The organism is Mesorhizobium sp. A556 (assembly GCF_054489545.1).
On the sequence record NZ_JBTMXA010000008.1, the window covers coordinates 170055 to 220251 of the forward strand.

Genomic DNA, 50197 nt, shown 5'->3' on the forward strand with positions numbered 1-50197 from the left:
GTCGCCGGCTCCGGTTGTGTCGACCAAGCTGTCCACCGGCACCGCCGGAGTCCAAATTCGTGTGCTATTGCTCACGATGACCGATCCGCGTTCGCTGCGTGTCACGGCGGCGAGCGGAACGTTCTCGGCAACATGATCCAGCATCGCCTCAAGATCGCTTTCGCCGGCTAGAACATAAGCTTCAGCCTCGTTGGCGAGAAGGATATCGCAATACTGATCGACGAAGCCGCGGATCTCGTCCAGGTGGCGTTCGACGCAACCGGGATCGGAGAGCGTCACCGCAATTCTGGCGTCCGCGGCATCTGCGCAATCGAGTGCAGCATCGATGACAGACGGACCGTGCGGGGCGTCCCACAGATAACCTTCGATTAAGACGGTGCCGAAGCGCTCGGGCATCGAAGCGACGACGTCAGGGGCATCGAGTGACACTGACGCTCCCAGAAAAGTGCACATCGTGCGCTCGCCATCTGGGGTGATGAGAACCAGACACCGGCCGGTGCCTTCGCCATCCGTCGCCGGCATGACATAGTGGTCGATGCCGATGTACCTGAGATCGCTCGCGAACACCTTGCCGAATTGATCCTGGGCGGTTTTGCCGACAAAGCCGCAGGCCAGCCCCGCATCCGCCATATGGGCAACAGTGTTGGCAACGCTGCCCCCCGAGCTTTCCATCGCCGGTCCAAGATGTTCGCATAGCTGCCACACCGTGTTCTCGTCCAAGACGAGATGCATCGCTCCCTTCTCCAGGCCATACTTGGTGAGTGTGGCTGCATCAACGTTCACCAGAATGTCGACAATGGCGTTGCCCACTCCGACGATATCGAGAGACCTATCCGTCATGATCTGGACCCTTCGTGTGTTTATCAAATTATGCTGGCCTGCCCCGAACGTGGAAGCGGGTTTACTCGGCGGCTTGAGCCATGCCGCCGAAGGATCGTGCCAACTCGTCGGCGAGGTTCGTACGCTCCCAGGAGAAAGTTCCGTTGTCCTCGGCGACACGGCCGAAGTGGCCATAGGCGGCCGTTCGGGCATAAATCGGCCGGTTGAGATCGAGTTGGGTGCGGATACCTCGTGGCGTCAGCGAAACCATGTCGCGCAGTGTTTTCTCGAGCTTATTTGTGTCCACCTTCGCCGTGTTGAAAGTCTCGATGTAGAGCGCGACCGGTTCGGCGACCCCGATGGCATAGGCCAGCTGAATCTGGCATTTGTCAGCCAACCCGGCCGCGACGACGTTCTTCGCTAGCCAGCGTGCCGCATAGGCAGCGGACCGGTCGACTTTGGATGGATCCTTACCCGAGAATGCACCGCCGCCATGGGGTGCTGCGCCGCCATAGGTGTCGACGATGATCTTTCGGCCAGTCAGGCCACAGTCACCATCTGGGCCACCGATGACGAACCGGCCGGTCGGGTTCACCAGAAGCTTGTCCTCCGGACAAGCCCACCCCTTGGGCAGTGCCCTGGCGATATAGGGTTTGACGATCTCACGCACCGCTGCCTGATCAAGTCCCTCGACATGCTGCGTCGAGACAACGATGGAATCAACGGCGACTGGCTTTCCATTCTCGTAGAGCAAAGTGACCTGGCTCTTGGAGTCCGGGCCGAGGAACTGTTCTTGGCCGGCGCGCCGAGCCTCGGCCATGAGCTGCAGGATGCGGTGGGAGAAGACGATAGGAGCGGGCATCAACTCCTTCGTCTCGGTGCAAGCGTAGCCGAACATGATACCCTGATCGCCAGCGCCCTCATCTTTGTCCACGCCGCTATCGACACCCATCGCTATGTCAGCCGACTGCTCATGCAGTTTCACGACGATCTCGTTGTTCTTCCAGTGGAAGCCGTCCTGCTCGTAGCCGATGTCTCGCACGGCATTGCGGACACGTTCCTCGATGTCCTTCAGCACATCGGAGGGACCGCGTACTTCCCCGGCAACGCATATGAAATTAGTCGTGGCCAGCGTCTCGCAGGCAACGCGTGACTGAGGATCGGCGGCCAGATACGCATCGACGATCTCGTCCGAAATGCGGTCACAGACTTTGTCCGGGTGCCCCTCGGAAACGGACTCGCTCGTGAACAGCCAGCTGCGGTTCAGCATCATTTATCTCCTTTGTGTCCTTGCGCGCGCGGCGGCCGCACGATTGTCGGGTTGAAGTGAGACGCCGGGTCGGAGCCCGATCAATGGGTTCAACCACGCACGCAGTTCAGATTTGCGCGAGAGAAGGCGCGAGTCACCTACGTCTCAGATGCCTACAGGCGAGACGTAGCCCGGAAGGTTTGCTCACGCTGGAGCAGAGACCGGATCGCTCTTCGATTTGTACGGCCGATGGATCAGCCGACGGCGAGCCGAAAACCTCTTGTGGTCCTGATGGACATGCGCTGAAAATGTTCAGGGCACGAGATTTTCCTCGCAGGTCAGCCAAAAACTGGTTGGGCAACCCACTGAACCGACGCTAAGACAAAGCTATTTTCTTTTCACGGTTTAAAATGAATTTTTTTTGTGCTAGCCGCGCACGCCAGTCTTTGGCCTACAGCCAGATCCGGTTACGGTAGCACTCGACAAACGCTGGTCGATCCAATGCTTGAGCGACAAAGCCGGAGGCCCTTTGAACCAGTGCTGAAGCCGCGCCGCGCCCTTTCAAGCAACAGGGAGTGTATCGATCGGCAATCCGTCAGCAGGCTTCCGCCGGCACGACGCGGCATCGGCATTCTCTTCCGGAATGAGCTGCTATTCCCGCACTTGCCGATCGGTGCCAATCTTGCCTCCCGACTTGCGTGTTCGGTGGCAGGGCGAAAGGCGCGGCGGGAGCGGATCGCCGAAGCATTGACGGAGGCCGGGCTTCGAGCGCCGCGATTTGACTACGTTATCAAACGGAGCGCGCTCGTATCGCCCTCATGAGGACGCTCCTGGCAGCGGCGAGGCCTCGTTCCTCGATGATCCCTTTTCCAAACCCGATTCCGACCTGCGCCGCGAGTCCCGTCGCCTTGTAATTGACCGGGTCGCCGCCAGGCGGCTTCCGATCCTACTGGTTACGCACGATCACGTCGATGCCGAAGCAGTCAATGGTCAAATAGCTAAGCTCGCGGGGCGATGACCAACTGAGACTTCAGGTTCCTACTCCGTGATCTCGATCTGCGGCGCCCGGAACGAGGCTCTCGCAACGGGGTTGCCTTCCGGTGTTCGTCCATGCACGATAAGTCGAAAAGCAGGAGCCTTGACCTGACCTACTCTACGACGCTGCCTTCCGGCCTGGCTTGTGGCCCTTCTTTGTTCGCAGCCTTTGCATTGGCATTCATACTCACTCTGCCTTTAGCGCCGCTCAGTGCGCAGGGGCTCAAAAGCGACCAGTCGCTACAAAAGATTATCGATTCTGATGTCGAGGAAGGGGAGACAACCGCGCGCGACAATGCGAGCCGTATCATAGCTGCCATTGACAAGACCGTCGAAGCAGCCAGCGCTGTACGCAAGACAACCTTCCTCGATGAAATTGAGATCGTCTTCTTGACAGACGTTATCGATGACGGGTTGCCATCCGCTCTAGAGACGCAGATCGAACGGCACGAATCCGAGATCGCACAACTCCGACTGGAGATGGAAGGCAATGCCATGCTTTATCATGCGATCGATTCCCACGGGGTCATGCTCAAAGATGTAATCGCAATTGAATTTCACGATGAGAGGAGAGCCGTCATCTTTGTCGCCGCCAAACCGACTGGCTGAGTGGATGTTAAATCCTGGCAGCCATGCATGCACCGGCGGCACAGCGCGCTTACGATGACGCCAGCATTCAGTTAACCGCCCCAACAGGTCCACCCCATCACAACCGGTTCGAATCACCCATAAACAAGATCCGGCAACCAGGTGATGATCGGCGGGTACAGCATGCAGGTTATAAGCGCGATAAGTTGAATTCCGAGGAAAGGTAGGGCCGACCTGAAGATGCGCGTCATCGGAATGGATGGGGGTGTCACGCCGCGCAAATAGAAGAGCGCATAGCCGAAGGGTGGCGAGAGAAAACTCATTTGCATGTTGATCAGATAGAGCACACCAAACCAGAGAACCAAATGTCTGGAATCCTCGAATCCGAAGGCAGCCGGACCCAGGTTCTCGATGATGGGCACGAAGATCGGGACGCACAAAAGCAGAATTCCGACCCAGTCCAGAAACATTCCGAGAATGATCAGGATTATCATCATGATGATGAGGATGCCCCATGGACCGAACCCGGTGGCCTTCATCGATTCCTGCACGAATTCCTGTCCGCCTTCGATAACATAGAGGCCGACGAAAATCGTCGCGCCGAACATGATCCAGACGACCATGGCCGTCGCCTTGAGCGTGACCATGGTAGCGTCGCGCACGGCCGCCCAGTTCAAATTCTGATGGATCGCCGCGACGATGAAAGCGCCGAAAGTTCCGATACCGGCTGCCTCGACGGGTGTCGCGATCCCGGCGAAAATCACCCCTAGAACAATTATGACCAACGCGATGGGCGCCGCCATCTTGCCCACCAGGCGCACCTTGGCGGGGAGGGATATGCGTTCCTCGATCGGGATCGGGGGACCGTTGTCCGGATTGATGTAGCACATCACGATCACGTAGATGATGTATAGACCGGAGAGCAGAAGTCCTGGAAGCACAGCGCCTATGAACAGTTCCCCCACCGATTGCTCGGCCACCACCGCGTATATGATCGCCAGGATCGAGGGCGGAATCAGGATTCCAAGCGTTCCGCCGGCCATGATGGAGCCCATAGCAATCTCGGCGTTGTATTTGCGCTTCAGCATGGCGGGCAGGGCGATAATACCCATCGTAACCACCGCTGCGCCGATGACGCCCACCATCGCCGCAAGAATCGTAGAGGCGATGATGGTTGCGGCCGCCAGCCCGCCCCGCAGTCCGCCGAGCACCTTATAGATGACGTCGAACATATCGTTGATGATACCCGCGCGTTCCAGCATCGCTGCCATGAAGATGAACAGTGGAATGGCTGAGAGCTGATAGTTCGTCATGAGCGGGAAGATACGGCTGGGCACAATATTCAGCGTTTCCGCATCCCCGAGGATGAAAAGGAACACGCAGGCTAGGCCGCCGGTTACGAAGGCCAAGGGCAAGCCTGCCAGAAGCAGCACGAGAAGGCTGCCGAACATGATCAGGGTTAGCCACCCAATGGAAATATCGATGCCCATTTTCTCAGGTCTCCCGTGCCTGGGCGATGGCCCGGATATCTTGGGTGAATTTCGATATGCCTTGCAGGGACAGGAGTATGGCGCCGACCACCATGGCCCATTTCATCGGCCAATAGGCGATGCGCCATTCGGTGAAGGATACTTCGGAAACACGCGTCGCATCCATGGCGAAAATCCAGCTCGTCACCAGCAGCACTCCGGCGAAAATGAAGAAAAAGATCGAGGTGAGAAGATCGATGATCGCCTTGCGTCGTGCCGACCAGGTTGCATAGAAAATGTCGACGCGCACATGGTTCTCGGTCAGCATGGCATAGGCGCCGCAGATCAAATACTGCATACCGAACATCAGAAACATGCTTTCATGTGCCCAGATCGTTGGTGAGTTAAAGACGTAGCGGGCCATGACTTCGTAGTAATAGACAAAGACGGCGATGACCGCCCAATACGAAACGAACTCGCCGGTCAGCATGGACAGCCGGTCGATCGCGCCAGTCCATCCGCGGGTGAGATAGGCTTTATCGGGCTGGCGGCCGAGTATTTCGTCTTCGGTCGGAATCGTCGAGTTGGGCCCTACCAAAGGCGGTTCGCCAATGGTTTCTGCCGGTTTGCGCCGGTTCGCTGTAGCCACCAGCCGCGGCAGCAGGATCGCATCAATTGCCATCGCTGCAAGAATGACGATGAATGCGTAGAAGGCCCGGCTGCGCCAGGTCACGAAGCTTGTTCTTGCCGCATCAGCGACCGGCTTTGCCCGTTCAAATGTTTGTTCAGCCTGCGAAATCCGTTCCCTGCTCCTCTCGTCCTTGCTTCGGGCGCTCTCAATCTTTCGCTCCGCCAATCGTTGCGCGATGCTGCCTTCTTCCGCCTCTTCGAACTGGGTCTGAAGCTGCGCGATTCGTTCGGCGGAGCCGGCCAAACGCCCCGTCTCTCGTTCGAGAGCCGATTGGGCGGTGCTGACCTGATTGGCGGCATTGGAGAGTGCGACGCGCGCGTCCCGCTGCTGCGCGTTGGCAACCAGAATGAAAAGGAAAGCCAGTATAAAGACAAACCCCAGTTTGCTTCTGAGATAGAGGCGATGCAATCCGAGCATGCCGCCGGTAACAAGGATGAAATACCCAAGCGGCAGCGAGAAGGGACGCGTGCCGGTGATCGAGGACCGGCGGGCAAGGATCATGGCGAGCGCAGGGAATATGACCAGCCCCGCCCAGTAAAGCCAGTGAGGCAGCACGAACGTCAATGATGGCATTCGTCTCTCCAGAAATCGAAGGGGAAAAGAAAAAGCAGGCGCCCCCGGACCGGAGGGCGCCCAATATGCGGGTGAACGCAAGCACTCAGAGCTTGATTTCCTGACCTTCCAGCATGGCGTCGTCCACATAACCCAGCGAGCCGGATTTCATGTACTGGAGCTGGATTTGGAAGATGCGGGCGGCATACTTGTCCTTGTTGGCCCAATTGAACCAGATCGGCACCGCCACTTCGGTCATGATTTCCACATCATCGGTCGACAGGCGCGTGATCTCGGTTCCTTCCTCTTCGAACTTGAGCCATGCGTCCTGGTTGGCCTGCTGGATGCCTGCGAAGTGGAGATTCGAGTAGACTTGAGTTTCCATCTCCACGAATTGCTTCATCTCGTCGCTGAGGGAATTCCAAGCATCCATGCCGACCGTGATATCCATCAAGTCGACCGGTTGATAGACCGACATGAATCCGGCTGGCCCCATTGATATGTATTTGGTCACCTGCGCGAACCCGAGTGCATAGTTCACAGCCGGTCCGGTGTAGTCGGCAACGTCGATGGTACCCTTCTCGAGCGCGGGGAAAATCTCCGAACCCGGAAGAACCGTCGTCTTGGCGCCGAGTGCCTGGAACACTTCGGCGACCATGCCGCCCGGCACGCGCATCTTGCGGCCGCTGAAGTCGTCTACCGAGCGGATAGGAACCTTCGAATGGATGATGTTGGCGTCATGCTGGACGGGGCCGACAAAATGCATGTTCTGCGCGGCATAGATTTCGCGGGCGATTTCCAGTCCCCCGAGGCCGTAATAGAAGGCGTCGAACTCACTCGGGTTGCGCAGGCCGAGCGGATACGACGTTAGAAATACCGCAGCAGGAATTATGCCCTGAGCATAAATGGTGAACGGATTGACAGCCTGCAGGACGCCATTCTTGACCGCGTCGTAGAGTTGGAAGTCACCGACAATGTCATTGGCCCCGTAAGGCTCCAAGGCGAGCTGGCCGCTCGTCTTCTCAACGATCGTCGCGCACCAGTCCTTGAATATCTTGAGGCCGGCCCCACCCGGCCAGGAAGTCTGTATCTTCCAGGTCGTGGTCTGGCCCTGCGCGGTAGCGATGCTTGGCATGGCAAGCGTGGAGCCTGCCGTGGCGGCACCTATCAGCGCCGAGTTGCGGATGAACTTCCTTCTGGTCACTTCAGACATCGGATTCTCTCCTCCCTACAGTTAAGGCCGCGCCATTACACCCGGCGTCTTCTGCGGACTGCCTGCAAGTACGGGCGCGCCTTGCACGGCGACAGTGTCGCATTCTTGTTTGCATGTGACAACCTGTCGCGGGATGCATGTCTGACCAGGCAATCTTCATGCCAACCGAATCCTTCTGAAGGCTCGCTTTCCCCGTCCGGATTCGGTTCCATAGCCGTGGATGGTTTGTACGGAGGCTATCGATGTGGGCTAGGCTTGTCGAAATGGGAGGGCCTGAGAAGCGGTTCGCTCCGGACGAACTCAGGCAAGAGGCGCGTAGCTGCCACCACCTTGAAGCTGCGAATAGCCGCTTATGGGTTTGGCGCAGCCAGCTCGGAATAGCTGAATTGGGGTCGCAAGCGGTCCGCGTGTAGATCGTCAATTTCGCAATCGGCTTTTTTTTGGGTAGGATGAGTTGCTCGACGCGGCGCGCGCACTATTGAAGGATGGGTTCCCAGTCACGAAAGGCATCCGCCTTCTCGGCGTGACGCTGTCTTCACAGGACGGCCACGATAGTATTCCAACGGAAGGCCTATTGGCTCTGTTCTGATCGTGGCCGAGGTTCCTTGCGCACGCCGTCGCCCGTGGCCGGTGCGACGGTCCTACCCTTCACCGCTCGACGATCTCGACTCTCCGGTTCTTTGTCCGGCCCTCCTCGGTGCGATTGGTAGCGACAGGCGCAGCCATGCCGACGCCGACAGCGGTGAGGCGGTCGGCGTCTAATTCGTAACCGGACAACAGCGCCCCGACCACGGCCTTTGCACGCCTGAGCGACAGATCGTGGTTGTAGTCGAACGCGCCCTTGGCGTCCGTATGGCCGACGATCAACACCTCGAGGTCGGGGCTGTCCTTCAGGAGTGCGGCAATCTCCTGAAGCTGAGGCTCGGAATCCGGCCTTATATCTGCCTTGTCGAAATCGAAAAGGATGCCATAGACGGCAACCCGCCCCTCCGTCGCAATCTCCGACTGGAGTGCGCTGGCGTCGAGCACCACCATCTTTGCTTCCATGGGCTTCAGCTCGACGATATCGAGCTGCACCATGGCGCGGTTTGCATTCGCACCGCCGCCGGCCTTGTTCATCACGGCGTAGATTGCGGCATAGACATCGCCCTCGGGCCGTGACTGCTTGGTTGCCAGATAGCGCTGTTCGGCCTGATATTCGCCGAACAGCGAATAAAGCTTGCCGGTCGCAATCGCGTGGTTGAAGTTTCGCCCGCCGCAGGCGTCCGTCTCGCAGGTGAAGACGGCCTCGAAACCGGCAGCCTTCAGGGTGTTCTCATAGTTGCGGAAGACCTCCAAGACCGAGCGGTCGGCCGGTGCACGATAGCTGATGCGCATCACCTTGCCTTCGAGCGGCAGGGTGGCATCGAGGTTCTTGTCGAGCCCGCCGTAATTCTTCGCCCGCGCGTTGAGCAGCCGGTAATCGGTGAATTTCTCCGCGGTGTAGCTGACGATCTCCGAACCCTCGTAGCGCGGGAGCAATGGATGGTCGGCGCTGCCAGCCACGTCGGCGGCTAGCGCTGCTGAAGCGGAGAGTAAGACCGCGCCCAATGCCAGAAATATCGCGGTTTCCGTCAAAGCCATGTTGCGTCCTCTCTTGCCCGACCCCGCTATTATCGGCGTAAGGCTTTCCCATAATCATACGTTTGCCCGATACTCACTCGATCATTGCATCGAGGATCGATACGTCGAATGCATTTTCTTGGCCACGTTTGACGATGAGCGCCGTAGCCGCGACCTGAAATGCTCCGATCTCGACAAGACAGACGCCATGCTGTGCCTCGTATAGCTCATGGCTTTTCACCAGGCAGCGGAATGTCGGCCGCTCCCAATGCACCGAAAACGACCGCAGATTGGCAAAGCCCGTATCCTGGATGAGCGCCCGTTCGATTTGCCCGGTGAGACCTTGCGCATCAATGCCAAACAGCGTCTCGGGGGCCGATGCGGTGGCCGGCTGGTAGAACCGGATATCGTCGGCCCGGCCCGGCCCGGCCCATAGACCGGCAAAAGCAACCATGAGGAGCAGCAACCTCATCGAGATTCTGCCGCCAATGCAACTCCCTTTTGACCGCGGTTCCATCGCATTCCCCTTGTCCGCCGGTGCCTGGCCAATAATGTCTACTCGGTTTCGCGCCGGATCCTTGAATATTATGTCATCATCGGCTCCGGTGTCGCCGGCACCGGAAGCTCATGTGTCGTGGTCATGGCGTCGGGAGAGGTCGCTTTCAGCTTTCCTCGAAACCGTAGTTGATCCTGGCACAGATTGAGCTGCCCGTCTTCCACGGACCAGCGCCCGGCCGTCTGCGAAGCCGCCTGGCCGTCGCCACGCATATCACCACGATTGGTTTTCGCAATCGTCGTCAATTCGGCGGCAAGCGAAGCGGTCGCGTAGGTGCCATCAGATTCGTAGACCGTGATGACATTCCGTCGTTCGCCCTCAATTACCTTCGGCCGTTGCATGACCCTTTGCATCCATTCGATCGGCCGTCGCCCGTTTCCTGCCACCTGCCGACGATGCATGCGTCAATCGTATCGGAGCCGCCGCAGGGTTGGCACCCGGCTTCGCGATCGCCTCCAGGGCCCGAACGCGTCGCCAGTCGAGGCCCGCAAACAGCGCTTCAAACTGGGCATGGCCTTTGCGGAAGTCCACCGGCTTCGTCGCCACCATGATTCGCACACGGTTCGATGGAAAGATCATGCCGAGGCCTTGAACGCTCGTGCGACGGCCACGATCCGTGCCGCAGATGCGCCTTATCTCGAGCTCAGAACCTGTGTTCAATCCAGAGTCATCGCCATTGGCCCGGCCAGGACAAGGGCGATCAGGTCTGCCTGGCGGTTCGTATTCGTCTTCCGAAACAGGTTGCGCATATGGAAGGCGGTGGTCGTTGGCGAAACCCCGAAACTCGCCGAAATATAGTCGGGACGTTTCCCCTCGGCCAAGGCAAGCGCGATCTGCGCCTCGGTGGGCGTCAGGCCGAAAAGTCCGCACAGAACGTTTTCGGGAACGCAAGGACGGCGTTCAGGGTCCGAAATGAACATGGCGGCGGCCGTCCCCTCGCCGTCATCCTGGCCGGCCAGGGTACAGGCAAGAACAAGCAGGTCGCGGCGTCCCGATGGTCTGGGCACCGTCAGACACATGACCTGGTCATCCCCTTTCAGGCCGGCATCGATCGTTGCCGATATGATGCGCTTCAGTTCCGTGGAATGATCAGCGAGCGACGCCTTCATCGTCTCGCCGATGATTAGCCCGTCATCTTCCCCCGCGTAATCACGCGCCGTGCGATTGGCAAAACGAACCTGGCCATGGCGATCGAGAAGAACAATGCCGAGGGCGACATAGTCAAGGACACGAACGGTGTTGTCGAAAATGCTGCGGGTTTCCTGTTCCTGCAAGTTGGCGAGAGCACCGCGGATTTCGACGACCTCGGCCGCGACCTTATCGCGCATCCGCGAGACCTGACGTAGCCTGGCGGCAATGGTCGCCAGCATCAGTTCGAAATCGATCGGCTTGACGAGATAGTCGTCGGCGCCGGCACGCTTGCCGTCCGCGACTTCTTTCGGATCTGCCAATGCCGTCAGGAAGACGAAGGGAACGTCGGCAAGGTCCGGTCGTGTTTTGCGGACTTCCCGCAAAAGATCGTAGCCATTCTGGACCGGCATGTTTACGTCGCACAGGATGAGGTCGGGGTTCACCGCAGCCAGTTGCGCCATGGCCTGTGCGCCATTGCTGGCTTCGAGAACCGTATATCCGGCTTCCTCCAGCTCTTCGACGAGATCGATACGCAGATCGTCTTCGTCTTCCACGCAAAGCAGTAGCGGCCTGGTCGTTTCAGCATCTTTGGAAGACGCGTTCATCTCCAGATTTCCAACAGGGCTCTGAACCATATCGACCTCTTAACACCGGCTTGCGGTTGTTTACGCGACGTCGCGCGCCAAGCGGCTTTCCGCAACTTGCGGAAGACGCAGCGTAAAGGTGGACCCGACCCCTTCCTCGCTTTCCACCGTGACATCCCCGCCATGCATGCGCGCCAGATGACGCGCGAGGTTGAGGCCAAGCCCGGTGCCCGCTATATGGTGCGCGGTGCTGGCCCGGAAAAACCGCTCGAACAGACGCGGTAGCTCGTCGGTGGGAATGCCGACGCCATCGTCTTTCACGGAGCAGCAGAACGATCCGCCGTTGGCCCAGACGCGTACCTCGACCGGGGCCGTTGACGGTGAATATTTGAGCGCGTTCGAAAGAAGGTTCGTCAGAACCTGCTCGACCAGAACCGGATCGCATTGCACTTCCATCGGATCACTCTCAGCCGATACCAGAATCCGGCGTCCCGGCATGGCGTCCTGCTGGTGCGCGCAGGCACCGCGGACCAGAGCGGCGACATCGCAATCATTCGCATTGACATGCTCCGGTTCGGCATCGAAACGAGTGGCGCTCAGCGTCGTGTCGATAAGCTGGGTCATCCTGCTGATGGCGGCTCGTATCCTGGTGGTGCGTTCGGCAAGTTCATCGGCCGTCACTTTTTCTCCGCGGCGTGCGAGCCGTTGAGTACTGGAGTCGATGACGGCCAGCGGCGTACGAAACTGATGCGAGGCCATGGCGGCAAAACTTCGATAGAACTCATTGACGCCCTGCTCCTTCTTCAGCGCTTCCTCCAAAGCGAGCGCGGCCATCTTGTATGGCGTGACATCCGCTAGGCGCATGACGGTCCCCCCCGTGGGCATCGATCTGATGGTCATCTGGGTCCATTTGCCGCCCGCCATATGGAGATCCCTGCGCACATCGCTTCCCTCCGTGAGTTCACTATCGGGATGAGCGCCCTGATCCGGGTGGGCCAATTGCATCACGGCATCCATTACATGCTGAACCGGCGTTCCGGCCGCGACCAGATCGTCGTTCAATGGCAGCAAGTCCCGAAGATGACGATTGGCCAGGACCAGTCGGCCTTCCGTGTCGAAAGCTGCAAACCCGTCCGGCGCCGTGTCGATCGCCGACACGAGCTGAAGCTGGGCATGTTCGAGATCGCGTGTCCGTTCCTGGACAATCTTTTCGAGCTGGCTGCTGTGGCGCGCCAATGCACGCTGAGCGGCATGGCGTTCGGTCACATCGCGAATGAACAGGATAATACCGGTCGTCTTGCCCTCGGTACGCAATGGAAAACATGCCAGGTCGATATAGACCTGTGCCGCGTCCGGTTTCGGGACGAACATCTCGTCGCCGACGAAGACCTCCTCCCCGGCCAGCCCGCTCTCAAGTGCGGTTTTGATCGATGGCTTCTCGAAGAAATTGGAAACCTGCGCGATCTCCATTCCGGTGCAGCTTGCGGCTGTGACGGCGAAGAGGCGCTCCGTGCCGGGGTTCAGCAATATGCATCGCAACCCGCTGTCCAGCGCCACGATGCCCTCGCCGCTCGAGTTGATCAGCAGATCGGAGAATTCCTTTTCCTTGCGGAGCGATCGCTCCGCGGCTCTTTCCTTGTGGAGAGTGAGCAGCAGCCTTACCGCCAGAAACAGCCCGCTGAGCATGATGCCGATGGCAGCGGCGATGACCTGCAATACAGCACCTCGGTATTGGTCGAGCCGCGCTCCCGATTCTTCCCACTGCCTTATCATCGCCGCGTTGGCGACCCGACCCAACAGCGCGTTCAAGGGTTGCAGCGCTTCGTGAAATTCGTCCGCTATGACTGTTGCACCCGGCACGATTGTGTCGAGGCGGGGCTCGAAAATATGGACAGCCTCCGAATGTTCGCCGATGGCATGGGCCATCCCGAGTTCATCCAGGTACCGGGCCTGCGGCCCCTGGGACAGCAGTTTCAGGCGGCTCAGCAAAATGTCGTACCGAAGCCGGATATCCGTATTTTCGAGGTCACCGTTGGTCCGCCTTGCGACCTGTTCATCGAGGCGCAGACCGGCGATTTCCGCCTGCGTGAGGACCCAGAGCATGTTCTCTCCGACATTGAGACGCATGTCCTTTTCGATTCTCGCCAGGGTCGACATGGAGAACGCCAGGAAGACGGCGAACGCCACCACGACAATCGCCGGCACGCCGTACGAGATGAGATTTCGACGCCGCTCTCTCACCGGACGTCCAGATGGTGCAACTGCCAGACCCAGCGAGAATCATATCTGATGTCCTGCAACACCGTGAAATCGTCGCGTGGATAAACGATCCAGTATGGCCCCTTGTCGCGCCGGGTAAGCTGCTCTCCATCCATTTGGAATGCCATCAGAACATCGAATTCCTCAAAATCGGTCACGGGTATGTCGACAACATAATCATTGAGAGCGCTTGCGGTGACGACCGTCCCGGCTGCACCGACGACATCGAGCAAATCACGCATCAGGACGCCCTTGAACCGTTTGACGCCGTCTGCGACGACCGTCGTAGTCTCCAGCGTGCTCAGGGCAAGCGCCTCGATCATTGCGCGATCGAAACGGGCCTCGCCGTCGCCATTGGTGCGTTCGATATCGCCCGTAATACGCAGCAACACCTTGCCGGCCGGCTGCGGCAGATCTTTTGCCAAAGCCCCGGCCGGAAGTCCGAGCAGGGCTGCGACCAGCAGGATAGGCCGGAAATATCGGGCAAATCCGGGTAGCCAGCGCGTGGACCCGTCATCCTTCGGGTTTTGAAAAGGTTCGCCGTTCCAACTCCGGTCCGTTCGATGTGCACGTTCAATTCGCATCCTCGCCCCCATAGCAGAGATCAGGCTACGTTCGGTCGATCACAAAATGCAAGGACGTGGGCGCCTGGCTTTGTTCGAAGTGAAAGTTCCTAAGATGAACCGACGCCTGCGAATTGACCTTCCCAAAGACAGGTTACTGAGAAGCGTGCAGCGATTTAATTCTCCTTTCCCGTCCGTTTAGACGGGGCGCCCACCCTGATCTTTCTGATACCGGAAGGCTGGGTTGCGAATCGCCGAGGGATCGCATTCGCCTATGGTCGAGGCGTGACACGCCTGTTGGGGGAGCAATGTGGGATTTTGAAATAGGCAAGGCGCTCAGCCTTATGTGGCGGACGCTGCCATTCGTCATCTTCCGCATGCTGGTCTATTTCGGCATCGCTGTCGCCTATGTCGTTGCCACGGGCGTTGGCGCCGGTGTCGGCTGGGGGATCGGAAATATCGGCGACGAGGGTTTTCGGGCAAGCGCCTCGCTATGGGGCGGGATCGCCGGCTTCGGAATTGTCGGCGTGGTCATGTACTGGCTGCGCGAATATATCCTGTATCTGGTCAAGGCGGGCCACATCGCGGTGCTGGTGGAACTGCTTGACGGCAAGCCCATGCCGGAAGGGCGTTCGCAGATATCCTATGCGCAATCGGTCGTCAGCGAGCGGTTCGCCGAGGCAAGTGTGCTGTTTGCGGTGGACCAGCTCGTCAAGGGCGTTCTCGCCGCCATCACCGGGCTGATGCGCGGCATACTTTCGATCCTGCCGCTGCCGGGCATAAAACAGTTGGCCAGCATATTGCGCGCATTTTTGCGGATCGCCGTCGGCCTGATCGACGAGGTGATCTTCGCCTATGCCATCAGAACGGGTGCGACCAACCCGTGGGAGTCTGCCCGCACGGCCCTGATCCTCTATGGCCAGAACTACAAGCCGATGCTGAAGAACGCGGCGTGGATCGCCTTATTCGTCTATGGGCTGTCGTTTCTGGTTTTCCTTGTCATGCTCGCGCCGGCAATGGCCATCGTTTACCTGATACCGGGCGCGTGGGCGGCGGGCGGCGTGATCTTTGCGCTGTTGTTTGCATGGAGCGTGAAAGCTGCGCTGCTTGAGCCGTTTGCCATCGCCTGCATGATGCAGGCCTATTTCCGCGCCATCGACGGTCAGCGGCCGGACCCCGCATGGGAAGCGCGCCTCGACGAGCTGTCGGGGAAATTCCGTACTCTCAAGGACCGCGCGCTCGCCTGGTCGAAGCCGCGGGGCGCGCCGTCCGCGCTGGCGGCGAAGCTGCCATGACACTGAATGAATTGATCGGCGCGAACGGGAGAACCTGGTGACAGCGCATTGCAAACCTGCACATTCCAAATCTGCTTCCGCCATTTTCAGGCCGCACCGCATGGGCATAGCGGCGGTGGCGATCATACTGCAGGCGGGCTTGACCATGTCGTCGGCCCTCGCTGTCGTCCTGCCGGAAACGGTTACGAACGAGTTGGAGCAGCGTTTCGATGGCTTCGTCGGACAGGGTGGATTCACCGAGATCGATGCAGAGTCCCTGACCGAGGGGAACTGGTATGACCCGGCACGCTTCCCGCAAATAGGGTCTTCCGCTTTCCAGCCCGACGCCGCCATCGATCCGGTCACGAAAAGCATTCTGCTCGTGGAAAGCCGCGAGGCGCAGCTTCCCCACACCCGTTACCAGGTCACCTACCGGCTGTCAGCGGCATCCCCCGACTATCCCGATGTTCGATACGCCTATGTCGAGGTGACGAGGTTCAATCTCGGGCCTGCCGTCCACAAGGACGTTATTGGTGCGTATGGAGCCGAGAATGCCGCGCCTGAGAAGGTCTTCGGCATAGGCCCGCATATCACATGGCGTTTCATTGCCGGCGAAGTGATGGGGATGCGGGCGAGCGTCGTGCGCGCCAGCCGCAAGGAACTGAGCGATCGTGAGGCGCGAGCGGCCGATTGCCTGGGCGTGCCCTGCCTGTCACTCGACATTCCCGAGGGGCCGAGCGGGAAATGGCAGACGATATCGGCGCCCGATTTTGAGCTTCCCGTCTATCAAGAGACGGATGGCGCCATGCCGGGGCCGGCCGGTATTGCCGATTATCTGTTCTCCCATGCGACGCGCAATGGCGAGGAACCCGGCGACGGGGCCTTTGCCGACAGGCCGCAAATGGTTTTCGTCATTTCGATGAACATAAGTGGCCAGGAGCAGACGGCCTTGGGCCTTCTTCATCGACCCTGGCTGATGGACGACGCTATTTCCGACATCTGGACACAGCGTCTCCAGGTCGGCCGCGATCTGATCGAGTGGCACGAACTGACAGTCCACCGCCCAGGACGGCAATGAGAATGCGCGGCCCGTTCTTCCGAATTTTAAGAAGGTCTACCACCATGAACATTTTTGCGAAGTTTCTGGCTGTTTCGGCGTTGCTCGGCTTGAGCGTGCCGGCAATGGCTGCCGAGCGATCGATCATCGTCCTCGACGGGTCTGGCTCGATGTGGGGTCAGATCGAAGGCGTGCCTAAACTCGAGATCGCGCGTAGCGCCCTGCGTGATGTTCTGGAAAACGTGCCCGACGGCCTTGAGCTGGGCCTCATGGCATATGGCCACCGGGAAAAGGGCAATTGCTCGGATATCGAGTTGCTGGTTCCGCCCCACGCCAATGCCGGGCCGGAAATCATCGCCGCCGCCGACAACATGAAATTTCTCGGCAAGACGCCGATCTCGGCCGCTGTAAGGAAGGCCGCCGACACGCTGCGCTTCACCGAAGACAAGGCGACGGTCATTCTCATTACCGATGGCATCGAGACATGTGAGGCGGATCCATGTGCGATTGCAGCCGACCTGGAAGAGCGCGGCATGGATTTTACCGCGCATGTCGTCGGGTTCGGCCTATCGGAGGATGAGGGCAGGCAGGTTTCATGCCTGGCCGAAAAGACAGGCGGGCGTTATTTCCCGGCCGGCAATGCGGCCGAACTAACGCGCGCCATGAGCGAGACCGTGGCGGTGGTTCAAACCGAACCGGAACCGGTGCAAGAAAAATTGCCGGACGCAACCGTCGAAGCGCCCGCCGAGATTCCTGCCGGTGCGGACTTCGAGGTCGCCTGGACGGGCCCGGACAATCACGACGACTACATCACCATTGTCGAAAAGGGCGCGCCTGAGGATAAATATAACAGCTACGCCCGCACCAACCGGGGCTCGCCGGCAAATATCCGGGCACCCGACGCCGTCGGCGCCTACGAAATCCGCTATGTACTGAAGGAAACGAAGCGTGTGCTGGCCAGCCAGGACGTCACGCTGACGCCTGTTTCTTCAACGGTCGAAGCGCCCGCCGAGATTCCTGCCGGTTCGGACTTCGAGGTTGCCTGGACGGGGCCGGATAATCACGACGACTACATCACCATCGTCGAAAAGGGCGCGCCTGAGGATAAGTATAACAGCTACGCCCGCACCAACCGCGGCTCGCCGGCGAAAATCCGGGCACCCGACGCCGTCGGCGCCTACGAAATCCGCTATGTGATGCAACAGTCCAAGCGCGTTCTGGCCAGCCAGGCGGTCACGCTGACGCCCGTATCGGCGACCCTCGAAATCCTGAACACGCCCGTTCCGGGAGGCGCCGTCGAAATTGCCTGGACGGGCCCGGACAGTCACGACGACTACATTACCGTCGTCGAGAAGGGCGCGCCTGAGGATAAGTATAACGACTACGCCCGCACCAACCGCGGCTCTCCGGCGAAGATCACTATGCCGAAAGCCATCGGCGCCTACGAAATCCGCTATGTGGTGAACCAGTCCAAGCGCGTGCTGGCGAGCGTCCCCGTGACGCTGGCGGAGGCGGCGGCCAGCCTGTCGGCGCCGGGTTCCGCTGCAACCGGGGCGACCCTCAAGGTGGAATGGACCGGACCGGCCAATTGGGAGGATTTCATCGAAATCGTGCCGGCCGGTGCGCCTGCCGATACCAAGCCGCTGCGCGAGACGCGAACGTCTCAGGGAAGCCCATTATCGATCTTCGCGCCGTCATCGCCCGGAGAATACCTGATCCGCTACAAGATGCGCGGCACAGGTGAAGTGGCGGCGGAGATCCCGCTGATTGTCGAATAGCTGAATCACCGCCCGTTTCCGGGGTGGCAGTCAGGCGCCGACACCAAGAAACATATAGTGATTGGAAGGGGGACAAGGAGATGCTGGAAGTGAGCCTTGGAGTCGATGTCTTCGACACGGCAGAGGCGGCTTCGAGCAATTTCCGTAGTGTCACACGCGGCATGTCCGCCAAGGAAGTCTCCGATGCCATGGATGGCATCGTGAATAAGGCCACAGAAAAGGTAGAACTCGACAGCGGAACCAAGCAGGGCGCGGCCAAGCAGCTTTCCAGCGCGGGCGGCGGCAAGGGGCTTCACTTCGAGGATGTGGAGGGTGTTGCAGATGAGGCCCGTTTCGGGACGAGGTTCGGAACGCTCTATGTCCGGCAGGGCAATCTGCAACTTCGCCTGGGCGCCTATCACGGCCACGGCATGATGCCGTCGGAACCGGGCAAATCGATAATGACGGCAATCAAGGAATGGCAAAAAGAAACCATGTCGGCCCGCAAGCAGCAGAGCGCCGAACTGGCAAAGGCCATTGTCGCGGCGCTGTGACCGCAGATCCGGAGGCCCAAACTACCCTCTGGCGACACCCACGACCCTTACGACCATCCGAAACAGGAGGCACGAAATGGACTTTCGCTATCTCTACACATCATTCGACGGGCGCATCAATCGCAAGCCCTTCTGGATTGCCTGCCTGATCATGGTCCTGGCGGCGGTGATCCTTTCCATCGTGATCGTCATGCCGCTTTCAGCGGTCAGCTCGACGCTGGGAGCCGTGGCAAGCCTGATCCTGTCTCTGGCATTTCTTTATCCCGCTGTCGCCGTTGGGGTGAAGCGGCTTCACGATCAGGGCAAGCCAGGCCTTCTCATGGCGGTTTTCATGGCGCCTGGTTTGATATCGCAGGTCGGAACTCTCCTCGGGCTTACCGGAAGCGAGCAGATGCTCGCCGGACAGAGCATCTATCTGCCCAATACGCTGGGATGGGCGCTCAACATCGTAACGCTCGTGATCGGGATCTGGGCGCTGGTGACGCTCGGCTTCCGAAAAGGCACGAGCGGCACCAACGTATACGGTCCAGATCCTTTGATGGGCGAGGCTCCGCAAGCGTCAGCGGGTTAATAGGAACGTCCGCACGTGAGAGGGGGCGACACAAACCTTGAAAAACCTAGTCGGCAGGCGCGCTTGAACCAGTTTGGTTATCTCTTCAAGCGGTGCTGTCACGTCGATTTTTCGTCAACCGATGTCTCGTAGTTCTTGGGGATGAGTACACCGGCACCGACTTATAAGAACCATCGCTACCCGATCGAGGTTCGAGAGAATGCACCATAGATATATTGACATAAAGATATCGTTATGTGAATAGCAGGACTGCTGTCGCATTGGGAACGAAATATGTCGCATGATCTGTCATTGCTGGATGAACTTTTCGGCCCGGTCGCCGCCAAACCGGATGGCACCAAAGTGCTGGCCGCGCTGACCACCGCCGCACGCGAGCGTATCCTCATCCTCGATGGTGCGATGGGCACGCAGATCCAGGGACTTGGCTTCGACGAGGATCATTTTCGCGGCGACAAGTTCGTCGGCTGTGCCTGCCATCAGCACGGCAACAACGACCTGCTGATCCTTTCGCAGCCGAAGGCGATCGAGGATATTCATTATCAGTACGCCATAGCCGGCGCCGACATCATCGAGACGAACACGTTTTCGTCTACCTCCATCGCGCAGGCGGACTACGGCATGGAGGAAGCCGTCTACGAACTGAACCGTGATGGCGCGCGGCTGGTGCGGCGCGCCGCGATCCGGGCGCAACAGGAGGACGGCAAGCGCCGCTTCGTCGCCGGCGCGATCGGCCCGACCAACCGAACGGCCTCGATGTCGCCCGACGTCAACAATCCCGGCTACCGCGCGACATCCTTCGACGACCTGCGCCTCGCCTATGGCGAGCAGTTGCGCGGCCTGATCGACGGGGGCTCCGACATCATTCTCATCGAGACGATCTTCGACACGCTGAACGCCAAGGCGGCGATCTTCGCTTGCGAAGAAATCTTTGCCGAGAAGGGTATCTGGCTGCCGATCATGATTTCCGGCACGATCACCGACCTGTCCGGCCGCACGCTGTCGGGCCAGACGCCGACCGCCTTCTGGCATTCGATCCGCCACGCAAAGCCCTTCACGGTCGGGTTGAACTGCGCGCTCGGCGCGGCCGCCATGCGGCCGCATCTGGCCGAGCTTTCCAGCGTCGCGGATACGTTCACCTGCGCCTATCCGAACGCCGGCCTTCCCAACGCCTTCGGCGGATATGACGAAAGCCCGGATTTCATGGCGGGCCAAGTCGAGGATTTCGCGCGCGAAGGCCTCGTCAATGTCGTCGGCGGTTGTTGCGGCTCGACCCCGGAGCATATCCGCGCCATCGCCGAGGCAGTGGGCCGGCATGCGCCACGCAGCCCGGCAGAGCACAAGCCCCTGATGCAACTGTCCGGCCTGGAGCCGTTCACGCTCACCAAGGACATTCCCTTCGTCAATGTCGGCGAGCGCACCAACGTCACCGGCTCCGCCAGATTCCGCAAGCTGGTCACCGCCGGCGACTATGCGGCAGCGCTTGAGGTGGCGCGCGACCAGGTCGCCAATGGCGCGCAGGTCATCGACATCAACATGGACGAGGGCCTGATCGATTCCAAGAAGGCGATGGTCGAGTACCTGAACCTGATCGCCGCCGAACCCGACATCGCGCGTGTGCCGGTGATGATCGACAGTTCCAAATGGGAGGTGATCGAGGCCGGCCTGAAATGCGTGCAGGGCAAGCCGATCGTCAATTCCATCTCGATGAAGGAAGGCGAGGAGGCTTTCCTGCACCATGCAAAGCTTTGCCGCATGTATGGCGCGGCTGTCGTCGTGATGGCCTTCGACGAGCAGGGCCAGGCCGACACCAAGGCGCGCAAGGTCGAGATCTGCACGCGTGCCTACAAGCTGTTGACCGAGCAGGCCGGTTTCTCGCCGGAGGACATCATCTTCGATCCCAACGTGTTCGCGGTGGCGACCGGCATCGAGGAACACGACAATTACGGCGTCGACTTCATCGAGGCCATCGGTGAGATCACCTCGACCTTGCCGTATGTCCACATCTCGGGCGGCATCTCGAACCTGTCCTTCTCGTTCCGGGGCAACGAGCCTGTGCGCGAGGCCATGCATGCCGTGTTCCTCTACCACGCGATCCAGCGGGGCATGGACATGGGCATCGTCAATGCCGGGCAGCTCGTCGTCTACGATACGATTGAACCGGGATTGCGCGAGGCCTGCGAGGATGTGGTTCTCAACCGCGTGCCTGCGGCCGGAGGCACCGCGACGGAACGCCTGCTGGAGATCGCCGAGCGCTTCAGGGGTACGGCCGGCCAGGAGGCCCGGGAACGCGACCTCGCCTGGCGGGAGTGGCCGGTCGAACAGCGCATCTCGCACGCGCTGGTCAACGGCATTACCGAGTTCATCGATGCAGATACGGAGGAGGCGCGACTGGCCGCCGAACGCCCGCTGCATGTCATCGAAGGCCCGCTCATGGCGGGCATGAACGTGGTCGGTGACCTGTTCGGCGCCGGAAAAATGTTCCTGCCGCAGGTGGTGAAGTCGGCGCGCGTCATGAAGCAGGCGGTCGCGTTGCTGCTGCCCTACATGGAGGCGGAAAAGCTGGCCAATGCTGCCAAGGGCATCGACACGGGCGAACGCAAGACCGCCGGCAAGATTCTGATGGCAACGGTGAAGGGCGATGTGCACGATATCGGCAAGAATATCGTCGGCGTCGTGCTTGCCTGCAACAATTACGAGATCATCGACCTCGGCGTTATGGTGCCGGCCACCAAGATTTTGCAAACGGCGCGCGACGAGAAGGTCGATATCATCGGGCTGTCGGGCCTGATCACGCCCTCGCTGGACGAGATGGCGCATGTCGCGTCCGAGATGGAGCGCGAGGGTTTTGACATTCCGCTGCTGATCGGTGGCGCCACCACCAGCCGTGTTCATACGGCGGTGAAAATCCACCCGCGCTACGAGCAGGGCCAGGCGGTTTATGTAAATGACGCCAGCCGCGCGGTTGGCGTGGTGTCCGCCTTGCTGTCGAAGGACGCGAAGGAGGGCTATGTCGACACGGTGCGCACCGAGTACAAGAAGGTGACCGAAGCGCATCACCGATCGGAAGCCGACAAACTGCGGCTGCCGCTGGCCAGGGCGCGCGCCAATTCCCACAAGATCGACTGGGCGAACTACGAACCGCCGAAACCCTCCTTCCTCGGTCTCAAGGTCTTCAAAGGCTGGGACCTTGCTGAACTGGCCCGCTATATCGACTGGACGCCGTTCTTCCAGACCTGGGAACTGAAAGGCCGCTATCCAAAAATCCTCGACGACGAGAAGCAGGGCCCGGCGGCCCGCCAGCTTTTCGAGGATGCCCAGGCGATGCTGAAGAAGATCATCGACGAAAAATGGTTCGCACCGAAGGGTGTGATCGGCTTTTGGCCGGCCAATGCCGTGGGCGACGATATCCGGCTTTATACCGACGAGAGCCGGTCCAAGGAACTTGCAACGTTCTTCACGCTGCGGCAGCAACTGACGAGGCGTGACGGCAGGGCCAACGTCGCGCTCTCCGATTTTGTTGCGCCGGTCGAGAGTGGAAAACCCGACTACCTCGGCGGATTTGTCGTGACGGCCGGCATCGAAGAGGTCGCGATCGCGGAGCGCTTCGAGCGCGCCAATGACGACTACAATTCGATCCTGGTCAAGGCATTGGCCGACCGCTTCGCGGAGGCCTTCGCCGAACGCCTGCACGAGAAGGTGCGCAAGGAGTTTTGGGGCTATGCCTCGGACGAGGACCTCGTACCCGACGAACTGATCCGTGAGCCGTATCAGGGCATTCGCCCGGCGCCGGGCTATCCGGCGCAGCCCGATCACACCGAGAAGGTGACGCTGTTCAGGTTGCTCGACGGCGAGAAGAATGCCGGCGTCAGCCTGACCGAAAGCATGGCCATGTGGCCCGGCTCATCGGTGTCCGGCATGTACCTCTCGCATCCCGAGAGCTACTATTTCGGCGTCGCCAAGGTCGAGCGAGATCAGGTGGAAGATTATGCGCACCGCAAGAGCATGGCGGTGGTGGATGTCGAGCGCTGGCTGGGGCCGATCCTGAACTATATTTCTGCGCCGTTCGCCCAAGCAGCGGAGTAGCGACACCGTCTCCTGTCATGTTGCGTATTGGCAAAGGGGTAATTGGAAGCCGGTTTGATGCCGGCGCTGCCCCCGCAACGGTAGCCTGAATGGTTCGGCTATCGCCCTCAAAGTGTAAGTGGTCGAGCGCTGGCCTTTGGTCCGGGGAATCTCGATAATACGTCGGAAACGGGAGAGCAGGGACCGCAGGCTATGCTGCCCATCGCGACACGCATTTTGCCTTTCTGAAGAACATCGAAGAAAACGACCTAATCCGCGTTACGCGTAAAGATGGACAGATCGCGACTTATCGCGTGACGCATATGGCCATTGCGCAACCGAAAGGTCCTCTTCATCGCGTTCAATGAAGGAGTGGCGCAAGCGTGGGAGAACGCCCTCATAGACAGAGCTCGTCGCCCAGCCCGGCTTAGGGGCTGTTCGGAGACGCTGCCATGCGCCTGGTCTGCATGGCCATCTCCTAGCTGGCCGACGGAACAGGGCAGCTCATGTCGCCCTCTTCGCATGACAGGTAGCCGACGCAACCCGTTGAAATGACGAGATAGGAGTTTTCAAGCGTTGCGGCCTCTTCTGGCGTTGGATCTGTCGTCTCGTGATCGGACAAGGCGCAACGACACTCAAGGCAAAAATTGTTATTGTCCGAACATGGAAGACCAGTTTTCCAGCATGCGAAGCTTCGACATTAACGGCACGCAGCTCGCTTATGTCGAGGAAGGTCAGGGGGATCCGGTCGTCTTGGTGCATGGAGGCGTGTCCGATCTGCGCACTTGGAACTATGTGGTTCCAAAACTGGGACGTCACTGGAGAGTTACTGCGTACAGCCGACGGTTCGCACGCCCGAATGTAGACATTCCTGACGGCGCGGCCGACCCGATCCAGTCCCATGTCGACGATCTGGCTGAGCTCCTTCGATCGAACATGCTGGCTCCCGCCCACCTGATCGGCCACTCTTGGGGTGGCGTCATCGTCCTAATGACTGCCATGCAACACCCCGAGCTCGTTCGTTCTCTCGTGATGATCGAGCCTCCGGTTTTGACCCTGTTTCTCGACTTTCCGGTGAGGCCGGGACAAGTCCTGTCCATGCTTGCCAGATCACCCTTCGCGGGATTTGCGATCCTGAAGCTTGGTTGGACCGTGATGGAGCCTGCCGCAAAGGCATTCCGGCGCGGCGACGACAAGGCCGCCCTCGAGATATTTGGAAGAGGTGTCCTAGGATCGTCCCGCTTCGATCGATTGAGCCCGGAGCGGTATCAACAGGTCTGGGATAACAGAAGATCCGACAAGGCTCAGATGCTTGGAGAGGGCCTTCCCCCGCTCGACGAGCACCAAGTCGCAACTGTCGGGGTGCCGACGCTGCTTCTGGTGGGATCGGAAAGCCCCCCGGCATTTCACAGAATGTCGGCACGGCTGCTCAAGCTTTTGCCCCATGCGCAGCTCCATGTCGTGGAAGGCGCGTCTCACATTGTTTACGAGGACGCGCCCGACAGATCCATCAGGGCCATCATGGATTTCCTACTGGGGCAATGACCGCAAAGGCTCGACGCGGTCGTCACTGGAACTCGGAAATTAATGGGTCCTGACCAGAGTGTCGATCTTTGGAGCGTAGAGTTTGCATCTTCCTCGAAGGACGGCCTTTGGTAGCGATCAGTGCATCAACAGCACTGGCACTCGGACCGTGGCCGAACGACAGATTGGCTAATCCCTCGTCCATCAAGCAGGAGAAGATCAAGGCGTCCCTCAACCGGCTTCGTCTCATATCTGGTTGACGATAGCGCAGGGGCCGAACATATGAAGGAACGGCCGCCGCGAAGAATGTGATTTCTGTCACTATTGCCGGCAGACGTATGACCTAGTGATGTTGCATAGCAATGCGGAGTCCCGTATGTGCAGGACATTCACTAGGACCCGGTGGAACTCCGGGTGGCTCTTCCGGCCGCCAATCCGCCGGACAACTAAATCAATACCGTCTTCCGGTACGACCCCTGCCTCTCAGGAGCCGCTGGTTTGGTTTTGTCAAATTTCGGAATTACATGACCTCTTTCTCTGCTTACCGCGCACAGTGGGTTGGCAATGTGCGCGGAGACTTGCTCTCCGGCCTTGTTGTCGCTTTGGCGCTTATCCCCGAGGCGATCGCCTTTTCCATCATCGCGGGCGTCGACCCGAAGGTCGGCCTTTACGCGTCCTTCTCCATCGCGGTCTTGATCGCCTTCGTCGGCGGCCGGCCCGGCATGATCTCGGCCGCGACTGCTGCGACAGCGGTGCTCATGGTCACGCTGGTGCGCGATCATGGCCTCGAATTCCTGCTCGCTGCCACGGTGCTTGCCGGTTTGATCCAGATCGTTGCCGGCTTCCTTAAACTGGGCTCGTTGATGCGTTTCGTCTCGCGCTCGGTCATAACCGGTTTCGTCAATGCTCTGGCGATCCTGATCTTCATGGCGCAGCTTCCCGAGCTCGTCGGTGTGCCAAGCCTGACCTATGTGATGGTCGCAGCCGGCCTGGCGATCATCTACCTGTTCCCCTACGTGACGAGGGCGATCCCTTCTCCACTTATATGCATCATCGTGCTGACGGCCGTTGCGATTTCCTTCGGCTTCGATATCCGCACGGTGGGCGATATGGGTGAATTGCCCTCCACCTTGCCGGTATTCCTCATCCCGAATATCCCGCTGAACCTCGATACCCTTCTCGTCATCCTTCCGTACTCGCTTGCGGTCGCGGTCGTCGGACTTCTGGAGTCGTTGATGACGGCCCAAATTGTCGATGACCTCACCGACACCCCGTCGGACCGCAACCAGGAATGCATCGGTCAGGGTATTGCCAATACCGCCACCGGCTTCATCGGTGGGATGGCCGGCTGCGCCATGATCGGTCAGTCGATCATCAATGTGAAGTCTGGCGGACGCGGGCGGTTATCGACCTTCGCCGCTGGCCTCTTCTTGCTCTTCATGATCCTGGTACTCGGCGATCTTGTGAGCCAGATACCCATGGCCGCACTGGTCGCAATCATGATCATGGTCTCGATCGGCACCTTCTCCTGGTCCTCAATCAAGAACCTGACGGCCCATCCGCGCTCGTCCTCAGCGGTCATGCTGGCAACCGTCGTCGGTGTTGTGCTCACGCACAATCTTGCAATTGGCGTACTCGTCGGCGTGCTTCTGTCGGGCATCTTCTTCGCTTGGAAGATCGCGCAGCTTTTCCGGATATCCTCCACCCGGAGCGAGGATGGCCGGCATCGAATCTATGTGGTGGAAGGCCAACTGTTCTTCGCTTCCGCCGAGAACTTCATGGCCGGATTCGATTTCAAGGAGGTGCTGGAGAAGGTCACGATCGATGTTGCCCGCGCACATATCTGGGATATTTCCAGTGTGGCGGCGCTCGACATGGCCGTGCTGAAATTCCGCCGTGAGGGCGCGGAGGTGGAAATTGTGGGCATGAACGAGGCGAGCGAAACCATCGTCGACCGGCTTGCGGTTCACGACAAGCCGGGCGCGCTCGACAAGTTGATGGCTCACTGACGCGAGGGAGGATTACATGACAGAAAAACTCATCGCTCTGATCGACGGCTCTATATACTCGAAGAGCATCTGCGAGAGCGCGATCTGGATCGCCAGCCGCACCGACGCGTCGATAGAACTACTCCATGTGCTGGGGCGACGCGAGACCAGCAGTTCGGACCTGTCGGGCGCGATCTCGCTCGGTGCCCGCACCGCGCTTTTGGACGAGCTTTCAGCACTCGACGAACAGCGCGCCCGACTTGCGCAGAAGCGGGGACGGGCCATTCTCGAGGACGCGGAAGCAATGATCCGGGCGGCAGGCGTGGAGAACGTGACCGCGCGGTTGCGCCACGGCGATCTTCTGGAGGCAGTCGCCGAGGTCGAGCCCGGCTCGCGTGGAATCGTGATCGGCAAGCGCGGAGAAGGTGCCGATTTCGCCAAGCTTCATCTGGGCTCCAATCTGGAATGCATCGTCCGTTCCGCGACCAAACCCGTTTTCGTGGCCGCGCGTTCCTTGAGGGCGATCAATAAGGTGCTGATCGCCTATGACGGTGGACCAAGCGTGATCAAGGCGGTGGACCATATCGCTCGTAATCCACTCTTTGCGGGGCTGGACATTCGCCTACTGACGGTAGGTGCCGAAAGCGTCGAACTGCGGCGCAGGCTCGAAGATGCGCAAGCCACGTTGAAAGCGGGAGGCCATGAGGCGTCGATCGAGATCGCTCCTGGCCAACCTGACAAGACACTGGCGGGCATTGTGGAGCGCGACGGTATAGATCTCCTGGCGATGGGCGCCTACGGCCATTCGCGCATTCGATCGATGATTATCGGATCGACCACCACCGAGATGATCAGGTCGTGCAAGGTCCCCATGGTCCTGTTTCGTTAAGGATATGGAACCGGATCCGGAATCGCTGGATGACAGGTTCCGTTCTCGGATCGAGACGGAGCTTGCGGAGCTGACCTGCCAATCCCGGGCGACGAACGCGGACCGGTCTCCCGTTGAGCTCGACCAGCAGTCGGTCGGCCGCCTATCGCGCATGGACGCCTTGCAGGTGCAAGCGATGGCGAAAGCTGTCGAACGGCGTCGTCAGGCGCGGCAGGTTGCTCTCGAACAGGCTTTACGCCGGATGCGGGTAGGCAAGTTTGGCTACTGCCTTGACTGCGGCGAGTTCGTCGGCCTGCGTCGGCTGGAGATCGATCCTGCTGCGCTCAAATGCGTGCGCTGCGCTTAAAAGGGGCTCCGGTCCTCAGACTATTCGGCGCTGGCCGAACTGGCGGAGCTTGTCTCAAACGCCTCGTTTCGGGTGAGAATGCGGCGGCTGACACCATACATAGGCGCACTGACTGCAAAGCAGTAGATGCTCATCACCTCGATCTGATGGCGTGCTGACCCCGGACAATCAGGACAGATACCGCTTGAACCAGTCTATGGTTCGATCCCAGGCAAGTTTCGCTGCTGCCTCGTCGTAACGGGGGGTAGAATCGTTGTGGAAGCCGTGGTTGGTGCCGGGGTAGATATGGGCTTCGTACACCTTGCCGTTTTCCTTCAGGGCTGCCTCGTAAGCCGGCCAGCCAGCATTGACGTTTGCGTCGTTCTCGGCGAACTGCAGCAGCAACGGCGCCTGGATCTTCTGCACGTCCTCGACCGGCACCTGACGACCATAGAAGGGGACGGCGGCAGCCAGTTCGGGATACGCGACAGACGCGGCGTTCGACACACCGCCACCGTAGCAGAAGCCGGTGATGCCAATTTTGTCGGTGGTCAAGTCGCTGATCATTAGGAACTCGATCGCCGCGAAGAAGTCGTTCATCAGCTTGGTCGGATCGACCTGTTGCTGAAGCTCTCGGCCTTTTTCGTCATTGCCGGGATAGCCGCCCACCGAAGTCAGCCCATCGGGAGCCAGCGCGACGAACCCCGCCTTGGCCACGCGGCGCGCCACATCTTCGATATAGGGGTTGAGCCCCCGGTTCTCATGCACCACCACGACGCCGGGTACGGGACCCGCGACGCCTGCGGGCCGCACCAGATAACCACGTACCTCGCCATGTCCGTTGGGCGAAGGATAGGTGATATACTCGGGCAGGATATCCGGATCGGTGAACTCCACCTGCTGAGCCAGCGCATAGTTCGGGCTCATTGAGATGAGGATGGCGGCTGCCGTCATGCCGCCAACGGCGAACTTGCCGGCACGATCGAAAAATTCACGTTTGGTGATCTTGCCGTGTGCGTAGAAGTCGTAGAGTTCCAGCAACTCCTGCGGGAAATCCTTCGCGGTCAACCGGGTCATCTTCTGTCTTTCGTCTTTGAAACCGGTGTCATCCTAGCCGATAAATCCCGGCACGGTTCTCAAAATCGCGAGAACGAGGCTGCTCAGTCGTTTGGGTCGAAATCGGTCAAGCGGCCATCGGTGGCGAAACCCGCGTTGAATTCTCACCTGGCAAGAACCGAGCACTACTCCTCGCGGCGTAAACCCAACGAAGGGATACCGCAGTGAAACGTCTTGTTCTCTCCGCTGTCACTGCCTAGATGCTGGCTACTTCGGCGATGATCGGTCAGGCCGCGCCCCTCAATGCGCTGGCCGCACCGCAGTCGGCCTATACGCAGGTCGACCATAAAAGCCGGTCGTCCGGAACGCCATGCCCAGCCACGCTTTCAGGCTGGATGGCGTTGGTCGCTACTCAGGGACGAATTGGCGATGCTGTGAAGCAGTTGGGAATTTCGCGAACGGCGCTTTTGGAAGCGACGGTGGAAATCAAAGCAATGGTGCTTGGCAACGGCTAATCCGGCTGCTCTTCATTGAAATGCCGATCCAAGCCGCGTTCCTTAAGCCCTTAATCGGAGCCGAGTTCGAAGTGTCGCACCACAACTGATATCTCAGAAGAGCATACGGCAACTTAGTCAGAACTTGTCCATTTGGCGACGACTTCGGCCGATGGCGAAGTGCGGACCTTCTGATCAGCGTCGCTACGAATGCGTATCGGCCTATGATGCACACAGATCACCGTCAGAAAATGCATCGCTCCGTCATACTCTGCAGCAATCCGGTCACCGGGCGATGGAAGAGAGACGAACGTGTACTCGCCCCAATCTTGCGACTGGTCCCGAATAGATCCTCTCTCCACCATCAACCTAGCCGCAAACGTCATCTCCCGTTCCCTCGACCGTGTTCGCGGAACGGCAAGCGCCCGCCAGCTATCATGAACGATAGCGCAGAAAACAATGTTCGCCAACAGTTCCGGTATAATGTTATGCGCTCCGCCTGGGTCACTGCGATTCTGCTATTTCGAATGGTCGTCCAGAGGCCTCGATATTCAAAACGACAACAAGATACGCAATGATCAAGACTATCTGTGAAGAGCGTGCAGTGTACAGGCGTACGTCAAGAACATTCGGAGACTAACAATGAGAGTAGTCATTTGCGGCGCTGGTCAGGTCGGCACAACAATAGCTAGGCATTTGGCAAGCGAAGGCATGAACGTCACCGTCATCGACACGGATCCGGATCTGATCCGGCGCGTTGACGAAAGCTACGACGTTCGTGGCGTGGTAGGGCACGCCTCGCATCCCAGAACCCTCCGCAAAGCAGGCGCTCGTGAAGCCGATATGCTGATCGCAGTGACCCGGTCGGACGAAGTCAATATGGTAGCCTGTCAGATGGCCTACTCGCTATTTGGAGTCAAACGGCGGATCGCAAGACTGCGACACGCTGGTTACCTTGAGCAAGACAGGTCGGGTCTCTACGCCGCCGAGCACCTTCCAATCGACATCATTATTTCTCCCGAGATCGAAATCGCGGAAGGCATTGCGCGCCGGCTCCGCACACCGGGAGCTTTCGATATGGTCCCGATGGCGAACGAACAAATCATGTTGCTAGGTATACACGCCGAGCAACCACATTCTCCGGTCGTGGGTCAGCGCCTTCTCGACATTTCGGAAGATGACCAGTTCGAGGGCATGTCGATTGTCGCAGTTGTCCGAAAGGGCCGCAGCTTTGTGCCTGATGAGCATGATCGGATCGAGGTAGGTGACGATGTTTACGTGATCGCCAAGTCAAACAGAGTGACAGAAGTGATGGTTGCCTTCGGTCACCGGGAGCGGGCGGCCAGAAAAATAGTGATTGTCGGCGCGGGGAATATTGGCCTGCACCTGGCGAAAAAAATCCGAAAGGCCTCCCCCAAAATTGATATCAAGATCATCGAGCAAGATCGCCAACGCGCAGAATATGTGTCAACCGAGCTGGGATCCGGGGTGATCGTTCTGCACGGTGATGCGCTGGACGGAGTGCTTCTCGAGGACGCTCAGGCAGGGCTTGCAGAAACCATCGTCGCAGTTACGAACGATGATGAGGCCAACATTTTCGCTTCGGTTTTGGCCAAGCGGGCCGGGTGCAAGCGCGCCATCAGCCTCGTCAATAAGCGAACCTACGAGACCCTGATCCCGACGCTTGGCATCGATGCAGTCGTGAATCCAAGTGCGGTGACAATTTCCACCGTCTTGCGACATGTTCGTCGCGGCTCCATCGCAGCCCTCTATACGTTACGTGAGGACTTTGGCGAGGTCATCGAGGCGGAGATTACCGAGCAATCGAGACTCTTACTCCGCCCGCTCGATCAACTGGGCTTGCCACGAGGAATGAAAATCGGGGCGGTTGTCAGAGATGGCGAGGTCTTGATCCCACGAAAGGATACACATTTACAGATCGGCGATCATGTAGTGGCGCTTGTCACCTATAGCTACCTCCATCTTGCCGAAGCCTTGCTCGGCACGGAGACGAAACGTGCCTGATACCCAGTTCCGTCGTCTAAACGAGCCCCTTCACGCTGCCTCAGGCTTTGGAATCCGGCCTATCCTGTTTCTCATCGGGTGGGTGCAAATAGCGACGGCTGGAATGATGATGTTCCCGATGCTCGTCGATATCTACTGTGGAAGCCCCGCCTGGCAGGCCTTCGCGGTCGCATCTGTTCTTTCCGCAAGCATTGGAGCCTCACTCACATTCAAAAACCGCAACTCACTGAGGGCAGGGCTGACGCTGCGGCAAGCGTTCATGCTGACCCCGCTGAGTTGGTTCAGCGTTGCCGCGGTCAGCGCGATGCCGTTCTTCTTCTCCGATTATGGCATCGTCAGCCACAGCTTGGCTAATTCCGTGTTTGAGGCGGTGTCCGGAATAACGACCACCGGTGCCACAGTGATCGCGGGTCTGGACGATGCACCGCCCGGATTGTTGCTTTGGCGCGCCATTCTTCAATGGATGGGAGGTATCGGGATCATCGCAACCGCAATTGCGATCCTTCCCGCCCTGGGCATCGGTGGAATGCAGCTTTTTCGTACGGAGTCATCCGACCGCTCTGAAAAGGCAATGCCGCGGGTCCGTCAGATCGCGAAGACCATCGGTACAATCTATCTGGGCCTGACGCTGCTCGCTACGCTCACCTATTGGCTTGCCGGGATGCGGTTGTTCGACGCGGTGACGCATGCGTTGACCTCCATTTCAACTGGCGGCTATTCCACGTCGGACGACTCTTTCGGAGCTTGGGAAGCGAATGGCATCCAGTGGTTCGCAACGGCCTTCATGCTCGCGGGAAGCATCCCATTTGTACTCTATGTCCGCCTCGTCGCTGGCGACCATATGGCGCTCTGGGATCGTCAGGTCAGAACCATGCTGACATTCCTGGCGCTGGTGATTCTGCTGATTGGATTATGGCTTGCGCTTTCAGGTCAGTACGCGATTGAACCCGCCTTCCGTCATGCCGCGTTCAACGTGGTGTCGGTTGTAACTACGACCGGTTATGCCACCGTGGACTACACTGCGTGGGGCAACGTAGCGATAGGTATTTTCTTCGGTCTTACCTTCATTGGAGGCTGCACCGGCTCTACCTCGGGCGGGATCAAGATATTCCGCTTCGAAGTCATGGCTGTGATGCTGAAGGCGCACTTCATGCGCCTTCTTTTCCCGCGGGGTGTTTTTCCGCGTTCCTATGCGGGACGCCTATTGGACGACGAGATAATCGGCTCCGTCGTCGCATTCTTCGCAGTATTTTTCATGTGTTATTTGGTCCTCACCATCGGATTGATGGCCTTCGGCCTTGATTTTTTGACCAGCACCTCAGGCGCCGCAACTGCCTTGGCTAACGTTGGACCGGGTTTGGGTGATATCATCGGCCCCGCCGGCAATTTTTCTTCCTTGCCTGATGGCGCAAAATGGCTCCTGTCTTTCGGGATGCTTTTCGGGCGTCTTGAGCTCTTTACGGTTCTGGTGCTGTTTGTTCCGCGATTCTGGCGAAGTTAGTGCGCCCCAGCATGCCCGGCAAAGCCAGAACCTGGCCCGCGCTGTGGGGCTGGTTACGAGATCGGCCGATCGCCCGGCCTGCCGCTCCCCGTTTCTTCTGTGGCCGTCGCCGCTTTCGACCGGAAGCGTTGTCTGACTAACCGGCTCGCCAACGTCCAACTACGATGGGACCATGGAGATTGCTGCCGTGGCGCATGGCCCAGGCCACTTCGGATTGGATGGAGTTCCCTCTCGCTGGGTGCGCCTTGCCTTACCGCTCGTGGTCAGTGGTCTCCTTAACAAGCAGGCAGCCGCTGAGTTGGGGATTAGCGAGGTCACGCTCCAAATTCATAGAAGGAATGTCATGCAGAAAATGGTGGCGGCGTCACTCGCCGATCTCGTGCGCATCGCGGAACGATTGGAAATACCAATCAATTTACGGTCAAGCTGCATCGCGGGAATGTCATGCGCAAAATGGAGGCCGCTTCCATCGGTGAGTTGATCCGGGCATGGGAAACGCTGCCCGCTCCGATGCGTGACGCCATTGCAGCTTAATACAGGGATACGCAATTAGCTACGCCTGCCCGAATAGTATTCGAAGAACGTGCCCGCATTGAGTGACTGCTGGTCGCGATCATGCGCAGCTCGCACCCCGGTGATCACCACCGCATGTTGGGTTCAACCCATCTGCGCGTCGATATTCCCACCTCCCTACGCATTTCTCTCAGGCTCATTGTCTTCCTTCCAACCTACCGCCTCAAGCACCACATCGACATCGCGAACGAAACTCATCCACGCCGGATCGCCATCGTATTTGGTGTCTTCGGGTAGGCCATGGCGTCGGCACAAAGCGCGGGCGGCCAGTTCTCGGGGATCTTGGGGGTTGCTCACCATCCCCGATCTAACTCCCATCCTCCACAATTCGCAACTGGACGCCTGACCATCTTCCCAACGCCAGCAATATGATCTCCTGGTCAAGCGGGTTCTTGCTCTGTCTCGTTGCAATCATCATGGTGATTCATCTGTGGGGACGGCATGAAGATCGGGTCTGGGCGAAATACTCAGGCTGGTCATCTTCGAATTCCGCCGCCTTGTTCTTTCTGACTAGCGGCGAGCGGTTCATCGCCTTGGCACGACCATAAAATCGGGCGCTGGCTATCTCTTTGACGAGTTTCGTCATTGCGGTGTTCGGATTTACGATTTTCGGCGGCATCCTAAGCCACATTAACAACGAACGTCATACCGCCACACCTGCATCGCTGGTGGCGCAACATTTGCCGATACATTCGCCGGCTATCCACCGATCGACGGAATGAATTGAGAGCTGAATCCTGCCGAGCAGGTTGACGAAGAGAAGCGACTTAGCAGTATAGGGGCCTACCCTTACCCTCGATCGTTCACGAGCTTATCTATGAAATCAGTGGAGGTCCGAGGGCTTCCAATCTTTAAGGTCAGGTCTTACGACGTGCTGAACTGACCTTATGCGACGCGCCCGCTTGGGCGCGAATGGCTTGCCGGCTCCCCTTCTCCTGTTCGGGAAGCTCCCTTGAATGCCGGTCTTCTTTATCGGAAAATGTCCGCAGATCCGTACCAGCGGGGCTCTGGAACACTTGGAGGTCGAACTCCGGCAGTATTGCCAGGAGATGATCGAATATGTCGGCTTGAATGCCCTCGTAGTCTGCCCAGGCGATCGTGTTGGTGAAGCAATAGATCTCCAGCGGCAAGCCTTCGGGCCCTGGCTGCAATTGACGGACCATCGTGGTCATGCCGTGATGTATACCCGGATGGCTCGAAAGATAGTTCTGAACATAGGCACGGAACGTACCGATATTGGTGGAGCGTCGCGTGTTCGCGGGCACCTTGGCGCGCTCTCCGAGCGCTTCGTTCCATTGGGCGAGTTCCTCACACTTGTTTTCGAGATAGTCGCTCAGCAGGCCAACGGCACCGAGGCGCTCCAATTCCTCCCCATGAAGGAAACGAATGCTGCTCTGATCGAGATAAAGCGCTCGCTTGATGCGGCGACCTCCTGCTTCCTGCATGCCGCGCCAGTTCTTGAAGGGGTCGGTGACCAGCTTGCGGATTGGGACCGTAGTGATCGTCTTATCGAAGTTCTGCACCTTCACCGTATGTAGGGCGATCTCGATGACGTCGCCATCGGCGTTCTGGCCGGGCATCTCGATCCAGTCGCCCACACGCACCATGTCGGTCGAGGAAATCTGGATGCCGGCGACCAGCGACAGCAGCGTATCCTGAAAGACCAAGATGAGAACTGCGGCCATCGCGCCAAGACCGGAAAGCAGGATGAGTGGCGAACGGTCGATCAGCGTCGCGATCATCAGCAGCGCGGCAATGACATAGACCACGATCTTAACGACCTGGATATAGCCCTTGATCGGTTTCAGCCGCGCTTCCGGCCGTCGATGGTAGAGCGTTTCGACAATGTTGAAGGCCGCACCGATCGCCATCGCCACCGTCAGGATCATGAAGGCGCTGGCAACGTTCTGGACGACGCTGACAAGGAACACCGGAAGGCCAGGCACCAGCGGGATACCAGCATAGATCACCAAGGCCGGCATGATATTCGACAAGCGTTCGACAAAACCTTGGCGACGCAACTCCGGATCGCGGCCATAGGCTGTAAAGGCGAGCACGCGGTTCAGGCCACGTAGTAGCAGGGCCTTGACGACATAGTTTGCAAACAGCGCGGCAAGCAACAGCAGGACCAGCGTGATCGCCATCGCGATGAGCGGATGAAGATCGATACCAGCCACGAACTTCGTCATATCCATGCGATCTGCCTCGAATTACGCCGGGTGAAGGGCCTTACGATGTTTTCGTCGTCAACCCCGTGTTCGCTTCAGGCTGCAGCAGGTTCGTCGCCCGCTTTCTGGATCTGCTCAAGGCTGGCTGTAATCTGCTGCACGCGCTTGTTGATCGCTGCCGCACCCTCCGATGCCCGGCCCAGTTCACGCAACAGCTTGGTAACGTCGCTATCGGCAATTTCCGAGGGGCCACTTCCGTGGCCAGCAAGCAGCCATGACGGACTGACGCCGAGAAGGCCCGCCATCATCGCCAGCCGATTGCCGCGAGGCTCATCCCGATCGCATTCCCAGGCATTCCAGCTTGCCGTCATGACACCCAGGCGGCGCGCCGCCTGTGCGATGGAGAGGTTCGCGGCTTCCCTGGCCAGTGAAATTCGTCCGCCCAGCGTATCGTCATGCGCTGGGTTACATTCATTCTTGTGAGTAGGAATGGTCCTGTCCTCCTTGATTGTAATGTGAGCCGAGCTTGCCCGGGTATCCGGCGCATAGACGCCGATGGCGGCGGATGGCCGCCATCGGCTATTTGCTATTTTGAGGCCGCGCTTGCGGCCTTCATCCAGCCATCGACGAGATCGCCATGCGCCTCGATCCACTCGCTCGCGTGGCGCTGGATATCTTCGGTCTTGCCTTCGCCGTCATTCATCTTGGCATTCTGTGCGAAGATGTCCTCGATCGGGATCGATACTTCCTCAAGCAGCGCCTTGGTCGCCGGATTGTCCTTCAGGAAGGCCGAGTTGGCGACCGGACGGATATCGTTGGCCGGGAACCCCAGCTTGCACGGATCCTCGACACAGCCGGGGACGCCGGGAAGCGTGGCGGCATCCTCGAGACTTTTCTGAGCCTCAGGCAGGTCGACCTTCGGAACCTCGATCCACATCACGTCCTTGCCGGGCTTCAGCGTGTTGACAGTCCAGTTGGGCGTCCAGGTGTAGAACAGGATCGGGGTGCCCTGCTGATAGGCGGCGACCGCGTCGGCCATCGAAGCGGCGTAGCTTGCCTTGATCGGGTTCACGTCGTCGCGCAGCCCATAGGCATCGAGGTGATGCTCGATGGTGATCTCGCATCCCCATCCCGGAGGGCAGGCAACCAGATCGGCCTTGCCGTCGCCATCACGGTCGAACGCCTTCTTCACGTCATCACGCTTGAAGTCGTCCAGCGTTTTGATGCCATATTTCTCGACCGAGGCCTTGTCGACGAGATAGCCCTCAAGCGCGCCTCCCTTGGCGACGTAGCCGACGAGTTCGGCGCCTTTGGAATAGGTGCTCTCGTAAGAGTTATGCAGTGGGAACCAGCCATTGACCCAAAGGTCGAGGTCGCCTTGGGCGACGGCCTGATAGAAGGGCGGATTGTCGAGCGTGGTCGGGCCCTCGACTTTATAGCCGAGCTTCTCCAGAAGCTGCTTGTAGATCTCGGCGTGAAACCAGCCTGTATCCCAGGTGGCCTGGCCCATCTTGATCGTGGTGCCGGTGCCCGGACCTTCTTCGGCATAGGATGCGACAGGCGCCGCCATCATTACACTCGCCGACAAAGCGAGCGCGAAGAGCCGTGGCAAATTGTTCATGAATTGTCTCCTTGTCTTCTTCTTGCGTTCCCGGAAGGGAACATGGGAACCGCGCAGGACGCGGCCGGGAAGGTTTGCTCAACCTGCCCTTTCGGTGGTCGCTGTCGGCGCGCCGCGCCGGAGCGAGAACAGAGATTTTACGGTCGCGAACAGGGAAGGGGGGCGCATTGCGCGCTTTTCGCCCAGAGCCTGGCTGATGCGGTCGAGGATGATGGCGATCAGCACGATGCCGACGCCGCCTGCTGTCGCATTGCCGACGTCGAGCCGGCCAAGGCCGGTGAACACCGTCAGCCCGAGCCCGCCGGCGCCGATGAGGGCGGTAATGACCACCATCGACAGCGCCAGCATCAATGTTTGGTTGAGCCCGGCCATGATCGTGCGCATGGCCAAGGGAAACTGCACTTCAACGAGCGTTTGCCAGGCTGTCGCACCGAACGAGACGGCGGCCTCGGTCAGATCCTCCCGCACGTTGCGGATGCCGAGGTCAGTAAGGCGTACGATCGGAGGCAGGGCAAAGATGATGGTAGCGATGATGCCGGGTACCACGCCGACACCGAACAGCATCACGATAGGCACCAGATAGACGAAAGATGGAATCGTCTGCATGATATCGAGGATCGGCCGCAATACCGCCCGGAATGTATCACTCTGCGATGCGAGCACGCCAAGCGGTATGCCGATTATGACACAAAAGAAGACTGCCGTAACCACCATGGCGAGCGTAGTCATCGTTTCCGGCCAAAGACCGATCAGATCTATGAAGCAGAGCGCGGCAAGCGTGAAGATGGCCACGCCCCGGCCCGCGGTGCGCCAGGCGATCAAGGATAGCGCCGCTGTGAACACAACCATGGGCAGGCCGTTCAGGAAGCCCGACAATCCGTTCAAAACCTGCGTCACCGGCCATTGCAGCGAACGGAAGAAGGGACGGAAGTTCGGCACCAGCCAGTCGCGGACGAACAGATTGACCCAATCGTCGAAGGGAATGGAGAAGAAATCGGATGGGCTAAACATGGATCAGGTTCTCCCATCGGAAAGCTGGGCAAAGACCGCTCCCGGCGAAACGATCCCGGTCGGTCGTCCAGAACCTTCGCCGCCCTCAGTCAAAGCGATGGGCAATCCCTTCTCTGCCAGAACGTAGAGATCGTAGAGGTGGGTCTGCGGTGCGGCTGTCGGGAAGTCGCTGGAAACCACGTCAATCAATGCGCCGCCATTACGCAGTGCAGCACTCACGGCGCGGTAGGTCACCAACCCCACAAACTTGTCGTCCTTCACGACATGCATGGCGTCGACACCGAGTTCGTCCATGCACCTGATTGCCGACGGAACATCGGCGCCGTCCAGGTCAAGCGCCTGAACCGGTCGAGCGATACTCTGCGCCGTGAACACCAGCGATCGGTCAATATCCTTGGTAAAGGCGGATACGTAGTCGTCAGCTGGGTTGCCGACGATCTCTTCCGCGGTGCCTGTCTGCACGACAGCGCCGTTGCGCATGATGGCGATGGTGCTGCCTAGCGTCAGCGCTTCTTTCAGGTCGTGGGTGATGAAGACGATGGTCTTCTTCAGCGACCGCTGCAGTTCGAGCAGTTCCTGCTGCATGTCGCTCCGGATCAACGGATCAAGCGCGCTGAACGGCTCGTCCATGAGCAGTATCTCCGGCTCAGACGCCAGTCCGCGCGCCAGCCCGACACGCTGCTGCATACCGCCCGACAATTCATCCGGGTAGCTGTCGGCGCGTGCGCCAAGTCCAACCTGATCGAGCGCTGCCTGCGCACGCTCACGCCGCCCGGCAGCATCGATGCCCTTGATCTTGAGACCGAACGCGACGTTGTCAACGACCGTCTTATGCGGGAACAAGGCGAAATGTTGGAACACCATGGCGACTTTGTCGCGCCGTACCTGGCGAAGCTCGTCCTTTGAGCAAGAGGCGACATCGATGCCGTCGATCAGGATTTCTCCCGCACTCGGCTTGATAAGCCCGTTGATCATTCTGACCAGAGTGGACTTGCCGGAACCGGAGAGCCCCATGACGACAAAGATTTTGCCCTCGGGTACCTGGAAGCTGACATTGTTGACGCCGACAGTCTGTCCGGTCTCTTCGTAGATCCAGTCTTTCCCCTTGCCAGCCTTGAGAAATTCCAGCGCTTCGGTGGGTTGTGTTCCAAAGATTTTGTATAGGTTATTGCCAATAATTTTAGAAGACATGATCCTCGGAAAGTATATCAATTGAAAATGACGCGTATTACCAGAGCATACATTAGAAATCGTATGTTGGAGATACGCGCAGGACATGATCGAGTGTCATGTCTGTGATTGGGGATCACGATGGGAGTACGCTGCTGCCCCTTACGTTGCAGGGCTTATAAAGACATAAAACTCTCAGAGCAACCCGGACGGCTCAAAATACCGCAATCCTGAGTTGCTAGCTTGGAATGGAGGTAGGCCGAAGGCCTGCCCACTCCTTATCGGGTAGGGCGGAATAGTGGAGACTGCGAAGAGAATTGTCATCGTGGAGAACGATTTGCTGGTACTCTTGAAGCGCACCAGCGCTTGGGTTAGCTGGCGGCGGTCCTTACGATCGCCTGTGTCACGGTTCTGGAGAACACTACACGCGTCCGTGCCGACAAATGCCCCGCCAGCAATGGGTCGCTGCCGGCGGTGGTCGCGACTTGGGCTTGCGCCTCTTGTCTGATTCTGGGTCGGAAGTCGGCGAATTTCCGTTACGATGCGTCAAAATGGCCTGCCGCAGTGCAAATTGGGGCTTGTCAATGCGCCATGCGTCGACAAGATTGCGCGCTTCCGCCGCCTAAGGGCCGGCGCATATGGAATGGGCCTGTGAAGGAACCATGACGGGAGCTGCCAAAGAATGATCGGGCTCGTGCTTGTAACGCACGGTCAACTGGCCACCGAGTTTCGCCATGCGGTGGAGCATGTCGTGGGACCCCAGGAGGACTTTGAGATTGTCGCCATAGGCGACGACGACATGGAACAGCGCCGCCGCGATATCGTCGCGGCCGTCGCGAAAGCCGACACCGGCGCCGGCGTCATCGTGCTCACGGACATGTTCGGCGGAACGCCCTCGAACCTCGCCATCTCGGTGATGGAATCGGGCCGCGTCGAGGTCATCGCCGGCATGAACCTGCCCATGCTGATCAAGCTTGCAAGCGTTCGAAAGGGCGACGACATGGCCGTCGCATTGGAGGAAGCGCAGGTGGCCGGACGCAAATATATCACCGTCGCCAGTCAACTGCTGAGCAGCAAATGAGCGTGGACACCTCCAACCAGGACCAGATCGTACGGGACTTCCGCATCGTAAACCAGCGTGGGCTGCATGCGCACGCTTCCGCGAAGTTCGGTCTTACTCTGCTTGGCCTGCTGTGTGGCGCCTCGATCAGCCGTGAGGGGTCTGACGGTACAAGTCGGCGGGTCAAGGATGCTCCAGGTGGCCCGCTGAGGCGGCATGGCGCAGGCGCGGGGTCTGATCCTCGCCGGCTCAGCCGCAAGCGTCGCCGTCGCTTGATGCGAGGGAAGTGGGAGACGATCTCATGCCAATCATCAGCTACCGAAACGTTTGCGACGGGACTACGTTTGACCCACCGAGCTTAGCGGCATGCCCGCCGGCTCTATCTTCAATGAATTTAACGGCGGCCGCGATGCCATTTTCCTGTCGGATAGCGGCGCCCAGTGTGGCCGCGCGCTCGCGCATCTGCGGATCGTCCATTGCCACGATCGCCTCCGCTACGCTTTCGGCCGATAAGGCCTTACGATCGAGTGGAGGCGGTCCGACGCCGAGATCTGCAACACGCCGTCCCCAGAAAGGCTGGTCGCCGAAGAACGGACAAATAGCAGTGGGCTTGCCCGCGCGGAGCGACGCCCCCGTCGTTCCTGCACCGCCATGATGGATCGTCGCCCCGACATTAGGAAACAGCAGGTCGTGCGGCGCTCCAGCTATGATGTGGACGTTGGCCGGAGTGCTCTCCGCCGCCCCGAGCGCCCCGCCACCGCTCGCCAGCAATCCACGCTTGCCCGCTCTCGCAAGGGCTTCGATGATAATTGCCGTTGTTTTCTGCGGATCGAGCCCGGGCATGCTGCCAAAGCCGACATAAATCGGTGCTTCACCGGCATCGAGAAATGACGCAAGGGCATCAGATGGTCGCCAATTCTCGTTGTCGAGGAACCAGTAGCCGCTGACCAGCACAGTGTTGTCCCAATCCAATGGAACAGGGACAACATGGGGGCTATAGGCATAGAGAGTGCCCGAGGGCGTGGGAGCCCGACGGGGACGCGCAGAAAGACCCAGTGAGGCCTCCCGCCAGTCGCGGATCAGCTTTCCGAACAGGAACTCCGCGCCCCTGATGACCAAGGCATGGCTTGCACGGTTGAGCGGGCCCATAGTCGCGAACGGCAGCATCGGACTAGGGAAGGCTGAGGTTGGCGTAAAGCCGGGCAGGGGCGACGCAAGAATGAACGGTCGTGCTAGGGCTTCGGCCATATGCGGGGACGCAATTGATTTCGGGTGGGAGACGATGACATTGGGTGCGAACGCCTTCACGGCTGCCCACTCCTCCTCCAGCAGGCGCCGCATCAGCGGGCGCACGTGCTTCAGGAGCTTGAGGCCGGCGCTGAAGCCTCGACCGCCCGCGATCGCAGCCTTCCCTTCCGGTGTGTCCATCAGCGCCAGAAACTCGCCCGGAAGCGGCGCAAAGGCGATGCCGCGCTCGCGAACCATAGCATCGAACTGAACGGGTGCCGCGATCTGTACCTCGTGTCCTTGGCTGATCAGTCCGAGCGCCAGTGCGATGTAGGGTTGGACATCGCCTCTAGTGCCGAGCGTTTGAATGGCCACACGCATCTTGGTTCTCCGGGCCATGAGCCGCATTAACCGCTGTGGGAGATTTTCTACCGGCCATAGGCCTCTTGAGGGAGTGCTATCGCGGGGAACTTTCTCTGCGGTCTGAGAATCTTAGAACGATGTAGCCCGCCAGACCAGCGATCAGAGATCCGGCCAGAATCCCGAATTTAACGCGATCCTGCATCGCAGGATCATCAAACGCCAGGAGGCCGATGAACAGGCTCATCGTGAAGCCGATTCCACATAGAAGGGCAACACCCAGCGTCTGGCCCCAGCTTGCGGCGGCAGGGAGATCGGCAAGGCCCGCCTTGACCAGAAGCACGACGGTGCCGAACACGCCGACCAGTTTACCAACGACCAGTCCAGCCACAACGCCGAGCGTCAGCGGTTCAAGTAGCACGGCAGGGGTGACGCCCGCAAAGGAAACGCCGGCATTGGCAAAGCCGAAGATCGGGACGATCAGAAAGGCGACCGGCTTTTGTAGAGCGTGTTCGAGTTGGTGTAGTGGCGAGATCGAGGGCGAAGCCTCTGGCGTGCCAGGTGTGAGGCGGATCGGGACGGTCAGCGCCAGGATCACTCCGGCAAGCGTGGCGTGAATACCGGAGCGCAAAACCAATACCCAGAGCACGGCTCCCAGTATGAGATAGACCCAAAGGCGCATCACCCCGAGCCTGTTCAACGTGATCAGACCGGCAACGATCAAGGCAGCGCCGCCGAGAGCGACAAAGTTCAGATCGGCGGTATAAAACAGGGCGATGACGATGACGGCCCCGAGATCGTCAATGATTGCGAGCGCGGCGAGGAAGATTTTCAAGGAAGCAGGAACGCGTGGCCCGAGCAGGGACAGAACGCCGAGAGCAAAGGCGATATCGGTTGCGGTCGGAATTGCCCATCCTCGCAGGGCGGCCGGGTCGCCAAGATTGAAGACGACATAGATCAGGGCAGGCACGGCCATGCCGCCGGCAGCGGCAGCGCCGGGAAGCACTCTTCGGCTCCAACTGGACAATTGCCCGTCCAGCATCTCCCTTTTGATCTCAAGCCCGACCAGCAGGAAGAACACGGCCATCAGTGCGTCGTTGATCCAGTGCTGTACGCTCAACGGGCCGATATAGGCGTGGAGAGCAGCGAAGTAGCTACCGGCGACGGGCGAATTTGCGGTGAGGATGGCGAGCAATGCCACGGCCATGAGAACGAGGCCGCCAGAGGCTTCATTGTCGAGAAATTGCCGGAGCGTGGAATTCATGCGGCCCCGGGTCGGGCCGATAGGCTGATTTGAAGCCATAGGTCTGCGTCCTCTTGCAAGAGTTTTTCTTTTCTCCGTATTAGGGTGAGGCCCTGGCACACGCAGCACACGCCATGATTTGCGTATTTTATCCAAGACTTCGGCGAATGCCAGTAAAACCGGTGGACTGCTGCTGCCGAAAACGAGGCTTCGTAAAACTCCGCAGACCGTGTGGAAACTCGTCTTGGGGTTCCCGTTCGGAAGTCGTCGCGTTAGATTTTGCCCATGGCGCATATTTAGGGAGCGGACCGCTCGCAGATGCTGCTTCTGCCGGAAGCGATGGAAGACTATGTCGGGCCTGACAATCCGGTGTGGTTTGTCGACGCCTTTGCTGATGAACCGGACCTGGCGAAGGCGGGTTTTGCGCGGGTGCAGCCGAAGGAAACAGGTCGGCCGGGCTATGATCCCGGCGACTCTTGAAGCTCTCCATCGATGGCTATTTGAACCGGGTCCGTTCGAGACGGCGACTGGAGGTCGAGGCGCATCGCAACATCGAGGTGATCTGGCTGGCTGTCGCGCCACCTGAAGCCGGACCTCAGACGATCGCCTATTCCGCCGGATGCATCACGCCGCCTTCCGGCAGGTGTCCCGGGAGTTTGTCGTTCTTTGCCGACCAACTCGACCTGCTCGGCCGGGAACTGCTGGCGGTGGAGCCGCATCGACCACCACTGAGATGATCAGGTCGTGCAAGGTGCCCATGGTCCTGTTTCGTTAAGGATATGGAACCGGACCCGGAATCGCTGGATGACACGTTCCGTTCTCGGATCGAGACGGAGCTTGCGGAGCTGACCTGCCAATCCCGGGCTACGAACGCGGACCGGTCTCCCGTTGAGCTCGACCAGCAGTCGGTCGGCCGCCTATCGCGTATGGACGCCTTGCAGGTGCAAGCGATGGCGAAAGCTCTCGAACGGCGTCGTCAGGCGCGTCAGGTTAGCGCGTTGGTGACCGGACGGTCCCCTCGGAGGACTTGAGTAACCGCGCGACGAGCTCTGCTTGTACCGGCTGGTTCCATGATCTACAAGCAGCTTCTGGAGAAGCTCGACTATAAGGTCGAGGGCCCAACCACGCTAGACAACCCGCTGTTCTATCAGGCCGTCGCCCAGGGCGATCTCGATTTTTGGGTGGACGGTTCGTTCCCGCGACAGCAAGGCGGACCTGGTAGCATGTCCTCCGGGCTGGGGCTGCGAGATCACCATCGAACACCACCTCGATGCCTATGGGCTTCGCGATCACGTGAACCCGATCAAGACCAGCTACCCGGCATCGATGGCCGATGCGGTCGCTGCCCACCAGCAGGGCACGCCGATCCTGTTCTACACCTGGACGCCCAACTGGACCGTCAACACGCTGAAGCCCGGCAAGGACGTGATGTGGATCGAGGTTCCGAAGGTGGATCTGCCTGAGGACCAGAAGAGCCTTGAGAGCGCCGTGACGCTTCCAGGGGTCCCCGGCTGTGTCGAGAATCCATGCAAGCTCGGCTTCCCGGCCAACGATATTCGTCCGGTCGCCAATTCGGCCCTCCTCAAGGACAATCCTGCGGCCAAGGTTCTGCTCGAGGAAGTATCGATCCCGATCGAGGACATCTTCGCCCAGAATGCCAAGATGAATGACGGCGAAGGCAAGACCGAAGATATCCAGGGTCATGCCGACGAATGGATCAAGGCAAATAGTGACATCGTGACAGATTGGCTCGAAGCCGCACAAAAAGCAGCTGAGTGATATGTTGCGCCATGGCGGGGGTTGCCGCCGCTTCGCCATGGCGCGACAGTAGGAGATTCACCAACAACCGAAGGAGACAAGCTATGTTTACCCAAAACGAAAATAACGACGTAGCATCCGACGACACGATCGGTGGACGAATATCTCTTGCACGCTCGGCTTCACATTTGACCATGGCCCAGGCAGCACGTCGACTTGGTGTGCAAACGTCTACTTGGCACGCATGGGAATGCGACCGCTCCAGCCCTCGCTCCAACCGGCTGGCCATGATGGCCGGTGTTTTGGGTGTAAGCCCTTCTTGGCTGCTGACCGGCCTGGGTTCCGGGCCTGTGGACCGGAACGTCAAGGACGATTCCGAATCGCTTCTTCAGAAATTGCGCAGCGCGTCAGCGAACGCCGTTATCTCGCAGCAGAGGGTGGAAGGTCTCTTGCTGCAATTGGAGGAAAGCCGAGATCAAGATAAGGGTCACGCTGCCGCATAATCCCGATTACACGCCGGCAGTCTCAACGTTCAATCGATCAGCCTCCGGGATACCCGTCTAGCCATAGATTTGCCATTATGGCTAAACGCTGAAATAATATTGCTTGCCAATAGGCTGGAGGAATTGCGTTTGGATTGGCCTCTAAACGGAACGTGAAAAGGAAGAATATATGGCAACCGACAGTGATACAGACTACGAAGTCGGGCAAGACAATATCACCGTAATGGGGCTCGATATCCACAATCCGGTCTTTTTCATCTCCGGTGGGGTCATTGTCCTGTTCGTTTTCCTGTCGGCATTGTTCCAGCAACCTGCCGCCGAGTTCTTTGGGTGGCTCAGACCTGCGGCCACGAGCTCATTCGATTGGTTTCTAGCCATCGCGGCCAACATTTTTGTTTTGTTCTGCGTCGCCCTGATTTTCACCCCATTCGGCAAGATCCGACTGGGTGGCAAGGACGCTAAGCCTGATTTCTCCTATACTGGTTGGTTTGCTATGCTGTTTGCAGCTGGCATGGGCATTGGGCTGATGTTCTACGGCGTATCCGAGCCGGTTTCGCACTACACGGCAGCTTTTGCCTCCAATGCAGGCGCTGCTGGCAGTTGGGCACCCCTTGCAGGAGCGGCAGGAGATACAGAAGCGGCACGGCGCCTTGGCATGGCCGCCACGATCTTCCATTGGGGATTACATCCGTGGGCGATTTATGCGGTTGTTGGGCTCGCACTTGCCTTCTTTGCCTACAATCGTGGACTGCCCCTCACAATTCGTTCGGCATTTTATCCGCTGCTTGGCGAGCGGGTATGGGGATGGCCTGGGCATATTATCGATACGCTTGCTGTGTTTGCGACCTTGTTTGGTTTGGCAACGTCACTCGGGATCGGTGCCGAGCAGGCGAATGCCGGTCTCAATCATCTTTTCGGGATTCCGGTTTCCGAGACCTCTAAGGTTCTGCTCATTATCGGCATTACCGGAGTTGCCCTGTTTTCTGTTGTCGCTGGTCTCGAGGCGGGCGTAAAGCGGCTGAGCGAGATCAACATGGCGCTCGCGGCGCTTCTTTTGGTTTTCGTCATCATCATGGGGCCGACGCTCGCGATCATCACCGGCTTTTTCGAATACCTAACCGCCTATGTGACGCATCTGCCGGCGCTCGCTAATCCGATCGGACGTACCGACAAGAACTTCTTTGACGGTTGGACAGCTTTCTATTGGGCATGGTGGATTTCCTGGTCGCCATTTGTCGGCATGTTCATTGCGCGTGTTTCGAAGGGGCGCACGGTCCGCGAGTTCCTGATCTGCGTTCTACTCATACCGTCCTTAGTCTGCATTTTGTGGATGACTGCATTTGGCGGAGCAGCGTTGGATCAGGTCATCAATCAAGGCACCACCGCAGTTGCAGATGCAGCGTTGGAGCTCCAGCTCTTCATCATGCTGGAAGGCCTACCGCTTGCTGCAATCACCTCGGTTCTCGGCATCGTCCTTGTCATCGTATTCTTCGTCACGTCCTCGGATTCCGGTTCGCTGGTGATTGATACGATTACGGCTGGCGGAAAGGTGGACGCTCCCGTTCCCCAGCGCGTATTTTGGGCTATTTTCGAAGGGCTGGTCGCTATTGTTCTCTTGCTTGCCGGGGGGCTGGGTGCATTGCAAGGAGCAGCCATCACCACCGGCATCCCCTTTGCACTTGTGCTGCTTGCGATGTGCGTTTCACTCTGGAAGGGATTGAGCGCCGAGCATCGCGCCAACGCAACAGCAGTGAACTGACCCTGGATCACATGCTAACCACCGTTGCGTCGCAGCTAGCAAAGCCATGACACGGCGACAAGAGCCAATGCCGGGTTCGGATGGTCCTGGAACTCCGGCAATGGTTCCGGGTCTGGGATCATTTGACTGACACACACAATAAAACTCAAAATGACGGCGCCCGATCCGCACAGGAATTGCTGGCGCGCGATTCTACCGGTGCAGCCCTGCGCAACATCATAGATATAAAGAGAATTCGTTGGATACCTTAAAAGAGTTTCTTATCCAAAACCCTTGGGTCGGCTCACTCCTGGCGATGTGCACCTTGGTGCTGGCGGCACTTTTTGCCAATTACGGGGTGAAGGTATTATTGCTGCGTGTTCTCAATCGCCTTGTTGGCTGCACTGCCTACGGACGTGACCCGGAACTGCGACGGTTCGGTGTTATTGAGCGACTCGCCTCCAGCAGCCCGGGCCGCAGACCATCGTCAAGAAGTCCGTCCGACGTGCCCTGATCTACGAGAAATTCGGGGAAGCGGTATCCATCCTCGATAAGTGACGTGGCGTCGTAGGTTCGCCACGAGGTTTCGTCCGTCCCGAGATATTTCTCGAAGGCCGGTCTCGACCAGCCGGCGGTGCTAGGCTGGGTGATCGGCGCGAACGCTGAGCAACTCTTGAAACGCTGTAGGTTTTTCAAGGCAATCGTCAATGCGCTTGACAGCCACTTCGATCGGTGTAACCTGCAAATAGACCGATTGGTCTAATTGCAGGAGAGACGCGATGCGAGTTGCTAAAGACGACATCGATATCAGGATGAACATCCCAGGAGCGGTGATCCGACAACGCCGAAACTTCGGGGACGTGAGCGGCTATGGCAGGATAAGTGGCGAGTATTTTAACCTCGCCAAGGGTGTCGACACGACACCCTTGTTTCAGGGTCTCGAAGGCAATCTGTGTCAATGCCCCCATTGGGGCTTCGTGTTGAATGGCAGGATCACCACCACAGATGCCTCCGGCAAGCAGGAGACAGTGGCAGCCGATGACCTCTTCTACTGGCCGCCGGGCCACAATGTGCGGGTCGATGAGGACGCCAGCATTGTTATGTTCAGCCCGGAGCACGAGCACAGCCAAGTGATCGACCACATGATCAGGAAAACCGGGGGCTAGACTCTTGCCTCAACGCCCTGCGAGAATGTCCCGCCGGGCGCTGGAGGTTCACTCGTTGAAATGACGCACGCAACGAAGCAACGCCTGATCGATGCTGGGCTGCGGATGCTCCTCGAACAGGGCTACAACAGTCTCGGCATCCAGGCAGTACTGGATGCCACAAACACGCCAAAGGGATCCTTCTACCACCACTTCAAGGACAAGGAGGATTTCGCACTGAATGTGGTCAACGTCTATGTTTCCGACGTCCACACTGGACTTGATGAATGCGTGCAGGATCGGACTCGTACCCCCCTCGATCGGGTGCGGCACTTTTTCGAGCTGACTCAACAAAGCTACGAGAAGGACGGCTATATGGGCTGTCTGATGGGCGGTCTCGGGCAAGAATTATCGGGTGTCAGCGAGGTGTTCAGGGCTAAGATCGAATGGTGCTTCTCCTCGATCGCCGAGCGTCTCGCGCTCTGTCTAGCGGAGGCAAAGCAGCAGGGAGACATTCCAGCAAGCTGCGACATTCGACAGATGGCGAACCTGCTGGTTGACTGTTGGGAGGGGGCCGCGCTGCGAAGCCGGCTCCGGCGCAGTCCAGCACCACTCACCACTATGCTTGATTTTTACCTGCGCTCGGTGACGGCTCCGAGCGTGGAGCGGCCTCGCCGTCACAGGAGCCCACGAACAGCCGCTTAGGGTCACCAACGCTGGTGAGATCAATGTCCAGCTTCGGAGAGGAGAATCGGTCCAGGGAAGGGCAGCACTGGGTTCGGCCAAGACGTTCATCGCGGTTGTCACCGATGGCCGGAACAGGTCGGGAGTGACCTTGTTGCAGGGATCGGGCTTTGACGTTTAGAGAAGCGGTCACCACCAGACAGGACTGCCCGAATGCCGCACAAGTTCAATGACCTGCGTCGCCATGTGTTCCCCAAACAGCGCTACCGGGTTACGAACTGGGCGGAATACAATGAGGCCCTTCGCCGTCGTGGGGATCTGACGATCTGGTTCGAGGATGGCGTTGCCGATTTGTGGTCCGCGCCGCGCCGCATGACGCGGGGCGGTCATGGCCGGCCCCCCTGAGGTGGTCCGGGTTTAATGTTAGTGCATGACGGGTCTTGGCGCTACGGCCGGTGTGGCCGGCGAAGCTGGTCCGGGTTGCGCAGCCGGCCACAGGATAGCTTCCGGTGCGGGCGGTTTATAGCCCAGCGATGAATGTGGTCGCA

At 59.1% G+C, this 50197-nt stretch carries 44 protein-coding genes, 6 pseudogenes, 1 riboswitch and 1 other annotated feature (1 of these 52 running past the window's edge); of the genes and pseudogenes, 28 read left to right on the forward strand and 22 right to left on the reverse strand.

Annotated elements, in window-relative coordinates:
• On the reverse strand, positions 1 to 840 hold the 5' portion of the coding sequence (locus tag ACX3P0_RS16985; protein ID WP_459090237.1) for an adenosine kinase. It extends 210 nt beyond the left edge of the window; the window shows 840 of its 1050 coding nt (coding positions 1–840); its start codon is at positions 838 to 840; its stop codon lies off the left edge, out of view.
• 61 nt (positions 841 to 901) lie between these two features.
• Positions 902 to 2089 (reverse strand): methionine adenosyltransferase, encoded by a 1188-nt coding sequence (gene metK, locus ACX3P0_RS16990; RefSeq protein ID WP_459090239.1) that lies wholly within the window; start codon positions 2087 to 2089, stop codon positions 902 to 904.
• A gap of 1089 nt (positions 2090 to 3178) precedes the next feature.
• On the opposite strand from metK, the gene ACX3P0_RS16995 reads away from it, so the two are divergent.
• The gene (locus tag ACX3P0_RS16995; RefSeq protein WP_459090241.1) at positions 3179 to 3712 is read left to right on the forward strand and encodes a hypothetical protein; all 534 of its coding nucleotides are present in this window, start codon (positions 3179 to 3181) and stop codon (positions 3710 to 3712) included.
• Between the two features lie 113 nt (positions 3713 to 3825).
• Here ACX3P0_RS16995 and ACX3P0_RS17000 read toward each other — a convergent pair whose 3' ends face one another.
• From ACX3P0_RS17000 to ACX3P0_RS17045, 10 genes are all read right to left on the reverse strand, one after another.
• Entirely contained in the window at positions 3826 to 5181 is a 1356-nt protein-coding gene (locus ACX3P0_RS17000) for a TRAP transporter large permease (protein WP_459090243.1), read from the reverse strand.
• Positions 5182 to 5185: 4 nt separating this feature from the next.
• Complete coding sequence (locus ACX3P0_RS17005; RefSeq protein ID WP_459090245.1) at positions 5186 to 6424, reverse strand: TRAP transporter small permease subunit; 1239 nt, start codon at positions 6422 to 6424, stop codon at positions 5186 to 5188.
• Positions 6425 to 6509: 85 nt separating this feature from the next.
• The gene (dctP, locus tag ACX3P0_RS17010; protein WP_459090247.1) at positions 6510 to 7616 is read right to left on the reverse strand and encodes a TRAP transporter substrate-binding protein DctP; all 1107 of its coding nucleotides are present in this window, start codon (positions 7614 to 7616) and stop codon (positions 6510 to 6512) included.
• 648 nt (positions 7617 to 8264) lie between these two features.
• Entirely contained in the window at positions 8265 to 9239 is a 975-nt protein-coding gene (locus tag ACX3P0_RS17015; RefSeq protein ID WP_459090249.1) for an OmpA family protein, read from the reverse strand.
• Between the two features lie 73 nt (positions 9240 to 9312).
• Positions 9313 to 9690: a hypothetical protein gene (locus ACX3P0_RS17020; RefSeq protein ID WP_459090251.1), complete on the reverse strand. Its 378-nt coding sequence runs from the start codon at positions 9688 to 9690 to the stop codon at positions 9313 to 9315.
• A 113-nt stretch (positions 9691 to 9803) separates the two neighbouring features.
• The gene (locus ACX3P0_RS17025; RefSeq protein WP_459090253.1) at positions 9804 to 10115 is read right to left on the reverse strand and encodes a hypothetical protein; all 312 of its coding nucleotides are present in this window, start codon (positions 10113 to 10115) and stop codon (positions 9804 to 9806) included.
• Positions 10093 to 10353 (reverse strand): hypothetical protein, encoded by a 261-nt coding sequence (locus ACX3P0_RS17030; RefSeq protein WP_459090255.1) that lies wholly within the window; start codon positions 10351 to 10353, stop codon positions 10093 to 10095. Before ACX3P0_RS17030 ends, ACX3P0_RS17025 begins: the two co-directional genes overlap by 23 nt.
• 77 nt (positions 10354 to 10430) lie before the next feature.
• Positions 10431 to 11510, reverse strand: coding sequence for a response regulator (locus ACX3P0_RS17035; protein WP_459090257.1), 1080 nt, complete (start codon positions 11508 to 11510; stop codon positions 10431 to 10433).
• Between the two features lie 60 nt (positions 11511 to 11570).
• A complete protein-coding gene (locus tag ACX3P0_RS17040; protein WP_459090259.1) occupies positions 11571 to 13679 on the reverse strand; it encodes a sensor histidine kinase in 2109 nt (702 codons plus the stop codon).
• Between the two features lie 47 nt (positions 13680 to 13726).
• Entirely contained in the window at positions 13727 to 14332 is a 606-nt protein-coding gene (locus tag ACX3P0_RS17045) for a putative pterin-binding protein (protein WP_459090261.1), read from the reverse strand.
• Positions 14333 to 14619: 287 nt separating this feature from the next.
• On the opposite strand from ACX3P0_RS17045, the gene ACX3P0_RS17050 reads away from it, so the two are divergent.
• The 11 genes from ACX3P0_RS17050 to ACX3P0_RS17100 all read left to right on the forward strand — a co-directional run bounded on the left by ACX3P0_RS17050 (position 14620) and on the right by ACX3P0_RS17100 (position 28333).
• Positions 14620 to 15606 carry a hypothetical protein gene (locus ACX3P0_RS17050; RefSeq protein WP_459090263.1) on the forward strand — a complete coding sequence of 329 codons (987 nt, stop codon included), beginning with the start codon at positions 14620 to 14622 and terminating at the stop codon, positions 15604 to 15606.
• Between the two features lie 37 nt (positions 15607 to 15643).
• The gene (locus tag ACX3P0_RS17055; protein ID WP_459090265.1) at positions 15644 to 16663 is read left to right on the forward strand and encodes a hypothetical protein; all 1020 of its coding nucleotides are present in this window, start codon (positions 15644 to 15646) and stop codon (positions 16661 to 16663) included.
• A 44-nt stretch (positions 16664 to 16707) separates the two neighbouring features.
• On the forward strand, positions 16708 to 18420 hold the full coding sequence (locus ACX3P0_RS17060) for a vWA domain-containing protein (protein WP_459090267.1): 1713 nt from the start codon (positions 16708 to 16710) through the stop codon (positions 18418 to 18420).
• Between the two features lie 89 nt (positions 18421 to 18509).
• On the forward strand, positions 18510 to 18953 hold the full coding sequence (locus tag ACX3P0_RS17065; RefSeq protein ID WP_459090269.1) for a hypothetical protein: 444 nt from the start codon (positions 18510 to 18512) through the stop codon (positions 18951 to 18953).
• A gap of 76 nt (positions 18954 to 19029) precedes the next feature.
• A complete protein-coding gene (locus ACX3P0_RS17070) occupies positions 19030 to 19524 on the forward strand; it encodes a DUF805 domain-containing protein (RefSeq protein WP_459090271.1) in 495 nt (164 codons plus the stop codon).
• Between the two features lie 273 nt (positions 19525 to 19797).
• The gene (gene metH / locus ACX3P0_RS17075; protein ID WP_459090273.1) at positions 19798 to 23607 is read left to right on the forward strand and encodes a methionine synthase; all 3810 of its coding nucleotides are present in this window, start codon (positions 19798 to 19800) and stop codon (positions 23605 to 23607) included.
• A riboswitch (cobalamin riboswitch) is annotated at positions 23603 to 23803 on the forward strand. (Overlaps the previous gene by 5 nt.)
• Before the next feature lie 28 nt (positions 23804 to 23831).
• Entirely contained in the window at positions 23832 to 23954 is a 123-nt protein-coding gene (locus ACX3P0_RS17080) for a hypothetical protein (protein WP_459090334.1), read from the forward strand.
• Positions 23955 to 24162: 208 nt separating this feature from the next.
• On the forward strand, positions 24163 to 25131 hold the full coding sequence (locus ACX3P0_RS17085; RefSeq protein ID WP_459090275.1) for an alpha/beta fold hydrolase: 969 nt from the start codon (positions 24163 to 24165) through the stop codon (positions 25129 to 25131).
• Positions 25132 to 25502: 371 nt separating this feature from the next.
• Positions 25503 to 25558 (forward strand) — a sequence feature (sul1 is cis-regulatory element that is thought to sense ions involved in sulfur or methionine metabolism; They are found in Alphaproteobacteria).
• Between the two features lie 76 nt (positions 25559 to 25634).
• Positions 25635 to 27119, forward strand: coding sequence for a SulP family inorganic anion transporter (locus ACX3P0_RS17090; RefSeq protein ID WP_459090277.1), 1485 nt, complete (start codon positions 25635 to 25637; stop codon positions 27117 to 27119).
• 16 nt (positions 27120 to 27135) lie between these two features.
• On the forward strand, positions 27136 to 27987 hold the full coding sequence (locus ACX3P0_RS17095) for a universal stress protein (RefSeq protein WP_459090279.1): 852 nt from the start codon (positions 27136 to 27138) through the stop codon (positions 27985 to 27987).
• A gap of 4 nt (positions 27988 to 27991) precedes the next feature.
• Entirely contained in the window at positions 27992 to 28333 is a 342-nt protein-coding gene (locus ACX3P0_RS17100; RefSeq protein ID WP_459090281.1) for a TraR/DksA family transcriptional regulator, read from the forward strand.
• Between the two features lie 168 nt (positions 28334 to 28501).
• Here ACX3P0_RS17100 and yghX read toward each other — a convergent pair whose 3' ends face one another.
• On the reverse strand, positions 28502 to 29389 hold the full coding sequence (yghX, locus tag ACX3P0_RS17105; RefSeq protein ID WP_459090283.1) for a YghX family hydrolase: 888 nt from the start codon (positions 29387 to 29389) through the stop codon (positions 28502 to 28504).
• A gap of 239 nt (positions 29390 to 29628) precedes the next feature.
• Between yghX and ACX3P0_RS17110 the strand changes: the two genes are divergently transcribed.
• The 5 genes and pseudogenes from ACX3P0_RS17110 to ACX3P0_RS17130 form a co-directional block, all read left to right on the forward strand.
• Positions 29629 to 29883, forward strand: coding sequence for a hypothetical protein (locus ACX3P0_RS17110; protein WP_459090285.1), 255 nt, complete (start codon positions 29629 to 29631; stop codon positions 29881 to 29883).
• 621 nt (positions 29884 to 30504) lie between these two features.
• The gene (gene trkA / locus ACX3P0_RS17115) at positions 30505 to 31887 is read left to right on the forward strand and encodes a Trk system potassium transporter TrkA (protein ID WP_459090287.1); all 1383 of its coding nucleotides are present in this window, start codon (positions 30505 to 30507) and stop codon (positions 31885 to 31887) included.
• Positions 31880 to 33388 (forward strand): TrkH family potassium uptake protein, encoded by a 1509-nt coding sequence (locus ACX3P0_RS17120; protein WP_459090289.1) that lies wholly within the window; start codon positions 31880 to 31882, stop codon positions 33386 to 33388. Before trkA ends, ACX3P0_RS17120 begins: the two co-directional genes overlap by 8 nt.
• 241 nt (positions 33389 to 33629) lie before the next feature.
• A pseudogene (locus tag ACX3P0_RS17125) lies at positions 33630 to 33800 on the forward strand (LuxR C-terminal-related transcriptional regulator); the annotation flags it as partial.
• Positions 33797 to 33922 (forward strand): annotated as a pseudogene (locus ACX3P0_RS17130) (LuxR C-terminal-related transcriptional regulator); the annotation flags it as partial. The pseudogenes ACX3P0_RS17125 and ACX3P0_RS17130, both read left to right, overlap by 4 nt.
• A gap of 896 nt (positions 33923 to 34818) precedes the next feature.
• Here ACX3P0_RS17130 and ACX3P0_RS17135 read toward each other — a convergent pair.
• The 5 genes from ACX3P0_RS17135 to ACX3P0_RS17155 all read right to left on the reverse strand — a co-directional run bounded on the left by ACX3P0_RS17135 (position 34819) and on the right by ACX3P0_RS17155 (position 40039).
• Positions 34819 to 36150: a mechanosensitive ion channel family protein gene (locus ACX3P0_RS17135; RefSeq protein ID WP_459090336.1), complete on the reverse strand. Its 1332-nt coding sequence runs from the start codon at positions 36148 to 36150 to the stop codon at positions 34819 to 34821.
• A 74-nt stretch (positions 36151 to 36224) separates the two neighbouring features.
• The gene (locus tag ACX3P0_RS17140) at positions 36225 to 36782 is read right to left on the reverse strand and encodes a helix-turn-helix domain-containing protein (protein ID WP_459090291.1); all 558 of its coding nucleotides are present in this window, start codon (positions 36780 to 36782) and stop codon (positions 36225 to 36227) included.
• On the reverse strand, positions 36716 to 37750 hold the full coding sequence (proX, locus tag ACX3P0_RS17145; protein WP_459090293.1) for a glycine betaine/L-proline ABC transporter substrate-binding protein ProX: 1035 nt from the start codon (positions 37748 to 37750) through the stop codon (positions 36716 to 36718). The genes ACX3P0_RS17140 and proX overlap by 67 nt, the downstream gene beginning before the upstream one ends.
• Positions 37751 to 37828: 78 nt before the next feature.
• Positions 37829 to 38761, reverse strand: a complete 933-nt coding sequence (locus ACX3P0_RS17150) for an ABC transporter permease (protein ID WP_459090295.1) — start codon at positions 38759 to 38761, stop codon at positions 37829 to 37831.
• A gap of 3 nt (positions 38762 to 38764) precedes the next feature.
• The gene (locus ACX3P0_RS17155) at positions 38765 to 40039 is read right to left on the reverse strand and encodes a quaternary amine ABC transporter ATP-binding protein (RefSeq protein ID WP_459090297.1); all 1275 of its coding nucleotides are present in this window, start codon (positions 40037 to 40039) and stop codon (positions 38765 to 38767) included.
• A 574-nt stretch (positions 40040 to 40613) separates the two neighbouring features.
• Between ACX3P0_RS17155 and ACX3P0_RS17160 the strand changes: the two genes are divergently transcribed.
• Positions 40614 to 41012 (forward strand): PTS sugar transporter subunit IIA, encoded by a 399-nt coding sequence (locus ACX3P0_RS17160; RefSeq protein ID WP_459090299.1) that lies wholly within the window; start codon positions 40614 to 40616, stop codon positions 41010 to 41012.
• 74 nt (positions 41013 to 41086) lie between these two features.
• Positions 41087 to 41264 (forward strand): annotated as a pseudogene (locus tag ACX3P0_RS17165) (chloride channel protein); the annotation flags it as partial.
• Between the two features lie 42 nt (positions 41265 to 41306).
• Here ACX3P0_RS17165 and ACX3P0_RS17170 read toward each other — a convergent pair.
• Positions 41307 to 42599 carry a glycosyltransferase gene (locus tag ACX3P0_RS17170; protein WP_459090301.1) on the reverse strand — a complete coding sequence of 431 codons (1293 nt, stop codon included), beginning with the start codon at positions 42597 to 42599 and terminating at the stop codon, positions 41307 to 41309.
• A gap of 76 nt (positions 42600 to 42675) precedes the next feature.
• On the reverse strand, positions 42676 to 43881 hold the full coding sequence (gene nhaA / locus ACX3P0_RS17175; RefSeq protein ID WP_459090303.1) for a Na+/H+ antiporter NhaA: 1206 nt from the start codon (positions 43879 to 43881) through the stop codon (positions 42676 to 42678).
• A 258-nt stretch (positions 43882 to 44139) separates the two neighbouring features.
• Here nhaA and ACX3P0_RS17180 point away from each other — a divergent pair, with 258 nt between their 5' ends.
• The 6 genes and pseudogenes from ACX3P0_RS17180 (at position 44140) to ACX3P0_RS17205 (ending at position 47841) form a co-directional block, all read left to right on the forward strand.
• Positions 44140 to 44301, forward strand: coding sequence for a hypothetical protein (locus tag ACX3P0_RS17180; RefSeq protein WP_459090305.1), 162 nt, complete (start codon positions 44140 to 44142; stop codon positions 44299 to 44301).
• Entirely contained in the window at positions 44298 to 44558 is a 261-nt protein-coding gene (locus ACX3P0_RS17185) for a hypothetical protein (RefSeq protein ID WP_459090307.1), read from the forward strand. The genes ACX3P0_RS17180 and ACX3P0_RS17185 overlap by 4 nt, the downstream gene beginning before the upstream one ends.
• 333 nt (positions 44559 to 44891) lie before the next feature.
• Positions 44892 to 44961, forward strand: a pseudogene (locus ACX3P0_RS17190) (hypothetical protein); the annotation flags it as partial.
• Positions 44962 to 45075: 114 nt separating this feature from the next.
• The gene (locus tag ACX3P0_RS17195; protein WP_459090338.1) at positions 45076 to 45600 is read left to right on the forward strand and encodes a glycine betaine ABC transporter substrate-binding protein; all 525 of its coding nucleotides are present in this window, start codon (positions 45076 to 45078) and stop codon (positions 45598 to 45600) included.
• An 83-nt stretch (positions 45601 to 45683) separates the two neighbouring features.
• A complete protein-coding gene (locus ACX3P0_RS17200; RefSeq protein ID WP_459090309.1) occupies positions 45684 to 46082 on the forward strand; it encodes a helix-turn-helix domain-containing protein in 399 nt (132 codons plus the stop codon).
• A gap of 169 nt (positions 46083 to 46251) precedes the next feature.
• The gene (locus tag ACX3P0_RS17205; protein WP_459090311.1) at positions 46252 to 47841 is read left to right on the forward strand and encodes a BCCT family transporter; all 1590 of its coding nucleotides are present in this window, start codon (positions 46252 to 46254) and stop codon (positions 47839 to 47841) included.
• Positions 47842 to 48279: 438 nt separating this feature from the next.
• On the opposite strand, the pseudogene ACX3P0_RS17210 reads toward ACX3P0_RS17205, so the two are convergent.
• Positions 48280 to 48531 (reverse strand): annotated as a pseudogene (locus tag ACX3P0_RS17210) (alpha/beta hydrolase-fold protein); the annotation flags it as partial.
• Positions 48532 to 48599: 68 nt separating this feature from the next.
• Between ACX3P0_RS17210 and ACX3P0_RS17215 the strand changes: the two are divergent.
• From ACX3P0_RS17215 to ACX3P0_RS17225, 3 genes are all read left to right on the forward strand, one after another.
• Complete coding sequence (locus ACX3P0_RS17215) at positions 48600 to 48986, forward strand: cupin domain-containing protein (protein ID WP_459090313.1); 387 nt, start codon at positions 48600 to 48602, stop codon at positions 48984 to 48986.
• A gap of 60 nt (positions 48987 to 49046) precedes the next feature.
• On the forward strand, positions 49047 to 49670 hold the full coding sequence (locus ACX3P0_RS17220) for a TetR/AcrR family transcriptional regulator (protein WP_459090315.1): 624 nt from the start codon (positions 49047 to 49049) through the stop codon (positions 49668 to 49670).
• Positions 49671 to 49862: 192 nt separating this feature from the next.
• Complete coding sequence (locus ACX3P0_RS17225; protein WP_459090317.1) at positions 49863 to 50054, forward strand: hypothetical protein; 192 nt, start codon at positions 49863 to 49865, stop codon at positions 50052 to 50054.
• Between the two features lie 18 nt (positions 50055 to 50072).
• On the opposite strand, the pseudogene ACX3P0_RS17230 reads toward ACX3P0_RS17225, so the two are convergent.
• Positions 50073 to 50197, reverse strand: a pseudogene (locus ACX3P0_RS17230) (IS3 family transposase); the annotation flags it as partial.

Bases quoted from the DNA above. Each gene is read 5' to 3' on its own strand.
- metK (WP_459090239.1), bottom strand. From the start codon at position 2,089: ATGCTGAACCGCAGCTGGCTGTTCACGAGCGAGTCCGTTTCCGAGGGG.
- ACX3P0_RS16995 (WP_459090241.1), top strand. From the start codon at position 3,179: ATGCACGATAAGTCGAAAAGCAGGAGCCTTGACCTGACCTACTCTACG.
- ACX3P0_RS17000 (WP_459090243.1), bottom strand. From the start codon at position 5,181: ATGGGCATCGATATTTCCATTGGGTGGCTAACCCTGATCATGTTCGGC.
- ACX3P0_RS17005 (WP_459090245.1), bottom strand. From the start codon at position 6,424: ATGCCATCATTGACGTTCGTGCTGCCTCACTGGCTTTACTGGGCGGGG.
- dctP (WP_459090247.1), bottom strand. From the start codon at position 7,616: ATGTCTGAAGTGACCAGAAGGAAGTTCATCCGCAACTCGGCGCTGATA.
- ACX3P0_RS17015 (WP_459090249.1), bottom strand. From the start codon at position 9,239: ATGGCTTTGACGGAAACCGCGATATTTCTGGCATTGGGCGCGGTCTTA.
- ACX3P0_RS17020 (WP_459090251.1), bottom strand. From the start codon at position 9,690: ATGAGGTTGCTGCTCCTCATGGTTGCTTTTGCCGGTCTATGGGCCGGG.
- ACX3P0_RS17025 (WP_459090253.1), bottom strand. From the start codon at position 10,115: ATGCAACGGCCGAAGGTAATTGAGGGCGAACGACGGAATGTCATCACG.
- ACX3P0_RS17030 (WP_459090255.1), bottom strand. From the start codon at position 10,353: ATGATCTTTCCATCGAACCGTGTGCGAATCATGGTGGCGACGAAGCCG.
- ACX3P0_RS17035 (WP_459090257.1), bottom strand. From the start codon at position 11,510: ATGAACGCGTCTTCCAAAGATGCTGAAACGACCAGGCCGCTACTGCTT.
- ACX3P0_RS17045 (WP_459090261.1), bottom strand. From the start codon at position 14,332: ATGCGAATTGAACGTGCACATCGAACGGACCGGAGTTGGAACGGCGAA.
- ACX3P0_RS17050 (WP_459090263.1), top strand. From the start codon at position 14,620: ATGTGGGATTTTGAAATAGGCAAGGCGCTCAGCCTTATGTGGCGGACG.
- ACX3P0_RS17060 (WP_459090267.1), top strand. From the start codon at position 16,708: ATGAACATTTTTGCGAAGTTTCTGGCTGTTTCGGCGTTGCTCGGCTTG.
- ACX3P0_RS17070 (WP_459090271.1), top strand. From the start codon at position 19,030: ATGGACTTTCGCTATCTCTACACATCATTCGACGGGCGCATCAATCGC.
- metH (WP_459090273.1), top strand. From the start codon at position 19,798: ATGTCGCATGATCTGTCATTGCTGGATGAACTTTTCGGCCCGGTCGCC.
- ACX3P0_RS17090 (WP_459090277.1), top strand. From the start codon at position 25,635: ATGACCTCTTTCTCTGCTTACCGCGCACAGTGGGTTGGCAATGTGCGC.
- ACX3P0_RS17095 (WP_459090279.1), top strand. From the start codon at position 27,136: ATGACAGAAAAACTCATCGCTCTGATCGACGGCTCTATATACTCGAAG.
- ACX3P0_RS17100 (WP_459090281.1), top strand. From the start codon at position 27,992: ATGGAACCGGATCCGGAATCGCTGGATGACAGGTTCCGTTCTCGGATC.
- yghX (WP_459090283.1), bottom strand. From the start codon at position 29,389: ATGACCCGGTTGACCGCGAAGGATTTCCCGCAGGAGTTGCTGGAACTC.
- ACX3P0_RS17110 (WP_459090285.1), top strand. From the start codon at position 29,629: ATGCTGGCTACTTCGGCGATGATCGGTCAGGCCGCGCCCCTCAATGCG.
- trkA (WP_459090287.1), top strand. From the start codon at position 30,505: ATGAGAGTAGTCATTTGCGGCGCTGGTCAGGTCGGCACAACAATAGCT.
- ACX3P0_RS17135 (WP_459090336.1), bottom strand. From the start codon at position 36,150: ATGACGAAGTTCGTGGCTGGTATCGATCTTCATCCGCTCATCGCGATG.
- proX (WP_459090293.1), bottom strand. From the start codon at position 37,750: ATGAACAATTTGCCACGGCTCTTCGCGCTCGCTTTGTCGGCGAGTGTA.
- ACX3P0_RS17150 (WP_459090295.1), bottom strand. From the start codon at position 38,761: ATGTTTAGCCCATCCGATTTCTTCTCCATTCCCTTCGACGATTGGGTC.
- ACX3P0_RS17155 (WP_459090297.1), bottom strand. From the start codon at position 40,039: ATGTCCTGCGCGTATCTCCAACATACGATTTCTAATGTATGCTCTGGT.
- ACX3P0_RS17160 (WP_459090299.1), top strand. From the start codon at position 40,614: ATGATCGGGCTCGTGCTTGTAACGCACGGTCAACTGGCCACCGAGTTT.
- ACX3P0_RS17170 (WP_459090301.1), bottom strand. From the start codon at position 42,599: ATGCGTGTGGCCATTCAAACGCTCGGCACTAGAGGCGATGTCCAACCC.
- nhaA (WP_459090303.1), bottom strand. From the start codon at position 43,881: ATGGCTTCAAATCAGCCTATCGGCCCGACCCGGGGCCGCATGAATTCC.
- ACX3P0_RS17180 (WP_459090305.1), top strand. From the start codon at position 44,140: ATGCTGCTTCTGCCGGAAGCGATGGAAGACTATGTCGGGCCTGACAAT.
- ACX3P0_RS17200 (WP_459090309.1), top strand. From the start codon at position 45,684: ATGTTTACCCAAAACGAAAATAACGACGTAGCATCCGACGACACGATC.
- ACX3P0_RS17205 (WP_459090311.1), top strand. From the start codon at position 46,252: ATGGCAACCGACAGTGATACAGACTACGAAGTCGGGCAAGACAATATC.
- ACX3P0_RS17215 (WP_459090313.1), top strand. From the start codon at position 48,600: ATGCGAGTTGCTAAAGACGACATCGATATCAGGATGAACATCCCAGGA.
- ACX3P0_RS17220 (WP_459090315.1), top strand. From the start codon at position 49,047: ATGACGCACGCAACGAAGCAACGCCTGATCGATGCTGGGCTGCGGATG.
- ACX3P0_RS17225 (WP_459090317.1), top strand. From the start codon at position 49,863: ATGCCGCACAAGTTCAATGACCTGCGTCGCCATGTGTTCCCCAAACAG.